57 protein-coding genes and 1 tRNA gene (2 of these 58 only partly in view) are annotated in these 55779 nt (G+C 64.5%); 30 read left to right on the top strand and 28 right to left on the bottom strand.

The annotated features are described in order from the left end of the window. The 8 genes from EJC49_RS01245 to EJC49_RS01210 form a co-directional block, all read right to left on the bottom strand. A protein-coding gene (locus EJC49_RS01245) for a YceH family protein (RefSeq protein ID WP_126697625.1) crosses the window boundary here: on the bottom strand, nt 1–134 show its beginning. Its footprint begins 517 nt before the window's first position; 134 of the gene's 651 nt are visible here — the first part of the coding sequence; the start codon lies at nt 132–134; its stop codon lies beyond the left edge, outside the window. A gap of 228 nt (nt 135–362) precedes the next feature. Continuing rightward, nucleotides 363–1142 (bottom strand): succinate dehydrogenase iron-sulfur subunit, encoded by a 780-nt coding sequence (locus tag EJC49_RS01240; RefSeq protein WP_126697624.1) that lies wholly within the window; start codon nt 1140–1142, stop codon nt 363–365. Nucleotides 1143–1165: 23 nt separating this feature from the next. Further along, entirely contained in the window at nt 1166–1594 is a 429-nt protein-coding gene (locus EJC49_RS01235) for a type II toxin-antitoxin system VapC family toxin (protein WP_170314560.1), read from the bottom strand. Next, nucleotides 1591–1830 carry a hypothetical protein gene (locus EJC49_RS01230; protein WP_126697622.1) on the bottom strand — a complete coding sequence of 80 codons (240 nt, stop codon included), beginning with the start codon at nt 1828–1830 and terminating at the stop codon, nt 1591–1593. Before EJC49_RS01230 ends, EJC49_RS01235 begins: the two co-directional genes overlap by 4 nt. 33 nt (nt 1831–1863) lie before the next feature. Next, the gene (gene sdhA, locus EJC49_RS01225; RefSeq protein WP_126697621.1) at nt 1864–3693 is read right to left on the bottom strand and encodes a succinate dehydrogenase flavoprotein subunit; all 1830 of its coding nucleotides are present in this window, start codon (nt 3691–3693) and stop codon (nt 1864–1866) included. 7 nt (nt 3694–3700) lie between these two features. Further along, nucleotides 3701–4084, bottom strand: a complete 384-nt coding sequence (gene sdhD / locus EJC49_RS01220; RefSeq protein ID WP_126697620.1) for a succinate dehydrogenase, hydrophobic membrane anchor protein — start codon at nt 4082–4084, stop codon at nt 3701–3703. Nucleotides 4085–4088: 4 nt separating this feature from the next. Further along, nucleotides 4089–4502, bottom strand: a complete 414-nt coding sequence (gene sdhC, locus EJC49_RS01215; protein WP_126697619.1) for a succinate dehydrogenase, cytochrome b556 subunit — start codon at nt 4500–4502, stop codon at nt 4089–4091. A 316-nt stretch (nt 4503–4818) separates the two neighbouring features. Then, nucleotides 4819–5295: a GNAT family N-acetyltransferase gene (locus EJC49_RS01210; RefSeq protein WP_126697618.1), complete on the bottom strand. Its 477-nt coding sequence runs from the start codon at nt 5293–5295 to the stop codon at nt 4819–4821. 136 nt (nt 5296–5431) lie between these two features. Between EJC49_RS01210 and EJC49_RS01205 the strand changes: the two genes are divergently transcribed. The 3 genes from EJC49_RS01205 to EJC49_RS01195 all read left to right on the top strand — a co-directional run bounded on the left by EJC49_RS01205 (nt 5432) and on the right by EJC49_RS01195 (nt 8106). Continuing rightward, entirely contained in the window at nt 5432–5812 is a 381-nt protein-coding gene (locus tag EJC49_RS01205) for a hypothetical protein (protein WP_245453212.1), read from the top strand. 102 nt (nt 5813–5914) lie between these two features. Next, nucleotides 5915–7252: a hypothetical protein gene (locus tag EJC49_RS01200; RefSeq protein ID WP_126697617.1), complete on the top strand. Its 1338-nt coding sequence runs from the start codon at nt 5915–5917 to the stop codon at nt 7250–7252. Beyond that, on the top strand, nt 7249–8106 hold the full coding sequence (locus EJC49_RS01195) for a COG3904 family protein (protein ID WP_126697616.1): 858 nt from the start codon (nt 7249–7251) through the stop codon (nt 8104–8106). The genes EJC49_RS01200 and EJC49_RS01195 overlap by 4 nt, the downstream gene beginning before the upstream one ends. Before the next feature lie 6 nt (nt 8107–8112). Here the strand turns inward: EJC49_RS01195 and EJC49_RS01190 are convergent, their stop codons facing one another. The 6 genes from EJC49_RS01190 to acs all read right to left on the bottom strand — a co-directional run bounded on the left by EJC49_RS01190 (nt 8113) and on the right by acs (nt 15857). Then, nucleotides 8113–9306: a GGDEF domain-containing protein gene (locus tag EJC49_RS01190; RefSeq protein ID WP_245453211.1), complete on the bottom strand. Its 1194-nt coding sequence runs from the start codon at nt 9304–9306 to the stop codon at nt 8113–8115. Between the two features lie 151 nt (nt 9307–9457). Beyond that, nucleotides 9458–10867 carry a 3-isopropylmalate dehydratase large subunit gene (leuC, locus tag EJC49_RS01185; protein WP_126697615.1) on the bottom strand — a complete coding sequence of 470 codons (1410 nt, stop codon included), beginning with the start codon at nt 10865–10867 and terminating at the stop codon, nt 9458–9460. Nucleotides 10868–11097: 230 nt separating this feature from the next. Continuing rightward, nucleotides 11098–11637, bottom strand: a complete 540-nt coding sequence (locus EJC49_RS01175; protein ID WP_126697613.1) for an MgtC/SapB family protein — start codon at nt 11635–11637, stop codon at nt 11098–11100. A 98-nt stretch (nt 11638–11735) separates the two neighbouring features. Then, nucleotides 11736–12029, bottom strand: coding sequence for a putative quinol monooxygenase (locus EJC49_RS01170; protein WP_126697612.1), 294 nt, complete (start codon nt 12027–12029; stop codon nt 11736–11738). 132 nt (nt 12030–12161) lie between these two features. Next, on the bottom strand, nt 12162–12788 hold the full coding sequence (locus EJC49_RS01165; RefSeq protein ID WP_245453210.1) for a class I SAM-dependent DNA methyltransferase: 627 nt from the start codon (nt 12786–12788) through the stop codon (nt 12162–12164). Nucleotides 12789–13901: 1113 nt separating this feature from the next. Continuing rightward, nucleotides 13902–15857 (bottom strand): acetate--CoA ligase, encoded by a 1956-nt coding sequence (gene acs, locus EJC49_RS01160; RefSeq protein WP_126697611.1) that lies wholly within the window; start codon nt 15855–15857, stop codon nt 13902–13904. A 307-nt stretch (nt 15858–16164) separates the two neighbouring features. Between acs and EJC49_RS01155 the strand changes: the two genes are divergently transcribed. Further along, nucleotides 16165–16437 carry an usg protein gene (locus EJC49_RS01155; protein WP_126697610.1) on the top strand — a complete coding sequence of 91 codons (273 nt, stop codon included), beginning with the start codon at nt 16165–16167 and terminating at the stop codon, nt 16435–16437. A gap of 6 nt (nt 16438–16443) precedes the next feature. Here EJC49_RS01155 and EJC49_RS01150 read toward each other — a convergent pair whose 3' ends face one another. From EJC49_RS01150 to EJC49_RS01140, 3 genes are all read right to left on the bottom strand, one after another. After that, nucleotides 16444–17925, bottom strand: a complete 1482-nt coding sequence (locus EJC49_RS01150) for an SLC13 family permease (protein WP_126697609.1) — start codon at nt 17923–17925, stop codon at nt 16444–16446. Between the two features lie 276 nt (nt 17926–18201). Beyond that, nucleotides 18202–18678, bottom strand: a complete 477-nt coding sequence (locus EJC49_RS01145; protein WP_126697608.1) for a GNAT family N-acetyltransferase — start codon at nt 18676–18678, stop codon at nt 18202–18204. 37 nt (nt 18679–18715) lie between these two features. Further along, on the bottom strand, nt 18716–19378 hold the full coding sequence (locus EJC49_RS01140; protein ID WP_126697607.1) for a YggS family pyridoxal phosphate-dependent enzyme: 663 nt from the start codon (nt 19376–19378) through the stop codon (nt 18716–18718). Nucleotides 19379–19495: 117 nt separating this feature from the next. On the opposite strand from EJC49_RS01140, the gene leuS reads away from it, so the two are divergent. From leuS to EJC49_RS01085, 11 genes are all read left to right on the top strand, one after another. Next, nucleotides 19496–22141, top strand: a complete 2646-nt coding sequence (gene leuS / locus EJC49_RS01135; RefSeq protein ID WP_126697606.1) for a leucine--tRNA ligase — start codon at nt 19496–19498, stop codon at nt 22139–22141. Between the two features lie 34 nt (nt 22142–22175). After that, nucleotides 22176–22691: an LPS assembly lipoprotein LptE gene (locus tag EJC49_RS01130; RefSeq protein WP_245453209.1), complete on the top strand. Its 516-nt coding sequence runs from the start codon at nt 22176–22178 to the stop codon at nt 22689–22691. A 110-nt stretch (nt 22692–22801) separates the two neighbouring features. Next, nucleotides 22802–23722 (top strand): 1-acyl-sn-glycerol-3-phosphate acyltransferase, encoded by a 921-nt coding sequence (locus EJC49_RS01125; RefSeq protein ID WP_126697604.1) that lies wholly within the window; start codon nt 22802–22804, stop codon nt 23720–23722. Between the two features lie 165 nt (nt 23723–23887). Beyond that, nucleotides 23888–24544, top strand: coding sequence for a BA14K family protein (locus tag EJC49_RS01120; RefSeq protein WP_126697697.1), 657 nt, complete (start codon nt 23888–23890; stop codon nt 24542–24544). Between the two features lie 212 nt (nt 24545–24756). After that, nucleotides 24757–26103 carry a DUF6538 domain-containing protein gene (locus EJC49_RS01115; protein WP_126697603.1) on the top strand — a complete coding sequence of 449 codons (1347 nt, stop codon included), beginning with the start codon at nt 24757–24759 and terminating at the stop codon, nt 26101–26103. Between the two features lie 101 nt (nt 26104–26204). Next, entirely contained in the window at nt 26205–28040 is a 1836-nt protein-coding gene (locus EJC49_RS01110; protein WP_126697602.1) for a type I restriction-modification system subunit M, read from the top strand. Then, a complete protein-coding gene (locus tag EJC49_RS01105) occupies nt 28037–29380 on the top strand; it encodes a restriction endonuclease subunit S (protein ID WP_342635333.1) in 1344 nt (447 codons plus the stop codon). The genes EJC49_RS01110 and EJC49_RS01105 overlap by 4 nt, the downstream gene beginning before the upstream one ends. Further along, nucleotides 29377–29751 (top strand): hypothetical protein, encoded by a 375-nt coding sequence (locus tag EJC49_RS01100; protein WP_126697600.1) that lies wholly within the window; start codon nt 29377–29379, stop codon nt 29749–29751. The genes EJC49_RS01105 and EJC49_RS01100 overlap by 4 nt, the downstream gene beginning before the upstream one ends. Further along, the gene (locus tag EJC49_RS01095) at nt 29748–32870 is read left to right on the top strand and encodes a type I restriction endonuclease subunit R (protein WP_126697599.1); all 3123 of its coding nucleotides are present in this window, start codon (nt 29748–29750) and stop codon (nt 32868–32870) included. The genes EJC49_RS01100 and EJC49_RS01095 overlap by 4 nt, the downstream gene beginning before the upstream one ends. A 10-nt stretch (nt 32871–32880) precedes the next feature. Beyond that, entirely contained in the window at nt 32881–33489 is a 609-nt protein-coding gene (locus EJC49_RS01090; protein ID WP_126697598.1) for a hypothetical protein, read from the top strand. Between the two features lie 400 nt (nt 33490–33889). Next, nucleotides 33890–34459, top strand: coding sequence for a recombinase family protein (locus EJC49_RS01085; RefSeq protein ID WP_126697597.1), 570 nt, complete (start codon nt 33890–33892; stop codon nt 34457–34459). A 137-nt stretch (nt 34460–34596) separates the two neighbouring features. Here EJC49_RS01085 and EJC49_RS01080 read toward each other — a convergent pair whose 3' ends face one another. Next, entirely contained in the window at nt 34597–35403 is an 807-nt protein-coding gene (locus EJC49_RS01080) for a glycosyltransferase family 25 protein (RefSeq protein WP_170314559.1), read from the bottom strand. Nucleotides 35404–35848: 445 nt separating this feature from the next. Between EJC49_RS01080 and EJC49_RS01075 the strand changes: the two genes are divergently transcribed. Together EJC49_RS01075 and EJC49_RS01070 are read left to right on the top strand one after the other, a co-directional pair. Then, nucleotides 35849–36514, top strand: coding sequence for a hypothetical protein (locus EJC49_RS01075; protein ID WP_126697595.1), 666 nt, complete (start codon nt 35849–35851; stop codon nt 36512–36514). A 62-nt stretch (nt 36515–36576) separates the two neighbouring features. Then, a complete protein-coding gene (locus EJC49_RS01070; RefSeq protein ID WP_126697594.1) occupies nt 36577–37437 on the top strand; it encodes a hypothetical protein in 861 nt (286 codons plus the stop codon). Nucleotides 37438–37694: 257 nt separating this feature from the next. On the opposite strand, the gene EJC49_RS01065 is transcribed toward EJC49_RS01070, so the two are convergent. Further along, a tRNA-Ala gene (locus EJC49_RS01065) sits at nt 37695–37770 on the bottom strand. Nucleotides 37771–37993: 223 nt separating this feature from the next. On the opposite strand from EJC49_RS01065, the gene EJC49_RS01060 reads away from it, so the two are divergent. From EJC49_RS01060 to EJC49_RS01050, 3 genes are all read left to right on the top strand, one after another. Next, a complete protein-coding gene (locus EJC49_RS01060) occupies nt 37994–38284 on the top strand; it encodes a YggT family protein (protein ID WP_126697593.1) in 291 nt (96 codons plus the stop codon). Between the two features lie 3 nt (nt 38285–38287). Then, nucleotides 38288–38599, top strand: coding sequence for a DUF167 family protein (locus EJC49_RS01055; protein ID WP_126697592.1), 312 nt, complete (start codon nt 38288–38290; stop codon nt 38597–38599). A gap of 158 nt (nt 38600–38757) precedes the next feature. Further along, the gene (locus EJC49_RS01050; RefSeq protein ID WP_245453207.1) at nt 38758–39387 is read left to right on the top strand and encodes a hypothetical protein; all 630 of its coding nucleotides are present in this window, start codon (nt 38758–38760) and stop codon (nt 39385–39387) included. A 60-nt stretch (nt 39388–39447) separates the two neighbouring features. Here the strand turns inward: EJC49_RS01050 and ppa are convergent, their stop codons facing one another. Further along, on the bottom strand, nt 39448–39981 hold the full coding sequence (gene ppa / locus EJC49_RS01045) for an inorganic diphosphatase (protein ID WP_126697591.1): 534 nt from the start codon (nt 39979–39981) through the stop codon (nt 39448–39450). A 105-nt stretch (nt 39982–40086) separates the two neighbouring features. After that, on the bottom strand, nt 40087–40596 hold the full coding sequence (locus EJC49_RS01040) for a GNAT family N-acetyltransferase (protein WP_126697590.1): 510 nt from the start codon (nt 40594–40596) through the stop codon (nt 40087–40089). 150 nt (nt 40597–40746) lie between these two features. On the opposite strand from EJC49_RS01040, the gene EJC49_RS01035 reads away from it, so the two are divergent. The 4 genes from EJC49_RS01035 to EJC49_RS01020 are packed head-to-tail and all read left to right on the top strand — an operon-like array spanning nt 40747 to nt 43355. Further along, entirely contained in the window at nt 40747–40992 is a 246-nt protein-coding gene (locus EJC49_RS01035; RefSeq protein WP_126697589.1) for a hypothetical protein, read from the top strand. 4 nt (nt 40993–40996) lie between these two features. Next, nucleotides 40997–41881, top strand: a complete 885-nt coding sequence (gene pdxY / locus EJC49_RS01030) for a pyridoxal kinase PdxY (RefSeq protein ID WP_126697588.1) — start codon at nt 40997–40999, stop codon at nt 41879–41881. Further along, a complete protein-coding gene (locus tag EJC49_RS01025) occupies nt 41878–42660 on the top strand; it encodes a DUF429 domain-containing protein (protein ID WP_126697587.1) in 783 nt (260 codons plus the stop codon). The genes pdxY and EJC49_RS01025 overlap by 4 nt, the downstream gene beginning before the upstream one ends. A 50-nt stretch (nt 42661–42710) precedes the next feature. After that, a complete protein-coding gene (locus EJC49_RS01020; RefSeq protein ID WP_126697586.1) occupies nt 42711–43355 on the top strand; it encodes a carbonic anhydrase in 645 nt (214 codons plus the stop codon). A 23-nt stretch (nt 43356–43378) separates the two neighbouring features. Here the strand turns inward: EJC49_RS01020 and ruvC are convergent, their stop codons facing one another. Beyond that, nucleotides 43379–43897 carry a crossover junction endodeoxyribonuclease RuvC gene (gene ruvC / locus EJC49_RS01015; RefSeq protein WP_126697585.1) on the bottom strand — a complete coding sequence of 173 codons (519 nt, stop codon included), beginning with the start codon at nt 43895–43897 and terminating at the stop codon, nt 43379–43381. A gap of 120 nt (nt 43898–44017) precedes the next feature. Between ruvC and EJC49_RS01010 the strand changes: the two genes are divergently transcribed. After that, nucleotides 44018–44800, top strand: coding sequence for a sulfite exporter TauE/SafE family protein (locus EJC49_RS01010; protein ID WP_245453206.1), 783 nt, complete (start codon nt 44018–44020; stop codon nt 44798–44800). A 40-nt stretch (nt 44801–44840) separates the two neighbouring features. Here the strand turns inward: EJC49_RS01010 and rcdA are convergent, their stop codons facing one another. Continuing rightward, complete coding sequence (gene rcdA / locus EJC49_RS01005) at nt 44841–45365, bottom strand: protease adaptor protein RcdA (protein ID WP_126697584.1); 525 nt, start codon at nt 45363–45365, stop codon at nt 44841–44843. A 635-nt stretch (nt 45366–46000) separates the two neighbouring features. Here rcdA and EJC49_RS01000 point away from each other — a divergent pair. After that, complete coding sequence (locus EJC49_RS01000; protein WP_126697583.1) at nt 46001–46711, top strand: outer membrane protein; 711 nt, start codon at nt 46001–46003, stop codon at nt 46709–46711. A 100-nt stretch (nt 46712–46811) separates the two neighbouring features. Here EJC49_RS01000 and EJC49_RS00995 read toward each other — a convergent pair whose 3' ends face one another. The 5 genes from EJC49_RS00995 to EJC49_RS00975 form a co-directional block, all read right to left on the bottom strand. Further along, nucleotides 46812–47237 carry a hypothetical protein gene (locus tag EJC49_RS00995; protein ID WP_126697582.1) on the bottom strand — a complete coding sequence of 142 codons (426 nt, stop codon included), beginning with the start codon at nt 47235–47237 and terminating at the stop codon, nt 46812–46814. 217 nt (nt 47238–47454) lie between these two features. Beyond that, nucleotides 47455–49095: an acyl-CoA synthetase gene (locus EJC49_RS00990; RefSeq protein WP_126697581.1), complete on the bottom strand. Its 1641-nt coding sequence runs from the start codon at nt 49093–49095 to the stop codon at nt 47455–47457. A gap of 100 nt (nt 49096–49195) precedes the next feature. Then, entirely contained in the window at nt 49196–50389 is a 1194-nt protein-coding gene (locus EJC49_RS00985; RefSeq protein WP_126697580.1) for an OpgC family protein, read from the bottom strand. 85 nt (nt 50390–50474) lie between these two features. After that, nucleotides 50475–51245 carry a sulfite exporter TauE/SafE family protein gene (locus EJC49_RS00980; protein WP_126697694.1) on the bottom strand — a complete coding sequence of 257 codons (771 nt, stop codon included), beginning with the start codon at nt 51243–51245 and terminating at the stop codon, nt 50475–50477. A gap of 185 nt (nt 51246–51430) precedes the next feature. Beyond that, a complete protein-coding gene (locus EJC49_RS00975) occupies nt 51431–52042 on the bottom strand; it encodes a TetR/AcrR family transcriptional regulator (RefSeq protein ID WP_126697693.1) in 612 nt (203 codons plus the stop codon). Between the two features lie 119 nt (nt 52043–52161). Between EJC49_RS00975 and EJC49_RS00970 the strand changes: the two genes are divergently transcribed. From EJC49_RS00970 to EJC49_RS00955, 4 genes are all read left to right on the top strand, one after another. After that, a complete protein-coding gene (locus EJC49_RS00970; RefSeq protein ID WP_126697579.1) occupies nt 52162–52623 on the top strand; it encodes a (2Fe-2S)-binding protein in 462 nt (153 codons plus the stop codon). A 2-nt stretch (nt 52624–52625) separates the two neighbouring features. After that, nucleotides 52626–54902, top strand: a complete 2277-nt coding sequence (locus tag EJC49_RS00965; protein WP_126697578.1) for a xanthine dehydrogenase family protein molybdopterin-binding subunit — start codon at nt 52626–52628, stop codon at nt 54900–54902. Further along, nucleotides 54899–55519: a hypothetical protein gene (locus EJC49_RS00960; protein WP_126697577.1), complete on the top strand. Its 621-nt coding sequence runs from the start codon at nt 54899–54901 to the stop codon at nt 55517–55519. Before EJC49_RS00965 ends, EJC49_RS00960 begins: the two co-directional genes overlap by 4 nt. 177 nt (nt 55520–55696) lie before the next feature. Next, a protein-coding gene (locus EJC49_RS00955) for an efflux RND transporter periplasmic adaptor subunit (protein ID WP_342635332.1) crosses the window boundary here: on the top strand, nt 55697–55779 show its 5' end (the start). 1054 nt of this gene lie beyond the right edge of the window; only the first 83 of its 1137 coding nucleotides appear in the window; its start codon is at nt 55697–55699; the stop codon falls past the right edge of the window.

The following is a 55779-nucleotide window of genomic DNA, read 5'->3' as shown; positions in this document are numbered from 1 at the left end:
TTGGTCGCCGACTGCGTGGCGTTGAGCGACAGCGGGTAGATGTCGGGGGTGAGCTCCTTCTTCTCGATCAGCGAACCCAGCACGCGGGCTTCGATGGCGTTCAGGAGCAGGAGGTCGGAGGCGGGCGTGTCCATGGGTGATTCAGGTGCGTCCTTCGAGGCTCGCTACGCGCGCGCCCCAGGATGGGTCGCGTCGGAGCGAGCGCTCCTTTAACCCGATCTGCGCTTCCGAACGCAACAGATTCCGGCTTCTGAACGGCAGCATCGGCTCACGTCGATGGACGGGCGATGCCGACCGGAGACGGTCCTCATCCTGAGGCGCCCGGCGAAGCCGAGTCTCGAAGGACGCACGAACGTCGCAACTCACACGCTCCGTTCCACCATCATCTTCTTGATCTCGGCGATAGCCTTGGCCGGGTTCAGACCCTTCGGGCAGGTCTGGGCGCAGTTCATGATGGTGTGGCAGCGGTAGAGCCGGAACGGGTCTTCCAGATCGTTCAGGCGCTCGCCGGTCGCCTCGTCGCGGCTATCGATCAGCCAGCGATAGGCCTGAAGCAGCACGGCTGGGCCGAGGTAGCGGTCGCCGTTCCACCAGTAGGACGGGCACGAGGTCTGGCAGCAGAAGCACAGGATGCATTCGTAGAGGCCGTCGAGCTTCTGCCGGTCCTCATGGCTCTGCAGCCATTCCTTGGCCGGCTCGGGCGACACCGTCTTCAGGTAGGGCTGGATCGAGGTCAGCTGCGCATAGGGCACGGTCAGGTCGGGCACCAGATCCTTCACCACCGGCATGTGCGGCAGCGGATAGACCTTCACGGCCCCGCCGATCTCGTCGATGCCCTTGGTGCAGGCCAGCGTGTTGGCGCCGTCGATGTTCATGGCGCAGGAGCCGCAGATTCCCTCGCGGCAGGAGCGCCGGAAGGTCAGCGTCGGGTCTATCCTGTTCTTGATGTAGAGAAGCGCGTCGAGCACCATCGGCCCGCAATCGTCCATGTCGACGAAATAGGTGTCGAGGCGCGGGTTCTGGTCGTCATCGGGCGACCAGCGATAGATCTTGTACTCGCGCAGATTGGTCGCGCCTTGCGGCTTCGGCCAGGTCTTGCCCGGGTTGATCTTCGAGTTCTTGGGGAGCGTGAGTTCGACCATGGGATCTCATTCCTCGTTCGCGGTCATTCCAAGGGATCGGCGCCCAGTTTCATAACAGTGGCGCCGAAGCCGCTCGATGCAGCTTTCGCTGCGAATTTGTCGTCGTCAGTGATCAGTTTCGCGTCGCTGCGTTCGAGAGCCAGCGCCAGGAAAAGGCAATCGTAGATGGAATGATCCAGGCGGCGGCCCAATTCGAGGGCGGAAACCATGGTCGCGGTGGTGCAGCGCACCCATTCCAGCTGCCGCGAAACTTCCCTGATCGCCTCCAGGGCCTGATCGAAGGTCAGCTCGGAACGGCGTACTTTTCTCCAGAGAGCGTTGCCGATTTCCGCCAATCCCCATTCGGGCGCGATCAACTCGGCGTCGAGCAAGATGATGCGTTTTGCTATGTCGTTCCTTGGCTCGTTCGTGAACCACTTCACCGCCACTGAGCTGTCGACGATCAGGATCACCGGTCGCGATCTTCGCGGATGAGCAATGTGCTATCGGATTGCGGTACACCTGCCGGGGTCATGGCAGTTATCTCTCGCGCCCGTTCAAGGAACGCCATCCGCACCGCTCGTCGCTCGACGGCCTGTTTCAGCAGACGCTGGATTTCGGCCTCGAGGGTATGATCGTGCTCTCTGGCCATTTCCGACAAGGCCTCCAGCAGCGACGCATCCTCGAACCTGATCTTGACGTCTCCCATGATGGACCTCCGTTCGCCGTCCCAGTCCCCAACCTAGTACACCCGCTTCCGGGGCGCGATCTTGGCGATGTCGATGCCGCCCTGCGCCACCGGCAGCATGGTCTCGGTGTGGACGGGACGATACTTCAGCGTCACGTTGCCCGCCTCGTCGACCCATGACAGCGTGTGCTGGCGCCAGTTGGCGTCGTCGCGCTCGGAGAAGTCCTCGCGGGCATGAGCGCCGCGGCTCTCCTTGCGCGCCTCGGCGCCGTAGACCGTGGTGATGGCGCAGGCCATCAGGTTGTCGAGCTCCAGCGTCTCGACCAGATCCGAGTTCCAGATCATCGAGCGGTCGGTGACCTTGACGTCGGGCAGTTCGTTCCAGATCGCAGACATGCGCCGGCAGCCGTTTTCCAGCGATTCCTGGGTGCGGAACACGGCGGCGTCCTCCTGCATGGCGCGCTGCATCTTCTCGCGCAGCACGGCCGTGGGCGTGCCGCCGTCGGCATGGCGCAGGCGGTCGAATCGGTCCATGATCTTCTCGACCGCCGCCTCGTTGATGGCCGGGATCGCGGCGTTGCGGTCGACCACCTCGCCCGCGCGGATCGCCGCGGCGCGGCCGAAGACCACGAGGTCGATCAGCGAGTTGGAGCCGAGGCGGTTGGCGCCGTGGACGGAGGCGCAGCCGGCCTCGCCGACGGCCATCAGGCCGGGCTGGACGCGGTCCGGTTCGCCTTCGATGGGGTTCAGCACCTCGCCCCAATAGTTCGTCGGGATGCCGCCCATGTTGTAGTGCACGGTCGGCAGAACCGGAATCGGCTCCTTCGTCACGTCGACGCCGGCGAAGATCTTGGCCGATTCCGAGATGCCCGGCAGGCGCTCGTGCAGCACGGCCGGGTCGAGATGGTCGAGGTGAAGGAAGATGTGGTCCTTGGCCTTGCCGACGCCGCGGCCCTCGCGGATCTCCATGGTCATGCAGCGCGAAACGACGTCGCGCGAGGCAAGATCCTTGGCCGAGGGCGCGTAGCGCTCCATGAAGCGCTCGCCTTCGGAGTTGACGAGGTAGCCGCCTTCGCCGCGCGCGCCCTCGGTGATCAGGCAGCCAGCGCCATAGATGCCGGTTGGGTGAAACTGGACGAACTCCATGTCCTGCAGCGGCAGGCCCGCGCGCGCGATCATGCCGTTGCCGTCGCCGGTGCAGGTGTGGGCCGAGGTCGCCGAGAAATAGGCGCGGCCGTAGCCGCCGGTCGCCAGCACCACCATCTTGGCGGCGAAGCGGTGGATGGTGCCGTCATCGAGGTTCCACGCCACCACGCCGGTGCACACGCCGTCCGTCATGATCAGGTCGAGCGCGAAATACTCGATGAAGAACTGGGCGTTGTTCTTGATCGACTGGCCGTAGAGCGTGTGCAGGATGGCGTGGCCGGTCCGGTCGGCCGCCGCGCAGGTGCGTTGCACCGGAGGGCCGTCACCGAAGTTCTGCATGTGGCCGCCAAAGGGCCGCTGGTAGATCTTGCCCTCCTCGGTGCGCGAGAAGGGGACGCCGTAGTGCTCGAGTTCGTAGACGGCGGCCGGCGCCTCGCGGGCGAGATACTCCATCGCGTCCACGTCGCCCAGCCAGTCGGAGCCCTTGACGGTGTCGTAGAGGTGCCACTGCCAGTGGTCGGGACCCATGTTCTGCAGCGAGGCGGCGATGCCGCCCTGGGCCGCCACCGTGTGCGAGCGGGTCGGGAACACCTTGGTGATGCAGGCGGTCTTCAGGCCCTGCTCGGCCATGCCGAGCGTTGCGCGCAGCCCTGCGCCGCCGGCGCCCACGACCACGACGTCGAACTTGTGGTCGACGAAGGTGTAGGCCTTGCCGTTCGCGGATGTTGCCTTGGCCATGTGCGGGTCAGCCTCCGAACGCGATCTTGAGCAGGGCGAAGATGCAGGCCCCGCCCACGAGAATGGTGAAGAATGTGTTGAGCATCAGCAGCGTCAGTTTGGCGCCTTCCCGATGGACGTAGTCGGCGATGATCTCGCCCATGCCCAGCCGCATGTGGTCGAGGCTGATGATGACGAAGAGAGCCAGCAGGATCGCAACGACCGGATGCGCGAGCGTCGCACGCGTCTCCGCAAAGCTCGAGCCCAGGCCGGAGACGACCAGCCAGATGGCGAAGAGGCTGAGCGGGATCAGCGCGACGGAAGTGACGCGGTTGCGCCAGAACTCGCTGGTTCCATGTCCGGCGGCGCCGAGGCCGCGAACCTTGCGCAGAGGGGTCTGCATGTCGGCCATGATCTCAGGCTCCCGCAAACAGGATGACGATCCAGGTGAGGACCGTGAGCACGATAGAGCCCACGAGCGTCGCCATCGAGTGCTTCGTGGCAGTGTGCTTTTCCAGGCCGCGGCCGGTGTCCCAGATCAGGTGGCGCAGTCCGCCCAGCATGTGCACCCAGAGCGACCAGCTGAAGCCGAACAGAACCAGCAGGCCGAGCCAGGAGCCCATCACGCCGTTGGCGGTCGCGAACGCGTTTTCCGAGGTCGACGCCGCCACCAGCCACCAGGCGACCAGGATGACGCCGAAGTAGAGCGCTGCGCCGCTGATCCGGTGAACCCCCGACATCAGCATGGTCGGGGTGAGGCGGTAGATTTGCAGATGCGGCGAGACCGGACGTGGCTTCATGCCGGGACGGGTGGCTGTCGAGTTGCTCATGGCTTCCCCAGGACTCAGGCGGACGGAACGCGGACGGACCTGCCGCGCCCATGGCCGATTGATGGCGCTTTCTAGTCCGCATTTTGCAGCGCGTCAAAGCCGCAAAAAGCCTTCCTGTCCTGCTATCTGGTGTCGAAAAAAAACCGGCAAGTGGTTCAATCGATTGAAGGTCGGGATGCTTCCTCCTGACGCACCCGTCGGCCGGCCGGAAATTCCCGGCGCTGCCTGCCCCGGCCTCACGACAGGAAGACGCGATTGCGCTCTGACCGGCCCCGCCGCGCGCGGACGGTCTTTGCCGGCTTTGGACGAGACGATGCTATTTTGCGTCGAAGCGGATGACGAAGCTCGTCCAGTCGGCCGGCGCGGCGATCTGCTCGTAGAGCTTGCGCCCGTCCTCGGGCTGGCGCGGCGCGTTGAGGATCAGCTTGGTCCAGCCGCGTTCCTCTGCCTGGTCCGCCAGCACGTCGACCATCGCCTTGGCGATGCCCTTGCTGCGATGTTCATGGTGCACGTAGATGTGATCGCACACCCCGCAGCGCATGCCCGACACCGGTTCGGGCTGGTCTGTGAAGATCGCGAAGCCGACCAGCTTCCCGTCGAGGCGCGCGCCGACCACTTCCGCGGTGCGGTCCTGCAACAGGATCTCGGCATAGAACTGGTCGGGACGGCGCGGCGCGCCGCGCTTCAGGGCCTGCGCGTAGGCGGCCAGCAAGGGCGCGAAATCGAGCGCGTCCTTCAGGCGAAGCTGGGCGATGTCGATGGCGGGTTGGGCCGTGGACGGGACGTCGGTCATGTCCCTCCTTTGGGGATATTAACCATGTCTGTCAATTGCCGTGCCCGGAGCGGCACCATCGGTCGTGACTTCGGTTAAGAAAGCGTTAAATTCGGAGCACGTGGGGGCTCGAGGCCTGAACCGACGAGGACGAGCCATGAACATGCTTGGAATTCCATCGGCCAACGGAACGCGCGCGATCCTTGCCGCGTTGGCAATTCTGGCCGTGTCGGCTTCGGGTTCGGGGCAAGCCTTTGCCGGCGGCTACCATGACCGCGTCCAGGCCGACAGCTTCGGCAACCTGATCATCCACAGCCCGGGCGGCTACAAGCGGATCGTGGTCGGGCAGGGTCATCTGGCCGAGGAACTGGCGGCCTATTCGCGGGCCGGCGAGCCGAGGGTCGTTTATCTCGAGCCGTCGACCGAACGGCGTTCCGTACGGCGCTGCCGCTCGCAGGGCGTGCTGATGCACGGCCGGTCCTACATGTACGGTTTGCCGGACAACGTGGTTCCGGTGCTGGAGCATCCCTGCCGCTAGCTCGAGAGATCCGCGTCGGCAGCCCTGATTTGGTCACCTTTCTCGCGCCTTCTCCGGGCGCAAAAGGTTAACGAAACGTAAACGGGAAGCATTGCAGCGCGCATGAGTGAAGCCGTCACCGCACGTCGCCTGAAAGACCATGCCGCCTCGCTTCAGACCATGACGCGATTCGTTCTGGCCACGCTCGCGCTGGCCTCGGGCGTCTACACCTATCTGGGCGTGCGCAGTCTTCTCGATGGTTCTGCGGGAATCGTCTTCTTTGCGGCGATCGTCTACTCGGCCGCCGTGTCGGTCGGCATCTACGGCTTCTGGACCTATCTGATGCGGTTCCTGCCCGAGATGCGCGATGGTGCCTCCCGATTGGCGCTGGTCGCGGTGATGGCCGTCGGCTCGGTCATGATCGTGGCGATGTCGTCCTGGCTGAACGCGGCGGCGCTCGCCGGCTCGGCGGCGGTCGAGCAGCATCTCGCCGAAACGCTCGAAGGCTACACCTCGGACCTCGAACAGGCGCATTCGAATGCGCTTGGCGCGTTGTCGCTGCTGCCCGACATCCAGCGCGCGGGCGAACGCTTCGCCAGGCTCGCGGACGAGGAGCGCAGTTCCGGCGCGCTCACCGGCACGTCGGGGGCGGGAAGCGTCGTGCAGCTCCTGTCCCAGATGGGCGCCCAGATGCGCGAGCTCGAAGCCAACATCAGGGGCTCGCAGGATCTCGTCGGCACGCTCTTCCGCGAGGGACAGGAGCATCTCGCAGCGATGCGGGGGCTCGTCTCGGCGCCCGGCGCCATCGCGCCGCGCTCGGACAGCTTCGCCGAACAGGCGGTGGCGCTCGCGGGCGTCGTCTCCGCACTCCAGCAGACGTCGATCGCGCCTTCCGTCGCCCGCGCCGCGGCGGATCTGTCGGGGGGCTTCATCGCGCCGGTGGCGGATGGCTCGTCGGCCGATCTCGCGGGTCGTCAGGACCAGGTGATGGCCACCATTCGCGCCTCGGTCGACGCGCAGTCGAAGGCGCTGTCCGACGCCGCAGCGGAGATCCTCGCGCAGCCGCGGGTGGTCGAGCGGCGCTATGTGCCGCTGTCTTCCGCCGAGGCCGTGCTGCGCTATGCCGGGGACTTCATTCCAAGCTGGGCCGGCGCGATCTCGATCGATCTTCTCCCCGGCGTCCTGGTGGCGATGCTGGGCGTCGTCCAGGGCTCGATCCGGCGCGGAGAAGAAAGAATGGCCGATGCCGACCGGATCACGGCCGCCGACATGTTCCGGTCGATCGAACTGCACGAAGCGCTGCTTGCCCGCGGGCGGCCCGAGCGGCAGCCGCCGGTGCCCATGTCCGAGCCCGGCACGACGGAGACTGCGAAGGAGGCCCCGCCCGCCGCGCCTCGCGCTGCGTCGGCCGAGAACGTCACGCCCCTGGCCCTGTCGGAACGCAAGAGGCAAGAACCATGACCTCCGTCGAAGAATTGAAGAAGGACCAGACCGAAGTCCTGCCCGAGCCGCGTCGCAGCGGCCTTCTGGCGCGCTATTTCGCGCGCTTCGACGAGGGCGAGGTGATCCGCTACGCTTTTGGCGGCCTGTTGATCGGGACTTTCGGCGTGCTCGGCTTCGACATGCACGACCTGATCCACGCCCGCGCCACCGATGCGTCCCGCCCGAGCCAGCATCTCGCCGCCCCGGCGGTGCTGCCACCCGCGGTCGATGACCGTGGCAGCGGGTCGTCGTCGGGCACGACGGATCCGCGTGGCAACGTGACGGCCGACGAGGACGTGCTGCGTGCCCCCATGCAGTTCACGCTCGAGCCGGGCGGCGTGCTCACGGCGCGCGGCTACATCGACATGGGCGCCCGTGCCCGGTTCGAGGCGGAACTCGCCGCGCGTGGAGAGTATGTGCGGATCGTCGCGCTGGATTCGCCGGGTGGCGCGCTGGACGATGCCCTCGGCATGTCGCGGCTGATTCGTGATCGCGGGCTCTCGACTCTCGTCGAGGACGGCGCGCTCTGTGCCTCGTCCTGCCCGCTCGTCCTGGCCGGCGGAACCGATCGCTCGATCGGTCCGAAGGCAGCGGTGGGCGTGCACCAGTTCTATTCGGTGAGTTCGGAGCCGGCGGCGCCCGCGCAGGCGATGTCGGACGCACAGGCCACCACCGCACGCATCTCGCGGCATCTGTCCGAGATGGGCGTCGATCCAGCCCTTTGGCTGCATGCGCTCGATACGCCGCCGCGCTCGCTCTACTATCTCTCGGCGCAGGAAATCCAGGGGTACAAGCTCTCGACCGGAAGCCTGAAGGTCGCGGCCCGGCAGTAGGCGGCGTCAGCCCCGACCCGTGCCGCGTCGGCTCCCGGCGTCGGTCTGGAGGTCGAGTGGGGCCACGCGAACGCAATCGCGACCGTCGTTCTTGGCATGGTATAGCGCGTGGTCGGCGCGCCTGAGCATGCTCGACATCGTGTCGTCGGGCCGCAACTCCGCGACGCCGAAGCTCGCTGTGGGCCGCAACGCTTGCGGCAGTCCTTCGATAGCGGCCCCGGCAAAGGCGGTGCGGATGGCTTCGGCGAAAAGGCGGCCGGCGGTGGCGGTCGCTCCAGGCAGGATCACCGCGAATTCCTCGCCGCCGATGCGTCCCGCGACGTGATTATCGCCCAGAGCGGCGGAAAGGTGCTTCGCGAATTCGGCGATCACCCGGTCTCCGGCGCCATGGCCATAGGTGTCGTTGATCGACTTGAAGTGATCGAGGTCGCAGATCACGATCGACGCGGGAACGCCCGATCGCCCGACGATCGGCCCGGCAAGCCGCGCCCTGGCTTCGAAGCCTCGGCGGTTCAGCAGTCCCGTCAGGGGGTCCGTCTCGGATTTGGCGGTCGCGTCGGCCAGCACCTCGCTGACCAGCACGGCGAGCATCATCAGGCCGAAGGCGACCATGATCATCGACCCCATCGACTGGGAGATCACGCCGTAGATGGTGTTGATGTAGTCCTGCGGCGTCGTTCCGCTGCCGAAGGCCCAGGCGAGCACCGGCTTGGACAGGAAATGCGCCGCGGAGGCGGCCAGCAGCCAGCCGAGGATGGTGTCGATCAGCTGGCGTTCGCGGACCAGGAACACCTGCCGGGCCACCAGTCCCATCACCAGGATGTAGGGGGTCTGGTAGAGCAGTACCCGCAGGACCGACGTGCGCGGCATGTCGAAGATCGCCAGGTTGAGCGCGAAGCCGAACAGCAGCGCGGCACCGAAGAGGCGGATCGGAAGGCGTTGCCCGTAATGGCGGGCGATGCCGAGGCCGAGTAGCCCCACCCCCCCGAGCGAGGTGGCGAAGGCGGCGAAGACCACGAAGCGGGGCCGGTCGAACACCGGCACCATCCATTCGATGATGAAACTCAGGGCGCCCAGCAGATAGGCGGCGGCGATCCAGCGCGCGGCGCCGCGCACCCGGGGGTAGGTGGACACCCAGGCGAAGGCGCCAGCGAAAAGGCCGGCGACCACCAGATTGATAGCCAGGATATATCCAGTCACGCTTGCAGTCCGGTTTCGCTCGTCCCTTCGACGGACATAGGCCATCGAGGCGAAGAAGACGTTAAGCCGGGTCGAAATAATTGCCCCTGGCCCGGACAACATGCCGCAACCTGGGGCAACGGCGCCGGGTCATGCCGGCGCCGTCGATCGGTCACTTCCAGTCGCGGATGTCGACGAAGCGGCCTTCGATCGCCGCCGCCGCGGCCATCGCCGGAGAGACGAGATGCGTGCGGCCCTTGAAGCCCTGGCGGCCCTCGAAATTGCGGTTCGAGGTCGAGGCGCAACGCTCGCCCGGCTTCAGGCGGTCGTCGTTCATGGCCAGGCACATCGAGCAGCCCGGTTCGCGCCAGTCGAAGCCGGCCTCCTTGAAGATGCGGTCGAGACCCTCGGCCTCGGCCTGAGCCTTCACGAGGCCCGAACCCGGCACGATCATGGCGTCGACACGCGGATGCACCTTGCGGCCTTCCGCCACCTTGGCGGCGGCGCGCAGGTCCTCGATGCGGCCGTTGGTGCAGGAGCCGATGAAGACGCGGTCGATCTCGACGTCGGTCATATTCGTGCCCGGCGTCAGGCCCATGTACTCCAGCGCGCGGCGCTTGGAGTTGCGCTTGTTCTCGTCGGCGATCTCGTCGGGGTTCGGCACCACGCCGGTGATCGACACGACGTCCTCGGGCGAGGAGCCCCAGGTGACGATGGGCGGCAGCTTGGCCGCGTCGAGCACGATGACCTTGTCGAAATGCGCGCCTTCATCCGACTTGAGCGTCTCCCAATAGGCCATCGCCATGTCCCAGGCCTGGCCCGTCGGGGCCTTCGGGCGTCCCTTGATGTAGGCGTAGGTGGTTTCGTCGGGCGCGATCAGGCCGGCGCGGGCGCCGCCTTCGATCGACATGTTGCAGACCGTCATGCGGCCTTCCATCGACAGCGCGCGGATCGCCTCGCCGGCATATTCGATCACGTAGCCGGTGCCGCCGGCCGTGCCGATCTCGCCGATGATGGCCAGGATGATGTCCTTGGCGGTGACGCCCTCGGGCAATTGCCCGTCGACGCGCACCAGCATGTTCTTGGCCTTCTTCTGGATCAGCGTCTGGGTGGCGAGCACGTGCTCGACCTCCGAGGTGCCGATGCCGTGCGCCAGCGCCCCGAAGGCGCCGTGCGTGGAGGTATGGCTGTCGCCGCACACGATCGTCATGCCGGGCAGGGTAAAGCCCTGCTCGGGGCCGATGATGTGGACGATGCCCTGCCTGAGGTCGGCGGCGTCGTAGTATTCGATGCCGAAATCGGCGGCGTTCTGCGCCAGCGCTTCCACCTGGATGCGGCTTTCCTCGTTCTTGATGCCCTGCTTGCGGTCGGGCGAGGTCGGCACGTTGTGGTCGACGACGGCCAGCGTCTTCTCGGGGTGGCGCACCTGGCGGGCGGCCATGCGCAGTCCCTCGAAGGCCTGCGGGCTGGTCACTTCGTGCACGAGATGACGGTCGATGTAGAGCAGGCAGGTGCCGTCGTCCTGGCGGTCGACCACGTGGTCGTCGAAGATCTTGTCGTAAAGGGTGCGGGGTGCGGTCATGGGTGTGGCTTCCGTTTTGATGCGTAGAGGCTGGCGGGCGCGCTGGCCCGGTGGCGCATCAGGCGCCGAGCCGTCCGTTCAGGGAACAGGAAATGCGCGCGAAAAAGCGCGCCGGCAGGCGCTTGCGATCCTGCAGGACGAACCGCTTGTAAGCCGGGTCGCCGAAAAGTGCTTCCATGGCCGGCTCAATAGCAAGCTTTCGAGAGACCGGCAATCGGCCTCGTTCGACGTCAGGCTTGCGGGGCATCGCCCGGACGGCTCGCTTCGGCGGCCAGCGCCTCGCGTTCGCGTTTCGCCTTGAGGGACAGCTTGCCCTCGACGATCCGCAGCAGCGACAGCACGATGACCGCCAGAACGGTCGCGAAGACGGCGATGCCCCAGAAGCCGAGTCCGCAGGACAGACCGATGGCGCCCGCCAGCCACATGCCGGCGCCGGTGGTCAGGCCGTGGACTTCCCCGCGCGCGAAGACGATCAGCCCGGCGGCGAGGAAGGCGATGCCGGAAGTCACCGCCTCGATCGATCGAAGCGGGTCGATGCGCATCCGGTCGCCCTCGAAATAGGACAGGTGGGCGATCTCGATGGTCAGGATGGCCACCACCGCGGCCGCGAGGCAGACGAGGATGTGGGTTCGAAGCCCGGCGGGCCGTTGGCGCCACTCCCGCTCGAGGCCGACGGCGGCGCCGAGCATCGTCGCCAGCGCCAGCCGCGCCGCGATGACGGCGAACGGCACATGCGTGTGTTGCCCGATGTCGTCCAGCAGTTGTTCCATGCCGATCCCGCGAGAACCTTCGCGGTGAACGCCGGCGTCGTTCCTCGGTTCCGGGCCAGGGTGCCGGGCCAGCGTTTCGGGCCTGAGTCCCGGGCCGTTCAGTCTCTCGAAGAGATCTCGCGGCCGATCACCACGTCGACGCCGTCGAGAAGGCCGTCGGTGGCGGCAAAAAAGCCCTTCGATCCCGCGCCGGCATTGTGGGCGTCCATCGCCTCGCGGTCGGCGAACCGTTCGTGGGTCGCGAACACGCCCCCCGTCTCGCCCTCGGTGACGTAGAAGGAAATCGTGCCGGGCTCATTTGCCGCAACGAATGCGCCGACCTCGACGAGGGCGGCACGGACACGGTCCTCCGATCCCGGCTTGCAGCGGATGATGGCGGTGAGGGTGATCATGGGGGCGCTCGCGGACGGGGTTGATCGGTTCGGGCCTATCATGCACGGGCGTGCCGGCAAGAACATCCCCGCTTGCCGTCGCGGCGCCCTGTTTCGGGCCCCGTCGACGGACGGCGCCGCGGCGCGTCCGGCTCAGGCCACCGCGAACACGAAGCTTTGCACCAGCACCTCGGGCTCGGCGATGGCGAAGGCGCGGTAGGGCGGGCTCTCCTCGACGGCGCGCCAGCGACCGGTCGCGCTCAGGTCGTCGAAGGTGGCGCGAAAACCGGCGCTGTCGACCAGCACGTCGCGCACCGTGAAGACGGCGAAGCCCCCCGGCCGCGTGATGCGGACGAGTTCATGCAGGCCGGCCGCCGGCGCGTGGCCGGCTGTGAAGACGCCCGCCGACACGAAGGCGGCGAAATGATCGTCCGGCCAGGGCAGCGCCTCGCCGAGCGTGCCGCGTTTCAGCGCCGCATAGACGCCGCGGCTTTCCGCGATCGCCAGCATGTCCGGCGACATGTCGAGACCTTCGACGGGATCGTAGCCAAGTGCGGTCAGGCAGGGTCCTGTCAGCCCGGTGCCGCAGCCGGCGTCGAGCACCGGTCCGGCGCCCGCCGGCACGTGTCGCGCCAGCCAGCCGGGGATCAGGAACGGCAGGCAGTAGCCCAGTTCCGCAGTCTCCCGGTCGTAGCTCGCCGCCCAGGCCGCATAGGCATCCGCCAGTTCGCCGGGCGTCGTGGCGGCGTAGACGCGTTCGAGCGGTGTCGGGTCGGGCATCTCCATCCCTTCGTCTGCGGTTGGCTCTTGCGGTTCGGGCGCATCGCCGGGCGCCTGCGCATCGGCTGCCGGCATGTCGTCCGTGGCGACGGGTCGGTTGAACGGAAAGGGGCCACCCTGTTCAGGCGGCCCCCGTGTTTCCGTCCGTGGCGCGGCTCGTGGCGATGACGTCCGTCACCTGCCGCGCATCATGCCCTGATCAGGAAGGCTGCTTCCCGAAAAGGCAATCCGCCGGAGCCACGCTCTGGAAAACGAAACCACTCGACATTGGACCACCTCCTTTCAGTTCGTTGAACACGGATGAGAGTGTGGGGTGCGAATGCAGCCTTGGCAAGGGGGGCGAATTGAGGCGACGATGGGCCGGGCTGGGCCGATATCCAGCGACGTCATCCCGGGGCCGCGCAGCGGAACCCGGGATCCAGAGCGCCGCCGTTCGCGAATGCGCTTTGTCGGTTGAAATGTCGCGTTCTTCCGTCGACGTCCAGAGCTGGATTCCGGGTCCCGCCGCGCGGTCCCGGAATGACGCCGCGGGTAAAAAATCTTGATCGTTCCAGTGGAAACTCTTCTCCACCATCTCCAAGGAAATCAACCGCTTGCACGATTTCCGCCGGCCTTCTGTCCACGCCTCTCCGCCCCGCCTGCATACTCCCGCTCGTCTCTTCCACCGGGCCTTTGGGTGGCTGCCGGGCTGACCAGGGGGACGAGATGGCGTGCGGGATTGGCCTCGTCCGGTTGGCGGGGTCGGGGATTGCCTCGGCAAGGCCCCACGGTCCCGGCCTACCGGTGCTGTCGACCCACGGCCTTCGGGCACAGGGTAAGGCAGAGGAAGGCAGCAGCGTCGGCGGTGCGCGTGTCGTCGGGCATCGTTTCTTTGAAAACAGCGCTGTCGGTCCGTCCGGCGGCGCGCGCACCGCCACCCTCCGCGGAGGGATTTTTCAATGGCCAGGCGCTTCGGCGGGCGTGGCGACGCATCGCCGCGCGCCCGACCGGGCGCCGCAACCCGCGCCCGACACCTCGTAGCGCGACTGCTCCGTCGCGAAACCTCGCATCCCCGACCCGTCCAGCCTGCGGCCACCCAGGCGCGCGGGCGTCGGCGCTGGCTCGGGGAGCCGCTCAGGCCTTCTTCTTGTTCTGCCGCTTCTCGATCAGGTCGTCCACCACGCCGGGATCGGCGAGCGTGGAGGTGTCGCCGAGCGCGCCGAAATCGTCCTCGGCGATCTTGCGCAGGATGCGGCGCATGATCTTGCCGGAGCGCGTCTTGGGAAGACCGGGCGAGAACTGGATCTTGTCGGGCGAGGCGATCGGGCCGATCTCGCGGCGGACATGGGCGACGAGTTCCTTGCGCAGATCATCGGTCGGCTCCACGCCGGCCATCAGCGTCACGTAGCAGTAGATGCCCTGGCCCTTGAGGTCGTGCGGGTATCCGACGACGGCGGCCTCCGACACCTTGTCGTGGCTGACGAGGGCCGATTCCACCTCGGCCGTGCCCATGCGGTGGCCCGACACGTTGATCACGTCGTCGACGCGGCCAGTGATCCAGTAGTAGCCGTCGGCGTCACGCCGGCAGCCGTCACCGGTGAAGTACTTGCCCTTGTAGGTGGAGAAATAGGTCTGGATGAAGCGTTCGTGGTCGCCATAGACGGTGCGCATCTGGCCGGGCCAGGAATCGGTGATGCACAGGTTGCCGTCGGCGGCGCCCTCCAGCACCTTGCCCTCGTTGTCGACGAGTTGCGGCTGCACGCCGAAGAAGGGCCGCGTCGCCGAGCCCGGCTTCAGGTCGGTCGCGCCCGGCAGCGGCGTGATCAGGATGCCGCCGGTCTCGGTCTGCCACCAGGTGTCGACGATCGGGCAGCGCTGTTCGCCGACCACGTTGTAGTACCATTCCCAGGCTTCCGGATTGATCGGCTCGCCGACCGAACCGAGCACCCGCAGCGACTTGCGCGACGTTTTCGTCACGGCGGCGTCGCCGGCGCCCATCAGCGAGCGGATGGCGGTGGGGGCGGTGTAGAAGATGTTGACCTGGTGCTTGTCGATCACCTCCCAGAAGCGGGAAACGCTCGGGAAGTTCGGCACGCCCTCGAACATCAGCGTCGTGGCGCCGTTGGCCAGCGGTCCATAGACGATGTAGGAATGGCCGGTCACCCAGCCGACGTCCGCCGTGCACCAGTAGATGTCGCCCTCGCGGTAGTCGAAGACGTACTGATGCGTCATCGAGGCGTAGACGAGGTAGCCGCCGGTGGTGTGCAGCACGCCCTTGGGCTTGCCGGTGGAGCCGGAGGTGTAGAGGATGAACAGCGGGTCTTCCGCCTTCATCTTCTCGGGCTTGCAGTCGGGCTTCGCGGCCGCCATCGCCTCGTGGTACCAGACGTCGCGGCCGTCATACCAGTTGATCTTGCCGGCGGTGCGGCGCACCACGACAACCTTCTTGACCACCACGCCGTCGCGCCCGGCGATCTGGATCGCCTTGTCGGTATTCTCCTTCAGCGGGATGGTCTTGCCGCCCCGCAGGCCTTCGTCGGCGGTGATGACGAAGGTCGACTGGCAGTCGACGATGCGGCCGGCCAGGGCGTCGGGCGAGAAGCCGCCGAAGACGATCGAATGGATCGCGCCGATGCGGGTGCAGGCGAGCATGGCATAGGCTGCCTCGGGGATCATCGGCATGTAGATGGTGACGCGGTCGCCCTTCTTGACGCCGTTCGACTTCATCACGTTGGCCAGCCGGCAGACGTGGTCGTGGAGCTCCCGATAGGTGATCTTGCGGTCGTCGTAGGGGTTGTCGCCTTCCCAGATGATGGCGACCTGGTCGGCCCGCTTCTTCAGGTGCCGGTCGATGCAGTTGTAGGAGACGTTGGTCTGGCCGTCCTCGTACCACTTGATCGACACCTTGCCGTCGAACTTGGTGTTCTTCACCTTGGTATAGGGCTTGAACCAGTCGATGCGCTTGCCGTGCCTGGCCCAGAACTTTTCCGGGTTCTTGACGCTCTCCTTGTACCACTTCTCGTAGGTGGCGTCGTCGATGAGCGCATTCTTCTTCCAGGCCGGCTGGACCTTGTGGACGACGTCGGACATTTCGTTTTCCCCTCCCGGCAGTGTCTGGCCGGCTGGTCCCCTCCGGGCGGCCGGCGCCGCCTGGGCCGGCGGCTGCGTCGGTTGCATTATTATCAATTCGCGCTGCGCCACAACATTAGACCTTTGATGGTGAGCGCACCAAGGTTCGGGGTTCGTGTCGCAAGGCGGCAGCAGTCGTCCGGATTTGCTGCTAACAAGTTGAAAACGCGAGGTTATTTATCGGTCGATCACGACAATTTCAATAGACGATTAAGCTTCGCGCCGCACAATTTCCGTGTGGAGGCTGATTCTGAACGAAAGGATTGCCATGCGTGACGCTCCCGAAATGGAACTGATGCTGTCGGGCTACGGCCTGACGACGGCGCAGATCCTCTACCACATGCCCGACCATCCGCATCTCCTCCAGACCTACATCTGGCAGCACTACGATCTGGCGCCGAAGTTCCCGGCGCTGCACGGCTTCATCGAGTTCTGGCAGCAGAAGCTCGAGGGGCCGCTCCACTCGATCAGCTACACGCATCGTCGCCTGATCGCGCCGAACGAATGGAGGAACGTCAACGGTGAGTTCGTGCTGCACTGACGGCGTTCAACGGGCCTGTCCCGTGGCCCAGTCGGGCGTTTCTCCGGCGGAGACGCCGAAGAAGAGGGTGAGCAGGGCGTAGGCAAGCACCACCAGCACGACCAGCCCGGCCAGATTGTGCCAGATGCCGGCGCGCACCATCTGCGCAATCGTCACATGGCCGGAGCCGAAGACGATCGCATTGGGCGGCGTCGCCACCGGCAGCATGAACGCCATCGAGGCCGCCAGCGCCGCGGGCACCGTCAGGATCAGCGGGTTTTCGCCCAGCGAGATCGCAAGCGCGGCCAGCAGCGGCAGAAACGTCGCTGCCGTGGCCGTGTTGGAGGTAAACTCGGTCAGGAGCAGGATGACGAGCGCCGAGATCGCGATCGTCGCGATCAGCGGCAGGTTTCCGGCCACCATGCCCAGGTGATCGCCGATCCAGCGGTCGAGACCGGTGGCCGACACGGCCGAGGCGAGGCTCAACCCGCCGCCGAACAGGATGAGCACGCCCCACGGCAGACGCAGCACGTTGCGCCATTCGATCAGCGCGGTTCCGCCGCCGTTGCCGGCCGGCACGAGGAAGAGCAGCAGTGCCGCAACGATGGCGATCGAGGTGTCGTTGAGGCCCGGGACGATGTCTTGCAGCAAGGTCCGGAAGATCCACGCCGAGGCGGTGGCGAGAAAGATGACGCCCACCCGCACCTCGGGGGACGTCCAGGCTCCGAGTTTGCCCAGTTCGGTGCGGAACAGGTCGTCTGCGCCTTCCACCTCGTGGCGGTCGAGGCGTCTGGTGAGAAGGACCCAGCTGACCGCGAGCATGACGATGGATATCGGCAGGCCGACGATCATCCAGTTGGCAAAGCCGATGTCATAGCCGTAGGTCTGGTTCAGCATGCCGGCCAGCAATGCGTTGGGCGGGGTGCCGATCAGCGTCGCCACGCCGCCGATCGACGCCGAATAGGCGACGCCGAGCAGCAACGCCACGGGGAAGCCTGCTCCTTCCCTGGGGCCGACCAGCGCCACGACCGAAACCGCTACCGGCAGCATCATCACCACGGTCGCGGTGTTCGACACCCACATCGAGCAGAAGGCGGTGGCAAGCATGAAGCCGCCGATGATCCTGTCCTGTCGCAGGCCCGTGCGCGAGACCACCAGCAGCGCGATGCGCCGGTGCAGGTTCCAGCGTTCCATGGCAAGCGCCAGGATGAAGCCGCCCATGAACAGGAAGATGATCGGGTCGCCATAGGGCGCGGTCGCTGCCGAGGCTGACGTGATGCCCAGGGTGGGAAACAGCGCAACAGGAATCAGCGCGGTGGCGGGAATGGGGATCGCCTCCGTGATCCACCATATGATCATCAGGGCGGCGACCGCGACCACGCGCCAGGCCTCGCTCGACAGACCCTCCGGCGCCGGCAGCAAAAGGAGCCCGACGAAGAGCGCCAGCCCGGCGCCGATCGGAACCGGGCGCAGAGAAAGCGCGTCCTTGGCGGGGTCCCTGTCGCTCATGGCGTCGTCCTTCTTCGTCTTCAGTCATCGAAACGGGCGCAAAACCGTCCGGCTCCCTGAGGCCGGCGAAAATCGCGCTGCGGCGGGCACCGGGCAGATCCTGTGCGGGCTCCGCCGCGCGTGTCCAATCCCGAGTAGACCAGATCGCCGCAATTCCTCACCGCTCCCCGCGCTCCTCACCCTGAACACTGGTCGCGCCGAACGAATGGCGCAACGTCAACGGGGAGTTCGTGCTGCATTGAGGGGGCAGCTTCACCGTAGCGGCGCCGGCGCGGATCACGTCCATTCGCGTTCGTATCGCCACACGCCGATCGGGAACGGACCTTCCGGTGTCTCGCAGTCGATCGTCTCGACGCCGACCCTTGCCCATCCCGCCTTGGCGTAAAATCGCGCGGCGCGCTCGTTGCCGATCGAACAGGAAAGCCACGCTCGGCGAATGCGCGCGGCACGAAACCCGCTCTCGGCATCAGCCATCATCGCCGAGGCGAGCCCGGTACCGCGCGCCGTTGCCGAAACGTAGAACTGGTTGAGTTCGTCCGCCAGGACCAGGTGGAATCCTAGCGGCGCCCCGGCCGGCCCGGCAATACGAAGGCCGTCCCATCGCGCGAGCAGCCGATCCCGAAAATTCCGGCGCGTGCGCAACCTCGCCAGTGCCGCAGGAACGACGGCTTCGTGACCGTCGAGCCAGCCGGAATGCCAGAGGTCCGTCAGCGGCTCGATATCGACTTCCAGCGGCGGTCGCATGATCATCATGAAAGGCCTCTGCGTCGGACCCTGCATTCAGGGCGCGTCATCGCCCTCCAAAGATGGCACTGCCGACCCTGACGCTGGTCGCGCCGAAGGCGATGGCGGTCTCGAAATCGCCCGACATGCCCATGGAGAGCTTGTCGACGCTGGCTTCCCGCGCGAGCTTTTCCAGGAGCGCGAAGTGAGGGCCGGGGTTCTCGTCCGCCGGCGGGATGGCCATCAGCCCTTCGATCGCCAGACCGTGGACGGAGCGGCAGCGTTCCACGAAGGCCACCGCCTCGCGCGGGTCGATGCCGGCCTTCTGCTCCTCCAGCCCGGTGTTGACCTGGACGTACAGGCGCGGCGTCCGGCCTTGCCTTGCGATCTCCTTCGCCAGCTCCGCGGCGATCTTCTCGCGGTCGACCGTCTCGATGACGTCGAAAAGCGCCACCGCCTCCTTCGCCTTGTTGGATTGCAGCGGCCCGATCAGGTGCAGTTCGACATCGGGGAATTCCGCCTTCAACGCCGGCCACTTGCCCTGCGCCTCCTGCACGCGGTTTTCGCCGAAGACGCGCTGGCCGGCCTCGATGACGGGGCGGATCGCGTCGGCGTCGAAGGTCTTCGAGACCGCGACGAGCGTGACGACGCCGGCGGGGCGCCCGGCTTCAGCTTCGGCGGCGGCGATGCGCCGCCGGACGTCCCCCAGCCTGTCGACCGCGTTTCCCATATGGTTCTCCGCTCGTGATTCGGCCGCTTGCGACATGGCCCGGAGTTGACGCTTCAGGCGATCCGTGGTGAAGGTCCGCCCAAACATTTGCGCACCTTATCGAGCGAATTCACGGCCATGGCAACCGAACGATACAATCCCCGCGTGGCGGAGCCGCGCTGGCGGAAGGCCTGGGACGAGGCCGGCCTGTTCCGGACGAAGAACGACGATCCGCGGCCGAAATACTACGTGCTGGAGATGTTCCCCTATCCGTCGGGACGCATCCATATGGGACATGTGCGCAACTACACGATGGGCGACGTGGTCGCTCGCTACAAGCGCGCCATGGGCTGCAACGTGCTGCACCCGATGGGCTGGGACGCCTTCGGCTTGCCGGCCGAGAACGCCGCGCGCGACAACAAGGTCAACCCGCGCGACTGGACCTATGCCAACATCGAGACGATGAAGGGCCAGTTGAAGACGATGGGCCTTTCGCTCGACTGGGACCGCGAGTTCGCCACCTGCGACCCGTCCTACTACCGGCACCAGCAGAGGATGTTCCTCGACTTCTGGCAATCCGGCCTCGTCGAGCGCAAGTCCGCCAAGGTCAACTGGGACCCGGTCGACATGACGGTGCTCGCCAACGAACAGGTGATCGACGGCAAGGGCTGGCGTTCGGGCGCACTGGTCGAACAGCGCGATCTCACGCAGTGGTTCTTCAAGATCACCTCGATGAGCCAGGACCTGCTCGACGGGCTGGATACGCTCGACCGCTGGCCGGACAAGGTCAAGCTGATGCAGGCGAACTGGATCGGCCGGTCGGAAGGCCTGTTGATCCGCTGGCCGCTGGCGAAGGACACCTCGCCCGAAGGCGAGACCGAACTGGAGGTCTACACGACCCGTCCCGACACGATTTTCGGCGCCTCGTTCATGGCCATCGCAGCCGACCACCCGCTGGCGCGCAAGGCGGCCGAAAACAACCCCGCCTTGGGCGCCTTCATCGAGGAAGTGCGCCATCGGGGAACGTCCGCCGCCGAACTGGAGACCGCCGAGAAAAAGGGCATGGACACCGGCCTGCGTGTCGTCCACCCCTTCGACGAGAGCTGGACGCTGCCGGTCTACGTCGCCAACTTCGTGCTGATGGACTACGGAACCGGCGCCATCTTCGGCTGCCCGTCGGGCGACCAGCGCGATCTCGACTTCGCCAACAAGTACGGCCTGCCCGTCGTGCCGGTGGTGATGCCCGAGGACGCCGACTCAGCGACATTCCAGGTGATCGACGAGGCCTATGTCGACGACGGGGTGATGATCAATTCGCGCTTTCTCGACGGGATGAAGCCGAAACAGGCCTTCGAGGAGGTCGCCTCCCGCCTCGAGACGATCACGATCGGCAACCGCCCCATGGCGGAGCGCAAGGTGCAGTTCCGCCTGCGAGACTGGCTGATCTCGCGTCAGCGCTACTGGGGCTGCCCGATCCCGGTGATCCATTGCGACGCCTGCGGCGCGGTGCCGGTGCCGGCCCACCAGTTGCCGGTCGTGCTGCCCAACGACGTGACTTTCGACAAGCCGGGAAATCCGCTCGACCATCACCCGACCTGGAAGCATGTCGCCTGCCCGACTTGCGGCAATGCCGCGCGGCGTGACACCGACACGATGGACACCTTCGTCGACTCGTCCTGGTACTACGCCCGCTTTACCGATCCGTGGAACGAGCAGGCGCCAACGACGCTCGCACACGTCGACGGGCCGAACGGCTGGCTGCCGGTCAACCAGTACATCGGCGGCATCGAGCACGCGATCCTGCACCTGCTCTACTCGCGCTTCTTTGCCCGGGCGATGAAGGCGACCGGCCATCTCAACGCCGTCGACGAGCCCTTCGAGGGCCTGTTCACGCAGGGCATGGTGGTGCACGAGACCTACCGCCTCGGCAGAGGCGCAAACGGCACCTACGTGACGCCCGCCGAGGTCCGACTGGAAGAGGCCGACGGCCGCCGCCGCGCGCTGCTCGTCTCCTCCGGCGAGGAGGTCGAGATCGGCCCGATCGAGAAGATGTCGAAGTCGAAGAAGAACGTGGTCGATCCCGACGACATCATTGCCTCCTATGGCGCCGATACCGCGCGCTGGTTCATGCTGTCGGACTCGCCGCCCGACCGCGACGTGATCTGGACCGAGGCCGGCGTCGAGGGTGCGCACCGCTTCGTCCAGCGCATCTGGCGGCTGGTCGGCGAGGCCGCGCCCGAACTCTCAGGCGTCGCGCCCGCCACGGCGCATGATGGCGAGGCCGGCACCGTGTCGCGCGCCGCCCACCGCACGGTCATGCAGGTCGGCGACAACATCGGTCGCCTCGGCTTCAACAACGCAGTCGCCCGCGTGCACAAGCTGGTCAACGAGTTGCAGGCGCCGCTGACGGCGGTGGCCGAGGGCCGGGCCGACGCCGTGCTGAAAGGCGCCGTACGCGAAGCGCTGGAGATGTTCGTCACCATCATCTCGCCGATGATGCCGCATCTCGCGGAAGAATGCTGGGCCGCGCTCGGGGGATCGGGTATGGTGGCCGAGCGTGCCTGGCCGTCTTTCGATCCGGCGCTGACAGTGGACAACGAGATCGTGCTGCCGGTTCAGATCAACGGAAAAAAGCGGGCGGATTTGACAATTGCCCGCGACGCGGATCAAGCTGCCGTCGAAGCCGCCGCGATGGCGCTCGACGTCGTCCAGAAAGCGCTCGAGGGCAGGGTTCCGCGAAAGGTGATCGTCGTGCCGCAGAGGATCGTCAATGTCGTCATCTGATCCGGTCGTATCGGCTAGTCGCACCCTTTGCAGGGTGGCCGCCGGTTTCGTGGTCGCGTCCGTATTGGCGTTGTCGGCCTGCTCGGTGCAACCGCTCTACGGTGGTGCCACGGCTTCGTTCGCGCCCGGCCAGCCCTCCGCCCGTGTCGCGTCGATCGCCGTGAAGGCGGTTGAGACCCGCACGGCCCAGGAAGTCCGCAACCACCTGATTTTCGCGTTCAACGGCGGTGCCGGCCAGCCGGCTTCGCCGCGCTATCTGATGGAACTCGACGTTCGCGGAACGGACAGCGAGACGGCGACCGTGCAGCGCAGCAGAAGCGACAACGAGTCTTCGGCCGGCGTGGTCAAGCTCACGGCTTCCTACAAGCTCGTCGATCCGGTCACGACCGAGGTTGTGGCGACAGGCACTCGCAGCGCTACCTCCGCCTTCGACCGGCCAGTGCAGCTTTTCGCTGCCTCGCGCGCGGCGCGCGATGCCGAAAATCGGGCCGCGCGCGAACTCGCTGCCTTTCTGCAACTGGCGGTCATGCAGGATCTGGCGCGGCTTTGAGATCATGGCGATGGTCGGGAACGGCTTCGCGTCTGCCGCGTTGAATCCATCGTCGTCATTCTTGCGTCACAGATATCGGTGACACAGGGTGCGACCGGAGAAGATGTCTCATGACTCTGCAAACGTCGTCGTCTTCCATCTTCCGTCTTCTCGGAGGGCGCGCCTTTTACGGTGAAGCTTGCAAGCGCGATCTTCACGTCATCGATCAGTTGATTCACGAGCGATCGCTGAAGCTTTCGCGGCACCCGTTGTGGCCGATGATCCGGCCATTGCTCTTTCGTATCTTCCGCTACGAGGAAGCGGTGCGGATGGCGGATGCCATTGCACCGTTGCCCGGCCTTGAGGCCATGCAGTATCTGAGCAGCCTTCTGTCGCTCGATCTCACGCTGGCGGGCACCGAGAACCTGCCGGTCCAGGGCGCCTTCATTCTGGCGCCGAATCATCCCACCGGCATCGCCGATGGCATCGCGGTGTTCGACGCTTTGAAGAACCATCGTCCCGACATGGCGATCTTTGCCAATCGCGATGCCTTGCGCGTTGCCGCGGGGTTTCGAGACCTGATCATACCGGTCGAGTGGCGCGCAGGCGAAAAGTCGCATGCCAAGAGCCGCGACACACTGTCGATGACTGCACGTGCTTTCGCCGAAGAGAGAGCGGTGGTGCTCTTTCCCTCGGGCCGGATTGCCTACTGGAACGAAGGCAATCTGACCGAGCGCCCATGGCAGAGTTCGGCCGTGGCGCTGGCGCGGCGCTACGAGGTGCCGATCGTGCCGGCGCATATCACCGCGCGCAATTCCGGGCTGTTCTATTTCCTGGCGAAGCACTCGACGGAACTGCGGGACATGACCGTCTTTCATGAACTGCTGAACAAGAAGAAGTTCGGTTTCACGATCACCTTTGGACGTCCGATCCCTCATTCACGGCTCGTCGGCGAGCCGGCCGACGTCACCTCTGCGTTGCAGGCCCATACCGTCCACCGATTGCGCGAGGATCCGCATGCGGTGTTCGAGGCCTTGCCGCCCATCCGCTGACGACCGCGCCGGGCGCCTCGCGGACGGCCCACAGTCCTTCGACGGGGGGCGGGGAATCCGGCCTGCGCGGTGGCGCCGCCGTTGCGGGTCTCTTCTGGCCGGCGGCTTCGGAACCGCTTCGGCGCGTCCGCATTCCTTCAGGGTGTCGACCAAAAGGGATGAGGGATGAGAAACCTTCTGGCTATCCTCGCCGCCGTCGTTTTGACGACCGGCCTCTATGGGGCGGGGTTTTTCACCGCGTTCTTTTTCCTCAGCGCCGAGCCGACGCCGGTTTGGAAGCCGAACCGTGAAAGCGCCAGCGTCTGGACGATGGAGCCGGTCGTGGTGGCCGAGGACCAGACGTTCGAACGTCTTCCGGCGCGACCCGTCTCTGACCAGAACCTGGCGGCCCGCGCCGAGCCCAGAGTGCAGTCGATAGACGAGCAGGTCGAGCCAGTGGCCGCCGACCTTGGCTCTGATCCGGTCCAGCCGGTCGACGTAGAGGCAACGGCGTCGGTCGAGGCCGAGCGCGCCGGGGCGCGTTCCATGAGCACTGCCCATGTTCAATGGTGCGCGGACCGCTATCGGTCTTACCGCATCGAGGACAACCGCTACACCTCCTATCAGGGCGTCAGCCGGGAGTGCATCTCTCCCTATCTCGACGGAGGGGGGCCGGTTTCGGATGTCGGACAGCAGGACTATGTCGAGGAGACCGCGTCCGCGCAAGCCTATGGTCTTCCTTCCTCCCACGTCCAGTCCTGCTTCGATCGGTACCAGTCCTATCGTCCCTCGGACAATTCGTACCAACCGTATGGGGGAGGCCCGCGTCGCCAGTGTCGATAGCGCCGGTCGAAAAACGCGCTGTCACGGACGCCGCGTGCAGTCACGGGCATCTGACCGTCTATCCGGAGCGAGCGTGGTGAGAAATCCGTTGGTGGAGCTGAGGGGGGAGTATCCTTGAGCCGAAAATTGCATTGTAGCATCAGATAGTTCTTGTAATTCATGGCGATGTGGGGCACTGGCTGGGTACGCAAATGGGTACACAGAGGTAAGAAATGCCAGCACCACGCGCCGCAGATCGGCGGTTTCTTGAGCGCCACGGCAGCAAATGGCGCGTTGTCGTGGGCGTCCCTCGGGACCTCCAGGAAATGATCGGGAAGACGAAGCTGAAGCACGTTCTCCCGACCGACAGCCTGGCCATCGCCAACCAGCTGAAATGGAAGGTCGTCCAGTCATTTCACGCCGAGATCGACCGGCACCGCTCACCGCAAGACATGACGGTGGAGGCCTTGAGTTTCGCACGGCTTCGGCGTCGCGTTCAGGAGGCTGGAGAGGACGCCGCTGTCATCGATGTGGAAATTGTCAAACGCGCGGAGACCTATGCGGGGCGACCGGTCGGCACCGACGATAGCGGGCGGCCGATTTACGATCCGGCGAAACAGGTTGTCGCCGAGCAGTTTGCTGGCGTCGCCTTCGGAGAGCGCACGCCTCTCGATACGCATCGGAAGACCTATATCGACCAACTCGACGTGAAGGTCCGGACGCTCGCGGACGACGAGAGGGCGTTCGGCTACCTCATGCAGTGGTGCAAGAAAGAGGGCGTTCCCGCATTTCTAGAAACTTTCGGCAAACGCGAGGCGGTCCGGTTCGCGGACGACTTTCGGGCGAACGCGGGGAACCGATCGCCGGTCACGCTGAACAAGTACATTCTCCGGCTGAGCATGTACTGGCAATGGCTCGAAAGCCGCGGCGATGTCGATCTCGACGTGTGGAAGGGCCGAACGTATCGCGTCCCCCGCCAACTCGCCGAGGAGAAGGAGAGACCGTTCACTGAGCCCGAAATGGTGAAGCTGCTGTCAGGGCCAGCGACGCAGCACATGCACGATCTCATGCGGATTGCGGCGCTCACAGGCGCTCGCATCGAGGCGATCGTCAGCTTACGAGTGAAGGACTGCCAGAACGGCACCTTCACGTTCAAGCCGCAGAAGCGTGAACCGGGTGCGAGGGATTGTCCCATTCACTCGGCTCTCGTCAAAGTGGTGGAGCGCCGCACTGCTGGGAAAGCACCCGACGACGATCTCTTCCCCGAGTGGCCACCGGTGCGCAAAGAGGGCTCCAAGCGGGAGCGTTCCTTCAAGGCTTCGAACCACTTCACGGACTATCGCCGAGAGGTCGGCGTGGATGACAGGCAGGCCGGAAAGAGGCGCAGTCTCGTCAACTTCCATTCGTTCCGTCGGTGGTTCATCACGAAGGCGGAGCAGGCTGGCCAGCCGGAAAGCACCATTCAGACCGTCGTTGGCCAGAAAAGGGCGAGTATCGCGTTCGGCGTCTATTCGGCGGGTCCTTCGCTGGAGCAGCTTACCGCGTGTGTCGAAGCGGTGCGGCTCCCCTCGGCAACCTGAGGGAACTGGAGGACGCCGCGTTCCTCCACCGCATTTCGTTGCCAGCGCACGTTGCATCTGCGTACATCGTCGCTGTGTGATTTGGGGGAGGCGTACGAAGCGTGAACCAGCAGGCGTTGTCGGCATTCATCTGGTCCGTCGCGGACCTCCTGAGGGGGGACTACAAGCAGGCCGACTACGGCAAGGTGATCCTGCCCTTCACGGTGTTGCGGCGCATCGATTGCGTGCTGGAGCCGACCAAACAGGCGGTGCTCGCGGAGCATGCAGCCAAGACCGCCGCCGGGGTCAACCCCGAGCCGTTCATCCTGCGCAAGGCCGGGCAGACCTTCTACAACACATCCCGGCTCGACATGCGGCTCCTCATGGGCGACCAGGACAACATCGCCGCCAACTTGTCGGCCTACATCCAGGGCTTCTCCCCGGACGTCCGCGACATCTTCGAGAGCTTCGAGTTCGCAGCTCAGATCGATCGGCTCGCCAAGGCCAAGCTGCTCTACCAGGTGACCGAGAAGTTCGCCCGGATCGACTTGCACCCAGACAAGGTCACCAACCACCAGATGGGGCTGGTCTTCGAGGAACTGATCCGCAAGTTCTCGGAGCTGTCCAACGAAACCGCCGGTGAGCACTTCACGCCCCGCGAGGTGATCCGGCTGATGGTGAACCTGCTCTTCGTCGAGGATGACGCCATCCTGTCGAAGCCGGGCGTCGTGCGCACGATCTACGATCCGACGGCCGGAACCGGCGGCATGCTGTCGATTGCCGAGGAGTACCTTGCCGAGCACAACGAACACGCCCGACTGGTCATGAACGGGCAGGAGTTGAACCCGGAGTCCTATGCCATCTGCAAGGCCGACATGCTGATCAAGGGGCAGGACGTCAGCAACATCGTCTTCGGCAACACGCTGTCCGACGATGGCCATGCGGGGGAGAAGTTCGACTACATGCTCTCCAATCCGCCGTTCGGCGTCGAGTGGAAGAAGGTCGAGAAGGACATCCGCGCCGAGCACGAGCAGAAGGGCTTCAACGGCCGCTTCGGCCCCGGGCTCCCTCGGGTTTCCGATGGATCGTTGCTGTTCCTGCTGCATCTGATCGCGAAGATGCGCCCGGCGGTGGATGGCGGCAGTCGTTTCGCGATCGTGTTGAACGGGTCCCCTTTGTTCACCGGAGGGGCAGGCAGCGGCGAGAGCGAGATCAGGCGCTACGTGCTGGAGAACGACCTCCTCGAAGCGATCATCGCGATGCCCACGGACATGTTTTACAACACCGGCATCGCCACCTATGTCTGGGTGCTGTCCAACCGCAAGCCAGCCCACCGCAAGGGCAAGACGCAGCTGATCGACGGTTCGTCCTTCTGGCAGAAGATGCGCAAGAGCCTCGGCTCGAAGCGCAAGGAGATGGGCGAGGCTGACATCGCCACCGTCACCCGGCTCTTCGGTGGGTTCATCGAGGCGCGGATCGCGACCGTGGTGGACGCCAGCGGCAAGGAGGTCGAGCGGCGGGTGGTGGTCGAAGGCGAGGAGCCGCCCGTTGCGCCCGAAGGCGGCAAGGTGAAGCTCGCGCCCCTGTCGCGTATCTTTCCGAACGAGGCCTTCGGCTACCGCACGATCACCGTGGAGCGCCCCTTGCGGGACGAGAAGGGCAAGGTCGTCCTCGGGGTCAGGGGCAAGGCCAAGGGCCAGCCGCAAGCCGACAGCGCCCTGCGCGACACCGAGAACGTGCCGCTCGGCGAGGAGGTCGAAGAGTACTTCGGCCGCGAGGTGCTGCCGCATGCGCCCGATGCGTGGATCGACTATGAGAAGACGAAGGTGGGCTATGAAATCCCCTTCAACCGCCACTTCTACGTCTTCGAGCCGCCGAGGCCGCTGGAGGAGATCGACGCAGACCTGAAGCAGGTGACCGGGCGCATCCTGACGATGATCGGGGAGCTTTCGGCGTGAGCAGTCGAGCTTTCCAAGACAGTGGTATCGAGTGGATTGGACGAGTGCCAACGGATTGGCGCTTGATGCCGCTCAAGTACATTGCGACTTTTTCAGGTGGAGGAACGCCGGGTCGAGAGCGCCCGGACTTCTGGAACGGCGGCATACCTTGGGTTTCACCAAAGGATATGAAGACTGAAGTGATCGTGTCGGCAGAGGAGTCCGTAACCGAGGCGGGAGTTCAACACTCATCGACGAGTATCCAACCTCCAGACAGTCTTCTCCTCGTTGTACGCTCCGGTATCCTCCAGCACACAATCCCAGTGGCCATCAACAAGGTGCCCGTGGCGCTGAACCAGGACATGAAAGCCTTGTATTTCAACAAGGCCCTATGCCTTCCTCGCTTTGCTTTCCGATGGATACAGGGCTTCAACGAGCAATTACTACTGGCTTGGCGTAAAGCAGGCGCGACAGTCGAAAGTATCGAGCAACAATATCTTGCACAAACGATTGTTCCACTTCCTTCGCTCCCCGAGCAAGCCGCCATCGCCGCCTTCCTCGACCGCGAGACCGCCAAGATCGACGAATTGGTGGAGGAGCAGAAGCGGCTGATCGACCTGCTGAAGGAGAAGCGGCAGGCGGTCATTTCCCATGCCGTCACCAAGGGGCTCAACCCGCATGCGCCGATGAAGGACACGGGGATCGAGTGGCTTGGGGAGGTGCCGGAGCACTGGGAGCTCATTCCAACAAAGCGGCTAACCAGTCTGATAACCTCCGGCCCAAGGGGGTGGTCGGAGCAAACTGGGGAACACGGGAGCATATTTTTTCAGAGCCAGAATATCGGCCGGTTGATGGAAACGTCGTTTGCAGAATGCACACGAGTAACGGTCGATATGACGGCGGATGCTGAGAGAGCGCAGCTGATGGCGGGTGATGTAGTGGTCTGCATCACTGGCGCCAGGACTTCAGCAGTTGCCCATGTAACGGAGCTACATGAAACGGCATTCGTAAACCAGCATGTTTGTTTGGTTCGACCCGCCCATATTCAGGGCCGTTTTTTGGCCTACGCAATTTTTTCGGTGTCTGGTCAGGTACAGCTACAGTTGGCAATGTACGGCCTGAAACAAGGCCTGAGCCTTCAGGATGTTCGGGATATTGTTGTTCCTGTGCCTCCTCTCTCCGAGGCTATAGCCATCACAGGTCAATTGGATCAGTTCACGAACAGAATTGACTTAGCTATACGAGAGGCTGAGCAATCCATCACCTTACTGAGAGAACGCCGCACTGCCCTGATCTCCGCCGCAGTCACCGGCAAGATCGATCTTCGAGACACCGCAGAAGTCCATGAGGCCGCTGCATGACCGGAAGCGCGACGCGGGACATTCTCCAGCTACTCGGCTTCGAGGAAGACTGGAACGCGATGGCGGACGAGAGGCCGGGCTACACCATCGACCTCGGCAACATCCACGTGGAAGCGAGCCAGGTTGTGGGTCGCAGCCTTCGTCCCGTTTTCCTTTTCACCGGTACGGCACGGGATCACCGATTACGGAAGATGGTTGAGTTCGAGCTGCCGCTCTCTTGCGAAAGCATCGAGCAGGGCGTCGCCTTGATCGTTCGCGGTATCGGCGAGGCGGTCGAACCGGAAAAACCCACTCCTTGGTATGCCTTGGGCAGGAAGTGGCGAGACCGGCTGCCCGCCGACCTGAAGTCACCGCAGAGTTCAAACGGATGACCCTCCACCGCGAGATCAGCTTCGAGGCGGAAGTCTGCGGGCATCTCGCGGTCAACGGCTGGCTTCATGCGGATGGCGACGCGGCGAGCTACGATCGCTCCCGCGCCCTGTTTCCGGCGGACGTGGTCGCATGGGTCCAGACCTCCCAGCCCAAGGCATGGGAAACGCTCTCGAAGAACCACGGCTCGGCCGCCGAGACCATGCTGCTCGACCGTATCCGCAAGCAGCTTGACGAGCGGGGGACGCTGGACGTGCTGCGGCACGGGGTGGAACTGATCGGCCTTCGGGCTCCCCTGAAGCTCGCCGAGTTCAAGCCTGCCTTCGGGCTCAACGAGGATATCCTTGCCCGCTACAACGCCAACCGGCTGCGGGTGGTGCGGCAGGTGCGATACTCGAAGGCCAACGAGAACTGCATTGACCTCGTGCTGTACCTGAACGGACTGCCGGTCGCCACCGTCGAACTGAAGACCGACTTCACGCAGAGCGTCCGTGACGCCGTCGACCAGTACCGGTTCGATCGCCACCCGAGCCCGAGGGGGCAGTCCCCCGAGCCGCTGTTGAGCTTCCCGAGCGGTGCCCTCGTGCACTTCGCGGTGTCCAATGCCGAAGCGATGATGACGACGAAGCTCGAAGGGAGCGACACCCGGTTCCTGCCGTTCAATAAGGGTAACGAGGGCGGCAAGGGCAACCCGCCGAACGCGACCGGGCACCCGACGTCTTACCTCTGGGAGGAAATCTGGGAGCGGCATTCCTGGTTGGAAATCCTCGGACGCTACGTCGTCGCCGAACTGGACAAGAAAAAGAAGATCGCCAGCCTGATCTTTCCGCGCTTCCACCAGCTCGACGCGACGCGGAAGCTGGTCGCCGCCGTGCTCGCCGAGGGTGCAGGGGGCAAGTACCTGATCCAGCACTCGGCGGGGTCGGGCAAGACGAACTCCATCGCGTGGTCCGCCCACTTCCTCGCCGACCTGCACGACGAGCAGCACCGAAAGGTGTTCGACACGGTGATCGTCGTGTCCGACCGCAACGTGATCGACACGCAGCTTCAGGAGGCGATCTTCGGCTTCGAGCGTACCACCGGCGTGGTCGAGACCATCACCAGCGAGGGCGGGGCGAAGAGCGGCAAGCTGGCCGAAGCGCTCGCCGGGGGCAAGAAGATCGTCGTCTGCACGATCCAGACCTTTCCCTTCGCGCTGAACGCCGTGCGGGAGCTGGCGGCGACGCAGGGCAAGACGTTCGCGGTGATCGCCGACGAGGCACATTCGAGCCAGACGGGCGAAACGGCGACGAAGCTGAAGCAGGTGCTTTCCCCCGAGGAACTGGCGGAACTCGGCGACGGCGGGGAGGTCAGCAGCGAGGACGTGCTTGCGGCCCAGATGGCGGCGCGAGCGGCCGAGAGCGGCATCACCTACGTCGCCTTCACCGCGACGCCCAAGGGCAAGACGCTGGAGCTTTTCGGGCGACGGCCCAACCCGGCGGAACCGGCGAGCGATACCAACAAGCCGGGGCCGTTCCACGTCTACTCGATGCGACAGGCGATCGAGGAGGGGTTCATCCTCGACGTCCTGAAAAACTACACGCCCTACGATCTGGCCTTCAAGCTGGCCAATGCCTGTGGGGAGATGGACGACCGGGAGGTGGAGCGAAAGGAAGCAGTCAAGACGCTGATGCGATGGGTGCGGCTGCATCCCTACAACATCAGCCAGAAGGTCCGGATCGTCGTCGAGCATTACCGCGCCAACGTTCAGCCGCTGCTCGACGGCAAGGCCAAGGCGATGGTGGTGACGGGTAGTCGCGTGGAAGCCGTGCGGTGGCAGATCGCCATGCGGAAGTACATCAGGGAGCAGGGATACGACCTCGGGACCCTCGCGGCCTTCTCGGGGGAGGTGGACGACAAGGAGAGCGGCCCCGATCCCTTCTCCGAGACGAGCAAGGAACTGAACCCGGGACTGCGCGGCGACATCCGCGAGACCTTCAAGCTCCCCGAGTTCCACATCCTGCTCGTGGCCAACAAGTTCCAGACCGGCTTCGACCAGCCGCTGTTGTGCGGCATGTATGTCGACCGGCGCTTGGCCGGGATACAGGCGGTGCAGACGCTCTCGCGCTTGAACCGGGCGCATCCGGGCAAGGACACAACCTACGTCCTCGACTTCGTCAACAGCTCCGACGACATCCTGAAGGCGTTCCAGACCTACTACGAGACGGCGGAACTCGCCGGGGTCACCGACCCGAACCTCGTGTTCGACCTGAGGGCCAAGCTCGACGCTTCCGGCTACTACGACAGCTTCGAGGTCGATCGCGTCGTGAAGGTCGAACTCGACCCAACGTCGACGCAGGGCGATCTCGTGGCCGCCATCATGCCTGTCGCCGATCGTCTCCTGAAGGCCTTCAAGGGCGCACAGGAGCGCCGTCAGGCAGCGTTGGCGAAGGAGGACGACAAGGGCGCTAAGGACGCCAAGGACGAGATGGACGCGCTCCTGCTGTTTCGTGGCGACATGGGAGCCTTCGTCCGCGTCTATGCCTTCCTGTCGCAAATCTTCGACTACGGAAACACCGACATCGAGAAGCGGTCGATCTTCTACAAGCGGCTGATCCCACTGCTGGATTTCGGCCGCGAGCGCGACACGGTCGACGTCTCCCAGATCAAGCTGACGCACCACAAGCTCTCGACGAAGGGGGAGCGGACGCTGGCATTGACCGGCATGTCCGAGCCGCTGCGGCCCTATGAGGCCCCGGGGTCAGGCTCGGTGCAGGACAAGGAAAAGGCGCTGCTTGCCGAGATCGTGGAGCGTCTGAATGACCTCTTCCAAGGCGTCGATGACGACGACCAGGTCCGGTACGTCATGGGTGACATTCGCAGCAAAGTCATGAAGTCGGAAACGCTTTCGAAGCAGGCCGAACACAACACGAAGGAGCGTTTCGGCGACTCGCCCGATCTGACGAAGGCTATTGACGACGCGATCATGGACGCCTTCGAAACCCATTCAACCCTGAGCAAACAGGCGTTGGCTTCGAAGAAGGTCCGCGAGGGGATCAAGGAACTCCTGCTCGGCCCGGGGCAGCTCTGGGAGGGTCTCAGGCGACGCAGCGACCGGCAGCCGGAAGGCGTGACCGAGTAGAAGGAATGGCATGGGCAAGGGCGGATATCTCGGCGGCAGCACTGTCGTCGGCGGCTTTGGATGGTCCTCGGTAGATCCGGCTGCGGTTGGGCAATGGCAGAAGGAGGGCAAGCAGGAGAAGCGCCCCGGCACGCCAGTGGTCCACACAAGACGGAAGGGACAGAAGCGTCCAGCGAGCTTCGATACGCTGAGGATCACGTATCTAGGTGCGGTCATTGACGCGGCTCTTCGAGCGCAGCTTGCTCCGCCGTTCCCCAGGGCAGCCCAGGAGGAACTGGAAAAGGCCGTGCAGAAGGCGGGAGGGGCTTCGGAGTGGGCCCGAGCGCAGCCGGAGTTCAAGGCGATGTACGAGAAAAAGCAGCGCAAGCTTGCCAGCAAGTCGCCTTCCACGATTCCGCAAGGCGTAGTCAGTCCGAGGAAGCCCGCCAAGCCAGCAGCGCCAAGCCGCCGCATCATCGGCGATACCGGGAAGCAGAGCGTCTTCCCGCGAGACGCACTCTGCGCGGAAAGAGCGCGGCTTAGCGCCGCCATCATGGATGCCGAAAGCGAGATCAGCAGGTGCCGAAAGTTGATCGCCGGGATCGACGCGAAGCTGGAAGCGATGACGAAGCGGCGGTGATCCGACCCCGGATGTTTTGCGAAAAAATCCGTTGTGGCATCTACGCTATCCCCGAAGCCTCAACTCCCCCCGGTGGGGGTGGGTGGGATGCCGTAGGCGCATCGCTTTGACTTCCGGGCTGTCGCCAACGGCAGTACGGCGGGACGAGCGTGGGTATGCAGGGCTTCATCTCCTGCCTGAGTGAAGGCAGCTGCGCTCGCTCGACGAGATATCGCTCTCCCGCCTTCCCACTCGCCGCACCCCGGTGAAGCCATGAGGGCATCCGCCGCCAGTGTCATTAGGGCAAGCCCTCGTGGCACCCTCGCGAACCTCCCGATCATGGTTTCACACGAGTGGGTATTGATATTTGGCACTATCAGTGTCAGATAGTCATAGAACCCAATGGCACTGGAGGCTCATCATGACATCCACACTCGTCGGCTACGCCCGGACATCCACGCTCGACCAGACCGCTGGACTTGAGGCTCAGGAGCGGGAGCTGGGAGCCGCCGGGTGCACCAAGGTCTTTTCGGAGCAGCTGTCGTCGGTGGCGACGAAGCGGCCGAAGCTGGAGGCGGCTCTCGACTATGTCCGCGAGGGGGACACCTTCGTCGTGACGCGCCCCGACCGCCTCGCCCGATCGACGTTCGACCTCCTCGACATCGCCAACCGTCTCAGGGCCAAGGGTGTCGCCCTGCGCATCCTATCCCTCCAGATGGACACGAGCACCTCCACTGGAAAGCTCATGCTCACCATGCTCGGCGGCATTGCCGAGTTCGAACGCGACCTGATGCTGGAGCGGCAGCGCGAAGGGATCGCCAAGGCCAAGGCGGACGGGAAGTACAAGGGCAGAGCGCCGACGGCTCGACGGAAGGCAGCGGATGTCCGGAGGCTGCGCCAGGAGGGCATGAGCGCCGACAAGATCGCCGAGGAACTCGGGGTCAGCCGGTCGAGCGTGTTTCGCATCCTTCGCGCGAAAGTGGAGGCTTGATGAAGCGCGAAGGCATTTGGCACCACTGTGACCCGTATGGGAGCCATAAGCTGCATGGCAAATAGCGCGGTCACGGATACGAGCATCCACCGACTCTTTCGTATTTCGATCGTAGGTCGATGCGCTGGCGCAAGAAATCAATGTTCTGACGGCTTTGTGGTCCCCTCTGCGCTGCTCCCGTGCCGAAAGAAGCCAAACGCCGCAAGACGACGCACGTAATCAGACGCGCGGAAGAGCAAGGTCGGTGCTCGCCAAAGGAAGAAGTACTTTTTCGAATTGTAACTGCCCTTGCCAATAGGCGGAGCGATAAGCGAAGGAAAACGCTTCGACGAGCCGCGCACTACATCATTCTTCATCGTGAAATAGGCCGAGCGGTGCTGGAAGAAGCGCTCTAGATGCACATCGTATGGCAACCGCATAGGCAGCGCTGTTGAGAGCAGTTTACGTGCGCCGCTTCGATTGACGATGTAGGCGCGAGAAGATCCTATCGGTCCGTGCAGACAACGTCCGATCTTTCGCCCGCTGGGGAGCCGACGGAAAGTGACGAAGCCGGACTTGCGGTGGTTGCTCAGCTTGACGACTTCCGCGTCGGGGTATTCCGCTACGATTTCTCCTATGGCTTCACCAAACGTCGTATCGAATTCAGCATCATCTTCTAGCACCACTGCAAAAGCATTTTCAGAGTCAAGGAAGGCGGTAAGAGCTTTCACGTGGCTCATATAGCAGCCGAATTCGCCGCCCATAGGGGGCCGCCCATTGTATAGCTTGAAGGTTCGCTCATCGATTTTTGCAGGTTCAAAGAAGAGCGACGGACCGCGACCGTCTACTCCCGAAACTCGGACGAAAGGGATTTGTAAGGTACTCAGCTGTTCCGCTATCGCCTGCCAGCGATCAGTGGAGTCGTCTAGGTTGATCACATAGCTGCATAATGTCTTGTCTCGCACTACAGATATCCCCTGCTGTCCCAATGGTCGTCGCTTCGCAGAGGTAACACGCAGAGATTCGTCCTTCATCAAGAGATTTGCAACCGTGAGGTACCTCGGCAGTTCCGCGCCTGAAAAAGTGTCCAGCGTTCGGAAACCATCGACACGCCCATCGCTGGACAGCCGCAAACGTATCAGGGAGACGCCACCGCAGCTGTCGGCATCCCTGCGCCCAAGGCGAAGCACACACTTCATGCGTTAGCAATTCCCTCGATGCTCTCCTCCAAACAATATCTGCTGTGAATTTCCGACTGCCCTTGCAGAGTGCGGCGAAGTCATCCTATTTCACCGGCCGAACCGCGCTGTGTCGTTCAGGCCGAATGCCACGGACAAGGTAGGCCGGGCCAGATCAAAAATTCCCGTGCCCTCGTGCGTGGGGGGATGGCTACGAAAATTTTCGGACTGAATGAAACGTATCTGCAAGGCAACGGGGTGCGGCCTCGAAACATCAACACCGTTCAGCCCCCTTTGCCGATCGCACCGTGCGCGGCTGCGTCGGCATGGCGACATCGAGCAGAAGGGCATTACCAAGGCCGATCTGCTGCCGTTCATCGAACGCGTCGACAAGCGCCGAGAGAAGAACCCCGAGAGCCCCCTATGGGAACACCTCGAAGCCCGATGGGCGACGATCGTGCGCCACGCGAAGGCGGTGGTTGCCGACTTCAACAGCGGTCGGGCGTTGAACAAGTACGAGGTGGAGGCCGCACGGGAAGCCCTTGCGATCTCCAGGGATGCCACGGCCCGGGAAGTCGTCGATGCGGCGCTCGGCATGTACCTCATGCAAGGGCTGGAGCCCCTCCGCTTCCGCTCCGATGAAGCCTTCTGGACGCAGCTTGTTCGTCGGGTGCGCGGGATTGCCTCTCGTTCCTCGGGGAAAACCATCAACGCTAAGGGGACGGTTCGGCCCCTATACCGCGAGATGCCCCCGAGGACGTCCCTAGTGCTCCAGGGGTGGCTCAAGGAGGCGTTCGGGGCGGCAGGGTTGCGTCTGGTGCAACTTGAGGAGCAGGAAGCCGAAGCCGAGCGGGAAGAACGGCGGGAGTACCGGAAGGCGCTTGCCGCCCTGAAGTGATCCCTGCGGGACCCTACCCCGTCCCGACTGAACCAGGAAGACCCATAGGACCGGAACTGCTGATGCCCGTTACTGAGAATGCCGACGATGTCGTTGAGGCGCTCGCTGCACTCCGGCAAGCCCTCGCCGAGAACCCCGAGGCCCCTTGCTCCCCCACCGTCTTGAACATTGAGGAATTGTTCACGGCCGAGGAGGTGTTTCAGCCTCGTGAAATGTCGTTCAGGGAGGGAGAGGAGGAGGATCACCTAAAGGTCCTGACGAAGGCGATCGGGAAACGGGAGGCACCCTACTATCTCGACCCCATCACGGTCTGGTGGGGTGGTGATGGCTGGTACGTGCTCGACGGTCACCATCGCAAGCTTGCCTATGAGAGGGCGAAGGTTCACGAACTGATACCCGTCGCGATATTCGAGGGGAGCCTTGAGGAGGCGATGGCAGAGGCTGCCTCGCTGAATTCGAAGGACAAGCTCCCCATGCGCCACCGCGAGAAGATGGAGAAGGCATGGCAGCTAACCGTCTGCACCAGTTTGCCGAAGAAGCGGGTTGTCGAGGTTTGCGCTGTGGCCGACGGTTCCGTTGCTACCATGCGCCGCGCCCGCAAGATACTTCTGGACGCCGGGAGGACCGAGAGCGACCTCGTCGAAATGGGCTGGGATGATGCGCGTCGGGAAGCCGAGGGGAGGGAGAAATCTCACATCGATCCGGACGACGCGATGATGCTACGCGCTCGCGGGTTCGCCAAAAGCCTCGCCAGGGCGGTCGGCAATCGACCCTTCAAGGACCCCGAGGCATTCGCGGTTGCCCTCGGACTTCTGGACGAGCGTCTCCCACGGCAACTGCTGGAAACCTCGGCGTGGAACGAAATCGTCATGGAGTACGTGGGGGAGCCAGCTGAGGACGACGAGGAAGACGGCGACTACTAGCAACGCTATGCATGCCTACATGTGCAATATGCATAGCCAGTTGTGTGAAGGGTTCGATCTTCGAGTGGGTGATCTGCACCGCAACGGCTTAGGGCAGCTGTGTTCGGTTTGGAGGCGGCTGAGTCGCGGGGCTGAGCGAGGTCCTACCCGCAAAGGCCGTGGGTACGCAAGCTGGGTACGCGAGTGGGTACTCACGACCCCGAGTGCCTCGGGTAACATCTTGATTTTACGAGCAAAATAAGCGTCTAACCATCCACTGGTGGAGCTGAGGGGGATCGAACCCCTGACCTCGTCATTGCGAACGACGCGCTCTCCCAGCTGAGCTACAGCCCCGACCAGCGGATGGCCGGCTTGTACGAGCGCCGGCCGGCCGCTGTCAAGCGCGACGCGCGGCGGACAAGACCCGTCGTCGATCCGCCGGCCACAGCCGCTGACCCGCAATCGGCGTCCTGGTTCCGGGGACTGGCCTTCGCATCCGCGTCAACAGTGCGCGAGGGCGTCCCTTGCCCCGGCGGCGGTCAATGGCTACATGTCGCGAAACCGATCGGAGACCGGCATGGTTGCGCTTATCCAGACCCTTCTTCTGGCCTTGGACATCTACTGGTGGCTCATCATCGCCTCGGCGATCTTCTCGTGGCTCTTTGCCTTCAACGTCATCAACTCGCGCAACCAGTTCGTGGCGACGATCGGCGATTTCCTCTATCGGGTCACCGAGCCGGCGCTGAGACCTATCCGCCGCATCATGCCCGATCTCGGCGGCATCGACATCTCGCCCATCATCCTGTTGCTCATCCTTTTCTTCGTGCGCCAGCTCATCATCACCACGATCGCGCCGGCGCTGATCTGAGTCGTGTACTTTCGCACGGCCAAGGACGGGCTCGACCTGTTCGTACGGCTGACGCCGCGCGGCGGTGAAGATGCGATCGAGGGTGTGGAGACCACGTCAGACGGGCGCTCTCATCTCAAGGCGCGAGTGCGTGCGGCTCCCGAGAAGGGCGCGGCCAATGCGGCGCTGGAAAAACTCCTGGCCGCCGAACTCGATCTGGCGCGCCGGTCCGTCAGCGTCGTCGCCGGAGAGACGGCAAGGTTGAAGACCGTTCGCCTAACCGGCGACGCGGCCGCGATTGCAGGCCGGCTCTGTGCTCTGGCGGAGAGGCCTTGAACCGCAGGCGCCGTCGGTCGCGCAAGCCGCTTGCTCCGCGCCCGCGACCGGTCGCTTCGTCCACCCAGTGATCGGGGCGGAGCAGGATCAAGGCGGTTCCCAATTCCGGTCCAGTTGCGCTAGTCTTGGCGCGTATGGTGACCGGGAGCGACAGGGCCATGAACGAGTTCGCGCGACATCTTCGACAGACGGTGCTGACCGCGCTCGCTGGACTGCTTCTTGCTGCCCCAGCCGCGGCGCAGGAAATCTCCAGCGCCTACACAGACCTCGTCATCGAGGAGCACTGCACGACCTATGCGGAGGCCGCGCCTGACGAGGGCGGCGACTGGGCGAACCTGGTCTGCACCGGCTATCGCGGCTATCCGGTCTTCGTCTTCTACGGCGATGCGCGCGAATCGCTCTTCTACGGCTTTCCGCCCGCCGGAGACCTTGCCCCTGCATGGGAGAGCTTCGACGGCTTCAATTCCACGGGGCCGAAGATCGAATGGCGGCTGGAGACGCGGGGCGACCGCAGCGTGCCCTTCGCCACCATCCATCGCTGGTTCGTGAGCGATCCGGACGATCCGGACGAACAGGTGCAGGTGCTGGTCGTGGCAAAGGTGGGCCAGCCGCAGGAGCGGGACGGCTGCGCGGTCGGCTATGTCGTGGCACAGGGCAATGGCGACGCCAATACGAAGGCGCGCCGCGTGGCCGACAGCGTGGCGCGCGATTTCGTCTGCGGGGCAGACCAGCCGTCGATCGAACAGGGCAGCGTGGCGCTGCCCTCGTTCACTCGAACGGAGAACTGACCGGGACGAGGCAAGGCGCGGCGCGACGCGCCGCCACGCCCGACTGACGGGCTGCGGGGGTCAGCCGGCCTGCTTGCTGCGCTCGATCGCCTCGACGATCATCTGCTTGGCGTGGTCGGCATCGCGCCAGGAGCCGATCTTCACCCATTTGCCGGACTCCAGGTCCTTGTAGTGCTCGAAGAAGTGCTCGATCTGCATGAGCGAGATCTCCGGCAGGTCGGTGTAGTTGAGAACCTTCTCGTAGCGCCGGGTGAGATGCGGCGACGGCACGGCGATCACCTTCTCGTCCTGGCCAGCATTGTCCTCCATGATCAGGACGCCGATCGGACGCACGTTGATCACGCAGCCGGGGATCAGCTGGCGGGTGTTGCACACGAGCACATCGATCGGATCGCCGTCGCCCGACAGCGTGTGCGGCACGAAACCGTAGTTTCCCGGATAGGTCATGGAGGTGTAGAGGAAGCGGTCGACGACGAGCGTTCCGGCCTTCTTGTCCATTTCGTACTTGATCGGCTGACCGCCGACCGGCACTTCGATGATGACATTGACGTCGTCAGGCGGGTTGTCGCCGATCTCGATCGCTTCGATGCGCATGGAATTCAACTCCTTCAGGGTCGAGCAGGCGCATAGCTTTTTGTGCAATGCAGCGCAAGCCTGCCGCGGCGCGGCGGAATTCGGTCTGCCGATGCCCGGCCGCGCTCAATCCCAGACGAAGGCGACCTTTTTCAGTGCGCGGTGGTCGAACACCTCGACGCCTTCCGCGACGTCCCTGCCGCCCGCGCCGTGATAGAAGGACAGTGCGGTTCCGTTGTCCTCGAGCGCCCAGACGACGAGGCCCTTCAGTCCATGCCGGGCAAGGCGGTCCCGCGCCGCGGCAAAGAGGCGACTGCCAAGACCGATGCCCTGATATTCTGGGCGGATGTAGAGTTCGTAGATTTCGCCTTGATGGGGAAGTTCGCGTGCGCGATTGCGCCCGAGCGTGGCATAGCCCACGACCGCGTCGCCCACCTCGACCACGAGAATCGCCGACGCACGCCGAATCGCATTCTCCCACCATGTTCGTCCGCGCCGGCCGACCATCTTGTTCAACGCGCGGTGCGGAATGATGCCGGAATACGCGCCCAGCCAGGCTTCCGTGTGCACGTCCGCTATGGCCGAGGCATCCTTTTCCTCGGCGCGGCGAATGTCTATGGTCAGGGTGGTCTTCATGATTTGTTAACCTTACCGCCGCCACCGGCAGGCACGCAAGCCGCCGCGGATCAAATCCTCCGCTTCGTCCAGCGTCCGGCAATGTCGAACACGCGGGCTTTTGCGGGTGAAGGCAATGCTCTAGAACGGCAGGCGAAACGGAGATGGCGGATGGGAAGAAAGCCGAACGAGGCCGAGGAGTCGCGACGGATTCTCAACCGGATTTCCCAGGAGTCCGATCCATCCGGTTCACTTGCAGTCCGGACGGCGAAGCGTGTCGAGCGGCACATGCGGGGCGCAGACGCCGATCAGGCTGACCCGATCGAGGTCTGGGGCACGCGGATCGGGCGGGGCTTGAGCCTCGTCCTGTTCGTGGTCCTCCTGGGCTGGCTCGTGTCCTACTTCATGGGCGGCTGATGCGATGAACTCTCCCGAAAGCGCGGCGCCTCGCGCCGTCATCGTGATCTCGAGCCACGTCGCTCGGGGCTCGGTGGGCAACCGCGCCGCCGTCTTCGCGCTCGAGACGCTCGGGCATCCCGTCTGGGCCGTACCCACGGTCATCCTGCCATGGCATCCGGGCCATGGCCGCGCCACGCGCATCGTGCCCGAAGATGGTGCGTTTTCGGCGATGATCGACGATCTCGCCGGTGCTCCGTGGATCTGGGAGGTCGGCGCCGTCCTGTCGGGCTATCTCGGCTCGGCCGAGCAGGCAAAAAGCGTGGCGCGGCTGGTTTCCTCCCTCAAGCGCCGCGATCCCAGGATCCGCTATGTCTGCGACCCCGTCATCGGCGACAGTGGCGGGCTCTATGTCCCGGACGCGCTCGCCCGGGCGATCCGCGACCTTCTCCTGCCGTTGGCCGACATCGCGACGCCGAATCGGTACGAACTGCAATGGATCGTGCAAGCGCAGCTCGACACACCACGGACGGTGATGGAAGCGGCGTTGATGGCGGGTCCGCCGACGATGCTCGTCACCTCCGCGCCTGCCCTGATGGCGGGCGGCATCGGCAACCTGTTGATCACGCCTTCGCATGCCTGGCTGGCGGAGCATCGAATGATCGAGCGGCCGCCGAACGGACTTGGCGATCTGACGGCCGCGGTGTTCCTTGCGCGATTGATGGCGGGTGAAAAGCTGGACAAGGCGCTCCAGTCGACCACCGCTTCGGTCTTCGAGATCCTGGCGCGGACGGCCAAGCGCGGCGCCGACGAACTGCAGATCGAAACGGATGCCGGCAGCCTGTCGCATCCGATGGCCATGGTGCACATGCGCCAGTTGATGCACCCGAGCCGGGACCGGCGGGCGTGACGCGAGCGGTATCGTCGTTTCGCGCAGTGGCTGGCGTCGACGGCTGCAAGGCGGGCTGGATCGCGGTGATTCGCCGGGCGGAGGAGAGCGACCTCGAGGCCTCGGTTTTCCTTCGTTTCGAGGACATCGTCGCGGCATTACCCATCGACGCCGTCATCGCCGTCGACATGCCGATCGGCCTGCCTGATCGCATTTCAATCGGGGGGCGGGGGCCTGAAAGGCTGGTGCGAGAGAAGCTCGGCGCCCGGCAGTCGAGCGTCTTCTCGATTCCGTCGCGGTCGGCCGTCTACGCCGAAACCGCCGCGTTCACGACGGTCGATGCATGGTATGCCGCGCACCGTCGCGCAAGCGTCGTCGCGCGCGCCACGTCCCATCCGCCGCGTGCCATTTCCATCCAGGCCTTCGGCATCTTCGGCAAGATCCGCGAACTGGACGAGGTCTTGCGAACCCACACAGGGCTCGCCGAACGGGTGATCGAATCGCACCCGGAAGCCGCCTTCTGGCGCCTGAACGGCGGGCGCGAGATGCAGACACCGAAGAAGATCAGGGGCCAGGTGAACCCCGCGGGCATGGAAGAGCGCAAGGCGCTCCTGTCCGCCTGCGTCATCGGTCGCGCCTTCCTCGACCGCGCGCCGCCGCGCGGTGCGGGCGCGGACGATTTTCTCGACGCGGCGGCCATGATGCTGGTCGCCGAGCGACATGCGCAAGGACGGGCGTCACCCTTTCCGGATCCGCCGGGGCGCGATTCCTTCGGACTGCCGATCGCAATCTGGACCTGAGCGGTTCACGGGCGTTGACGAAGCCCGGCCTTTGACGCAAGGGGAAAAACATGGAGCATCTGCCGGACCACCTTCTTTCGGGCTATCGCAACTTCATGGGCGGTCGCTATTCGACCGAAACGAAGCGCTATCGCGAGCTTGCTGCGACAGGCCAGAAGCCGATGACGATGGTGATCGCCTGCTGCGATTCACGAGCCGCGCCGGAGACGATCTTCGACTCAGGGCCGGGCGAACTGTTCGTCGTGCGCAACGTTGCGAACCTCGTGCCGCCCTACCAGCCCGATGGCGGCCATCATTCCACGTCGGCGGCACTCGAGTTCGCAGTGCAAAGCCTGAAAGTCAAACACATCGTCGTGCTCGGCCACGGACGCTGCGGCGGCATCCAGGCCGCCCTCGATCCCGGAGCCGAGCCGCTGTCCCCCGGCGACTTCATCGGCAAGTGGATGAGCATGGTGGCGCCCGCCGCCGACATCGTGGCGAACAACAGCATGATGACGGTGGGGGAGCGGCAGACCGCGCTGGAGCGTATTTCCATCCGTTTCTCGATTGCGAACCTGCGGACCTTTCCCTGCGTCAAAATCCTCGAGGACAAGGGCCGGTTGTCGTTGCACGGTGCCTGGTTCGACATTTCGACGGGCGAATTGTGGGCGATGAATCGCCAGTCCGGCGATTTCGAGCGCCCGGGAAACGGCTGAGCGGTCGAGGGACGACGGCCGCGTCAGCCCGCTCTGGCGAGCGCCGCCAGCCGGCCGGCCGCGCTTTGGCGATGGTGCGCATGGCAGATCGCAATGGCCAGGGCGTCCGCGGCATCGTCGGTGTCGAAGGTGGCGCGGGGCATCAGGACCTTCACCATCATGTGGATCTGCCGCTTGTCGCCATGTCCGACGCCAATGACGGTCTTCTTCACCGCGTTGGGCGCATATTCTGAAACGGGCAACCCGGCCAGCGCTGGCACCAGCATGGCGACGCCGCGCGCCTGACCGAGCTTCAGTGTGGCAGTGGCGTCCTTGTTGACGAAGGTCTGCTCGACGGCTGCCTCGTCCGGTCGCTCGGCGTGGATGATGCCGGCAAGTCCGTCGTGCAGCTGGCACAGCCGGGAGGCAAGGTTGGCCTTGTCGTCGGACCGTATCGTGCCGGCGCCGAGGAAGCGCAGCGAGTTGCCGCAAGCCTCGACGATGCCCCATCCGGTGCGTCTGAGGCCGGGGTCGATGCCGATGATGCGAATCGTTTCTGCCATGGACCTATCCTATGCGGGTCGAGGACCATTGCCATGCCGAAGTGAACAAATGAGAAACATATCCAATGCTGCCGGCGAGGGGGCGGCTCGAAACCGTCTCGATTCGCGAAGCCATCCGCCGTGTTGACACACCTGCCCGATCTCGACGCGGCGCTTTGCGGGCTTCTTGCCACCGTGCTGCTGGCCGGTATCGCACGCGGGCTCTCGGGCTTCGGCACGGGCATGATCGTGGCGCCCGTCGCCAGCGCGCTCTACGGTCCGCAGGTCGCCATCGTCATCATCGTCATCATCGATTCACTGCCTGTGCTGCCGGTGACGTTGCCGGCCCTGAAGCATGCACGCTGGCGGCAGGTTCTGCCGGTCGCGGCGGGGCTGTTCGTAATGCTGCCCTTCGGCATCATGATCCTGAAGTCCGGCGATCCGGTCCTCCTGCGTTGGGCGATCTCGCTTGCGATTCTGGTCTGCGCGGGGGCGCTGTGGAGCGGTTGGACGTGGCGAGGGCCGCGCAACGCTGCCGTCGCTGCGGGGATCGGCGGCCTGGCCGGACTGTTGGGCGGCATTGCCTCCATTCCGGGACCGCCGGTGATCCTCTACTGGCTTGCCTCCGGTCTGCCGGCAGCGCTGCTGCGGGCCAACCTGCTGACCCTGTTCTTCCTCAGCGAATTCCTGTCGATCGGAAACCTATGGGTGGCCGGACTGTTCGAACCTGCGCCCGTGATGCTGGGGATCGTTGCCGCCCCGGCTTACTTCGTCGGGCTCTGGCTCGGTGCGCGGCTCTATGGCCTGGGCAGCGAAGCGACCTACCGGCGCGTGACGTTCGGTCTCATCGCCGCTGCGGCCATCATGGCGCTGCCGGCCACCGAGTGGTTTTTCAGGGGGGCTGTCGCGCTTTTCGGAAGCTGATCCATCGACAGAGGCCGGTCGAGCTTCTGTTCGCGGTTGGTCAGGCGCGGCCGAAGGCCGTGGCGAGAAGCGTGATCTGGTCCGAAACGGGATTGACGCGGACGGGCGCGGCGGCCAGCGCGCCATTGCCGTAGATTTCGGCGTCCATGCGGCGCACCAACCCCTGGAGGCTCAGCGAGCGTTCGACCAGAGACTTGAATGCCGCGGGCAGTTCCTCCCAGCCGGGGACGTTGTCTTGCACCGAGGCGGTGTCGAGCCGAACCTTGGCCTTCTCGGCCGCCACCTGGTCACGGGTCATCTCACCCGAATTGGCGGCCCGCTGCAGGAGCAGCCAGGAGGCGATCTGCATCAGTCTCGTCGTGAGGCGCATCGATTCGGCCGCGTAGAGGGTGGCTGCGATTCGGGACAAGGACTTGGCGGCGGCGCGACCGTCGCCGTCGAGATATTCGGCGGTTTGCTCCACCAGCCCCATGCCCTCGTTGTAGAGCGGCTTGAAGGAGGCCGAGAAGATGCGACGCTCGGCCAGCTTGATCGTGGTCGCATCGTGCCGGACAGGTTCACTCATCACATCACCCCTGAAAAGCTGCGTGGCGGAACTCCCCGAACGCCAGTACGCGTCCGCCGTTCCAGCCTGAAGTCTGGTCTGGCAAAAATGCGCGTTCTCCCACCGCAAGGCAAGACGATGTTTAACAGAAGGTTAATGCCGCAGGGCGGGCGCGGGGACACGACGAGAAAGTGGCGGCGACGCGCGGAAAAAAAGAGCCGCGCGAGGCGGCTCTCAGGAGTCAAACACCAAGCCACCAGCCGAGTGGCCCCAGCCGCCCGACGGGTATCCAGAAGACTGGATCAACATAGTAAACGCCCGTAAAGCCTAATGCTTGGTTAACAGGCAGCAAAGGAAACCCGGTCTTTTTGGCTTCATCGGTTTAGCCCACGATTTTAATGCAATTCTACTTGGCCCGTGCGTCTCCGTGACAAACTCGGTGCGCCGTTTCTGAACGGGGCATCGTGGCCAGGGCATGACCCGTTCTTTCTCGCCGAAATCGGTCCGCCCTGTTTGTAGGCGTGTTCCCCGAAAGGCCGGCACACGTTGGTACGCCTACTTTCAATGTAGCTAAAATAACACAGTGCTGACGTAACTTCGCCCATTTCGTCGAATGAACGCGCCGGGCCGGCGTCGTCGTGTTAAGCAAGATCCAATTGGAACGACAGGAGAGAATGATGCGGAATTTGGTTCGGACTTCGGCGATCGGCGCGCTCATGCTCGCGGCTGGCTATGTCTCGTCGGCGAACGCGGCCGACGCGGTGGTGTATGAGCCGGTGGTGGCCATGCCGGCCGACATGTACAACTGGACCGGACTCTATGTCGGCGCGCAGGCCGGCTATGGCTGGGGCGACGCCGATTATACAACCAATGCCGGGGGTGGCTCATCCGGTAGCTTCGACATCGATGGTGCGTTCGCCGGACTCAATCTCGGCTACAACATCCAGCATGGCTCCTGGGTTTTCGGTGTCGAGGGCGACGTTTCCTGGTCGGGGATCGACGGGGCGGGCATCGCGTTCGATACCGACGATATCAGCGCGGAAATCAAGTGGATGGGGTCGCTGCGCGGACGCCTCGGCTACGCTTTCGATAACGTGATGCCTTACGTGACCGCCGGCGTGGCGGCTGCGGACACAGAGATATCCATATCCGGCCAGATGAATGCAAGCGACAGCAACATGCATGTCGGCTGGACCGCTGGCATCGGCGTCGAGGTCGGGCTTTCGCGCAACATCAGCACGTCGCTCGAATACCGATACACCGATCTGGGAAGCAAGGACTACGCCTTCGCAAGCAATGTCGTTGCCACCGGTTCGGGCGAACTGCACACGGTGGGCGCTGCGCTGAAGTGGCGCTTCGGCCAGTAACCGGATCACACATGCACGGTTTCAGGGTCGCCTTCGGGCGGCCCTTTTCGTTTGTGGCGACGAAACGGGGCCGTGTGAGCCGGCCCCGCTCGTCATGCCTTCACGATTCTTGAAGCGCCGATCCCGGGATGCGGCGTTCCATCTGTGCGGGTTCGCGCCAGATCGCAGGAAGCGCGATCGCCGCGAACAGCAGAACGCCCGCGAAGAAGCCGATCGACGAGACCGCCACCACCGGCTCGACGCTGGTGTTGCCCGCTAGCAGGAAGAAAAGGCCGACGACCAGCGCGACGCCGGACACGCCCTGCAGCCAGAAATGGACAGTAGCCAGCCGCGATCGGCCGACCAACGGAAACAGATGGTAGAAGAAGGCGAAGACTGACGACATGAGCCATCCGGCGACCATCGCATGGGCATGGACGGGCATCTGGCCGTGGTCGTGGGTGATCGACATGTGGAGACCGAGGACCAGTCCGCCAATGGCGTAGAGAATGGCGAGACTGAAGAAATTGCGTGCAGCGCCCTGCATTTGCGTATGCCTTTCGTTGTTTGATCATTCGGCCGCGATACCATTCGATTCGGCTCGAAAGGCTTCATCACGGCGTCGAGACGCTGTTTGTCCGAAAGACGAATTCGCAACTGTTAGGTATTTCGCTCAGCGCTGAAAAAGCGAACATGATGGCGCGGCTGGCATCGCCCGCCATCATGAAGGGTTTCCTTGCTGTTTCGCCCTGAGCCCGCGTTGGTCAGAGGTCCCTTGCCAGGTCGCGCAGCCGGAACTTCTGGATCTTGCCGGTGCTGGTCTTCGGGATCTCGGCGAAGATCACCTGCTTGGGAACCTTGAAGCGGGCGAGCAGCGCGCGGCAGTGCGCGATGATCTCGTCTTCGGTTGCCTGCCTGCCGGGCTTCAGCTCGACGTAGGCGACAGGCGTTTCGCCCCACTTTTCGTCCGGTCGCGCTACCACGCCGCAGGAGGCGACGGCCGGATGTTTGTAGAGCGCGTCCTCCACCTCGATGGAGGAGATGTTCTCGCCGCCGGAAATGATGATGTCCTTCGAGCGATCCTTCAACTGGATATAGCCGTCGGGATGCATGACGCCGAGATCACCGGAGTGGAACCAGCCGCCGGCCAGCGCCTCCTGCGTGGCGGCGGGGTTCTTCAGGTAGCCTTTCATGACGATGTTGCCACGGAACATCACCTCGCCGATGGTCTCGCCATCGGCCGGCGTGCGCGTCATCGTCGCCGGATCCATCACGGTCAACCCGTCGAGCGCGGCGTAACGCACGCCCTGCCGCGCCTTCTTCGCCATGCGGGGATCCTTGTCGAGTGCATCCCACTCGCTCTTCCATTCGTTCACGACCGCGGGTCCGTAGGTCTCGGTCAGGCCATAAAGATGGGTGACCAGGAAGCCCGCATCGGCCATGCCGGCGAGCACGGCTTCGGGTGGCGGGGCGGCAGCCGTGTTGAAACAGACCGTCTGCGAGAATTCACGCTTGTCGGCGTCGGTCGCATTGATGAGCGTCGACATGACGATCGGTGCGCCGCACAGATGCGTCACGCCATGGTCGGCGATGGCCTCGTACATGGCGCCGGGCCGCACCCATCGCAGGCAGACATGGGTGCCGGCCTGCACGGCGAGTGTCCATGGAAAGCACCAGCCGTTGCAGTGGAACATGGGCAGCGTCCAGAGATAGACCGGATGCCGTCCCATGCCCGCATGGATGGTGTTCGAGTAGGCCATCAGCGCCGCGCCGCGATGATGATAGACCACGCCTTTCGGATTTCCGGTCGTGCCGGACGTGTAGTTGAGCGAGATCGCGTCCCACTCGTCGTCCGGCATCGACCACTCGAATCCGGCATCGCCCGACTGGACGAAACTTTCAAAGTCGAGCGTTCCGATCCGCTCGCCCTTTGGATAGGGCGCATCGGCGGGGTACTCTGGATCATCATAGTCGATCACCAGAGGGCGAACGGTGGCAAGCGTCAGGGCCTCCTTCATGACGCCGGAAAACTCGCGGTCGACGATCAGCACCTTCGTCTCGGCATGGTCGAGCTGGAAGGCGATCACGGCCGCATCCAGGCGCGTGTTGAGCGAATGCAGGACGGCCTTCACCATCGGCACGCCGAAATGCGCTTCCAGCATCGCGGGCGTGTTGGACAGCATCACCGTCACCGTGTCGCCCTTGCCGATGCCCCGGCCGTCGAGCGCGGAGGCCAGTCGACGCGTGCGTTCGTAGAAGCGGGCATAGCTGAGCCTGGAGGCGCCATGGATGACCGCCACCTGGTCGGGGAAGGTCCGCGCCGCGCGCTCCAGGTAGGTGAGCGGTGTCAGCGGCTGGTGGTTGGCGGCGTTGCGACCAAGACCCTCGTCGTAGATGTTCGGCATGTATCCTCCCGGAAATCGTTTCGCGGGAGTCTATTTCATGTGCAGTGCGAATTGCACGCATTCTGTTGGCCGACGACGGCTTCTTCAGCCGCAAGCCGTCTCAGCGAACCTGCAACGGCTCGACGACAAGCCCGCGCGGTTCTTTTTCGCCGATGCGCGCGGAAGATTGCTTCGCCGACAGGGGAGGCAGCGCGGCCACGTGCTTTTCGAGCCGGCCGAGCCAGTCGAGCCAGAACGCCAGTGCGAATTGCAGCGCGATGCCCCCCATGATCAGAGCGGTATCGAGGACGAAGCTTGGGACGTAAACGGACTTCAACACCTGGGCCGCCATCGACAACAACGTGCCGGCAATGAAGACCGGCAGGGCGTGGCGGCCGAGGATGGCCAGCGGGTTGCGCTGGTCGGTGCGCGCCAGCGCATTGAGCGGCGTGATCGCCACGATCAGGTAGGCGGCGGCCAGCACGTGCAGCAGGCGCGGTGCCGACAGGAAGGTCTTGTCGAAGCCGGTGAGGACCGCCGGCAGGCCCATCGACACGTCAATGCCCCAGAGCGGAACGCGGACCCAGGCAAACGCGACGACAACACAGGCGAGCGCGACGGCTGCCAGCCAAGGCATGAAGGGAATGGTGCCGCCGCGCCTGACGTGGATCGCGCCCGCCAGGCCGATGACGAACAGGAACTGCCAGGACAGCGGGTTCAGGAACCACAGCCCTTCGTTTGGATAGTTGGGCGGGCCTATTCGCCACAAACCGGCCGCAAGCCATAGCCCGAAGGAGACGGCCAGCAGCGGGCCGAGGCCGAAACGGAGGAGCAGCAGGAAACCCGGCAGCATCAGGAGAACGACCGCGTACATCGACAGGATGTTGTTATACCCGAGCTGGTGGCCGAGGGTGACGAGTCCCAGCAGTGCCTCGACGGGCGCATCGACGAGGCTCTGGATGTTGATCTTCCCCATCAGCGACGGTTCCGCAAACCAGATGGCACCCCCTGCGAAAATGCCGAGCGTGGCCAGCGTGGTCATCATGTGCGCGACATAGAGAACGCCGGCACGGCGCCAGGCGCGCAACGTGGTCAGGAGCCGGCGGCCTGGCTCGAATTTCGTCCCGTAGGCAAAGCCGGCGGCGATGCCCGAGATCAGGACGAAGGCCTCCGCCGCGTCTGAGAATCCGGCGTTCTTGTGGGTCAGGCTTTCGTAGATCGTGCCCGGAACGTGGTTCACGTAGATCGTGATCAGCGCCAGCGCGCGGAAAACGTCGAGGCGCGTGTCGCGCTGTGGATTGGGCATCTGGGACATGGCGTGGAGAAAGGCACTGATTCGGGCGGAAGTTCCGTCGCGTCGAATCACAGTTCGTTACGCAGACAGGGCAATGCGGTGCCGGTCAGCCGGTCATGGCTGCAATTCCATCCCACAGCAGCTTCAAGGCCACGATCATGACCGTGGCATAGGTCAAACCGTAGAAGACGTCGGCATTCAGGCGACGGACGATGTACGCACCAGCCAGGGTGGCGATCGGCGCTAACGGCAACAGGATCGCCGACGCGGTCAGGTTCGCGGTGTCGAACTGTCCGAGAGCGAAATAGGGCACGAGCTTCACCGCGTTGACGACGGCGAAGTAGATGACGCTGGTGCCGACATAGAGCGCGGGGGCAAGCTTCTGCGGCAGGACGTAGACCTGGAAAGGCGGGCCGCCCGCATGCGCCACGAAGCTGGTGAAGCCGCTGATGGTTCCCCAGAAGACGCCGAGAACCGGCCTCTGCGGGGCAGCCATCTCGGAACGGGCGTATTTCTGCCAGAGCCAACGCAGGACGAAGAGCGTGGTGACGACGCCCAGGATCAGCCGCACCATGTCGGGGGTGACGACGGCGGCGGTCAGCCAGCCAAGGCCGATACCCACGAGGGCGCCGGGCAGGAGCACGGCGAGCGTCGGCAGGTGGTAATGGCCGCGCCAGGACCAGAGGGAAACCATGTCCATCACGACGAGGATCGGTAACAGGATCGCGGCTGCCTGGATCGGCGAGATCGCGAGCGCCATGACGGGCACGCCGAGAAAACCCATCGCGCCCCCCAGTCCGCCCTTGGCGAGACCGACGAGGATCACTGCCGGAATTGCGGCAGCATAAAACAGCGGATCGGTGGGCAGGGCATCCATGGCGGGGATCACGTGGAGGAGGCGCACCGATAGACGCTCCGGCTCACGATTGCGAGGCGAATTAACCCCTGTGAACCGATTTCGAGGCCTGAGATCGTCGCTCCTCCCTGCTGGCATGCGACGGTACGTCTTCACGACCGTATCATGAACGGAGGTCGTTTCGGCGGCGATGAACCGGACGCCGCCTATCGCTCCAGTGCCAGCACCACCACGCGAACCAGCCCGCGCGCGGCGCGGCGCTGCTCGTCGGGATCAGCGATACGCATCTTGATCCCTTCGAGCCCGTCGAGCAGCAGCGAGGCGAGGATTTCCGGCGACAGGTCGCGTTCGGCCAGCTCTATGTTCCCCTCGCGTGCATCCTTGGCGATGGCCGCGGTAAAGATCGTGCAGAGTCGGTTTTTCCATTCGGTGATCAAGTCGCCCGCGAGACTGCTCTTCATGTCCATCATCGCTGCGGCATGCGGTGATCCGCCGAAACGATCATGCAAGGCAAAGACACCGTTTTCCAGGGCGTTGCGAAGCCTGTCGGGCAGCGGCTCCTGGCGGGCCATCGCCTGCTGCACGGTCTCAACCGACCAGTCGACCATGTCCATCGCGATCGCACGGTAGATGTCGGCCTTGTTGCGGAACTGAAGATAGAGCGACGGTCTCGACATCTCGGCTGCCCGCGCGATGTCGTCCATAGTGGTGCGCTGGTAGCCGCACGCGAGGAACGCCTTCACCGCGCCATCGAGGATGCGGGTGCGCTTCTCGGCGTCTCGGGTGTCCGTTTCGGGCGGGTCGGCACGGCTGTCCATCACGATTTCCTGATACTGTATTCCACTTGTTGACAAAATGACGAATTTTGTCAAGATGTCGGGCAATCTGCTCCGCCAAAGAGCACCATCGCGAGAGACGACAACGAAGGGTATCCCTCATGCGACTGACCGTCGACGGTAAACAGATGGAGATCGACGCGGATCCGGAGATGCCGCTGCTTTGGGCGCTACGGGATCTAGCCGGTATCCTCGGTCCGAAGTTCGGCTGCGGCATCGCGGCCTGTGGTGCCTGCACCGTGCTGATCGACGGCTCGCCTGTACGGTCCTGCGTGCTGCCGGTCGGCGGCGTGGAAGGCGATGTCGTCACCATCGAAGGCCTGTCGCGGGATGGCGCCCTGTCCGCCGTCCAGCAGGCGTGGCTCGACGAGCAGGTCGCGCAATGCGGATATTGCCAGGCGGGACAGATCATGAGCGCGACGGCTCTGCTGGATGAGATCGACAACCCGACGGACGAGGACATCGACAACGCCATGGCGGGCAATCTATGCCGCTGCGGCACCTATCCGAAGATCCGGGCGGCCATCAAGCGCGCCGCCGCCCTCAAGCTGGCGAGGGCCTGACCATGGCAAGCCTTGGCAAGATCACCCGTCGCGTCTTTCTCATCGGCGCCGCTGCTGTCACCGGCGGCATTGCGGTCGGCTACTACTACTATCGCCGTCCATACCCCAACCCGCTGGAGGGTGACCTCGCCGAGGGCGAGGCGACCTTCAATCCCTATGTGAAGATCGCGGAAGACAACACCATCACCGTGATCGCGCCGCGCGCGGAAATGGGCCAGGGCATCTCCACGACGCTCGCGGCCCTGGTGGCCGAGGAACTGGACGTACCGCTGGAAGCCGTGACCGTCGAGCATGGCCCGGCATCCTACGCCTATTACAACACCGAGATGCTGGCGGAAGGAGGACCATTCCCCTTCTATGACGAGAGCATCATGGCCGAGATCATGCGGGGCGCCATGGGCGGCGTCGGCAAGGTGCTCGGCTTGCAGGGTACGGGCGGTTCCTCCTCGACGCGTGACGGCTTCGACCGGATGCGGCAGGCGGGTGCGGCCGCCCGCCAGATGCTGGTGTCCGCAGCTGCGAAGTCGCTTGCCGTGTCCGAGCGCGAGCTGACCACCGGCGATGGCCGGATCACGCATGGGGCGTCCGGTCGTTCCGTCAGCTATGGCGAGGTTGCCCGCTCGGCGGCGGATATCGCCCCACCGTCTCGAGTGGTGCTGAAGCGGCCGGAAGACTGGAAGCTGCTCGGCAAGCCGCAAAGGCGCGTCGACATGCTGGACAAGGTCACCGGCGCCCCCATCTTCGGCGTCGACGTCGTGCAGCCGGACATGCTCTTCGGTACGGTCAGGATGAGCCCGCGCTTCTGGCAGAAGCCGACGCACGCGGACCTCTCGAAAGCACAGGCGATGCCAGGCGTTGTCAAGGTCGTGCCGATCGACACGACCTACGGCAGCGGCTTCGGCGTCATCGCGCAGAATACCTGGGCCGCCTTCAAGGCCGCAGAGGCGATCGAGGTCGAGTGGGGCGCGGCCGATTATCCGACAGACAGTGCCGCGATGAGCGCGCGCCTGACGGAGGCGCTTGCGCGACCTGGCGGCAGTTCAGCCCGCGACGACGGCAATGTCGACACGGCCTTCGCCGGCGCGCCGGGCGAGCGACTGGTGGAAGCTACATACGAAGTGCCGTTCCTCGCCCACATGTGCATGGAGCCGATGAACGCCACGGCAAGACTGAAGGACGGCGTTCTCGACGTCTGGTCGCCGAATCAGTTCCCGACGATGACGCGCCAGCTCTGCGCCGATGTCGCCGGCGTCGAAACGGAGAATGTCCGGGTTCACACCACCTCACTTGGAGGCGGTTTCGGCCGGCGCGGCGAAATGGATTACTCCATGTATGCGGCGGCGCTGGCCCGCGAAGCGGATGGCCGTCCGGTCAAAGTGACTTGGACGCGCGAGGAAGACACTCGGCACGACACCTACCGACCGGCCGCCGCCGGGCGTTTTCGCGCGCGTCTCGGTGCTGACGGACTGCCGCAGGCAGTCGAGATGCGCATTGCTTCACCTTCGGTGATCGCGGGAATCCTGCGCCGTACCTTTCCATCCATTTCGCCGGTGGGACCCGACAAGTCGATCGTCGACGGCGCCTGCAACCAGCCCTACACGATACCGAACTACCGGGTCACCGGGATCGAAGCGGACCTAGGCGTTCCGGTAGGCTTCTGGCGCGCCGTCGGAAACTCCTTCAACGGCTTCTTCCACGAATGCTTCATGGACGAGATCGCCGTTGCGGGCGGACTTGATCCGATCGAGCTGCGTCGTCGCCTCATGAAGGACTACCCGGCCGCGCTGGCTGTGGTCGAGAAAGTGGCCGAGATGTCCGACTGGAGCGCGCCATCGCCGGAGGGAACGGCCAAGGGCTTTGCCTTCACCCTGTCGTTCGGGTCCTGGGTCGCGGAAGTCGTTCAGGTCTCTCAGACCGAAGCAGGCCTCAGGATCGACAAGGTCTGGATTGCCGCCGATGTCGGCACGGCGCTCGACCCCGGCATCATCGAGGCGCAGCTCGTTTCGGGTGCCATCTACGGTCTCTCTGCAGCGATGAGCCAGGAGGTGACCTTCGCCGACGGCAAGGTCGAACAGTCGAACTTCCATGACCACGACGCCATGCGCATTCATCAATGCCCCGATTTCGAAGTCGCGATCTTGGAAAACTACCACAAGATGGGCGGTGCTGGCGAAATCGGCACGCCGCCGGCCATGCCCGCCCTCGCCAATGCGATCCATGCCCTGACCGGCAAACGCATCCGCTCGTTGCCCTTGTCGAAGGAGGTCTCCTTCGCATGAGACGCGCGATATTGCTGACAATCGCTGCCACCCTGTTCGCCGCTGCGGCGTTGGCGCAGGAGGTGGCACCGGTGGCTCCCGAAACGGTCCCGCAGGCCGAAACGACGCTCGTCGATCCGACAGTCGGGCTTGCGGAATGGCAAACGATCCACGACGTTTTCGCCCATCCGCGCTGCGCAAACTGCCATGTCGACGACGACCATCCCCGCTGGTCCGGAGCCCACTATGGCGAAACGCGGTTCCATGCGTTCAACGTGCAGCGAGGTGCGGATGGCTCAGGCTTCGGCAATCCCGGGATGCGTTGCATGACGTGTCATTTCGAGAGCAATTCCAACGTCTTGCATGGGCCGCCGGGCGCTCCTTCGTGGCATCTCGCGCCGGTGGAGATGGCCTGGTTCGGAAAGAGTTCTGCCGAGATATGCGCCCAGATCAAGGATCCGGAGCGCAATGGAGGTCGGACCTTGTCGGAGGTCGCCGAGCATGTGCGCGATGATGCGCTCGTCGCCTGGGGCTGGGCTCCTGGTCCCGGCCGAAACCCTGCGCCGGGTTCGGCAGAGGAGACTTTCGCGGCCATCGAACGGTGGAGCGCTGCGGGAGCACCTTGCCCGATCGATTGACTGTTCCGATCAATAAAACTGACTATTTTGCGCTGCACCTTTGGAGTACATACCGCCGCGTAAATGAAGACTGCGGTTGCGGATTGAACGGGATCGGCGACCGCCCCACATACGGACGACGCGCGATTTCATTTGACGCCGCGAGCGCAGGCCGCGCAGGGACAGGACATGCCGAGAATGCGTTTTCACAAGCTGGCGGCGCTGGTCGTCCTCGGCGCATCGACCGCCTGGATCCTGACCGGCGAATTCTCGTCGGTGGG

The organism is Aquibium carbonis, from assembly GCF_003970795.1.
Taxonomy (GTDB): Bacteria; Pseudomonadota; Alphaproteobacteria; order Rhizobiales; family Rhizobiaceae; genus Aquibium; species Aquibium carbonis.
This window is presented reverse-complemented; position numbering and strand designations above follow the sequence as displayed.

Coding starts and splice junctions, on each gene's coding strand:
- EJC49_RS01240 (WP_126697624.1), bottom strand. CDS start 1,142: ATGGTCGAACTCACGCTCCCCAAGAACTCGAAGATCAACCCGGGCAAG.
- EJC49_RS01230 (WP_126697622.1), bottom strand. CDS start 1,830: ATGGGAGACGTCAAGATCAGGTTCGAGGATGCGTCGCTGCTGGAGGCC.
- sdhA (WP_126697621.1), bottom strand. CDS start 3,693: ATGGCCAAGGCAACATCCGCGAACGGCAAGGCCTACACCTTCGTCGAC.
- sdhD (WP_126697620.1), bottom strand. CDS start 4,084: ATGGCCGACATGCAGACCCCTCTGCGCAAGGTTCGCGGCCTCGGCGCC.
- sdhC (WP_126697619.1), bottom strand. CDS start 4,502: ATGAGCAACTCGACAGCCACCCGTCCCGGCATGAAGCCACGTCCGGTC.
- EJC49_RS01210 (WP_126697618.1), bottom strand. CDS start 5,295: ATGACCGACGTCCCGTCCACGGCCCAACCCGCCATCGACATCGCCCAG.
- EJC49_RS01205 (WP_245453212.1), top strand. CDS start 5,432: ATGAACATGCTTGGAATTCCATCGGCCAACGGAACGCGCGCGATCCTT.
- EJC49_RS01200 (WP_126697617.1), top strand. CDS start 5,915: ATGAGTGAAGCCGTCACCGCACGTCGCCTGAAAGACCATGCCGCCTCG.
- EJC49_RS01195 (WP_126697616.1), top strand. CDS start 7,249: ATGACCTCCGTCGAAGAATTGAAGAAGGACCAGACCGAAGTCCTGCCC.
- leuC (WP_126697615.1), bottom strand. CDS start 10,867: ATGACCGCACCCCGCACCCTTTACGACAAGATCTTCGACGACCACGTG.
- EJC49_RS01175 (WP_126697613.1), bottom strand. CDS start 11,637: ATGGAACAACTGCTGGACGACATCGGGCAACACACGCATGTGCCGTTC.
- EJC49_RS01170 (WP_126697612.1), bottom strand. CDS start 12,029: ATGATCACCCTCACCGCCATCATCCGCTGCAAGCCGGGATCGGAGGAC.
- EJC49_RS01165 (WP_245453210.1), bottom strand. CDS start 12,788: ATGCCCGACCCGACACCGCTCGAACGCGTCTACGCCGCCACGACGCCC.
- acs (WP_126697611.1), bottom strand. CDS start 15,857: ATGTCCGACGTCGTCCACAAGGTCCAGCCGGCCTGGAAGAAGAATGCG.
- EJC49_RS01155 (WP_126697610.1), top strand. CDS start 16,165: ATGCGTGACGCTCCCGAAATGGAACTGATGCTGTCGGGCTACGGCCTG.
- EJC49_RS01150 (WP_126697609.1), bottom strand. CDS start 17,925: ATGAGCGACAGGGACCCCGCCAAGGACGCGCTTTCTCTGCGCCCGGTT.
- EJC49_RS01145 (WP_126697608.1), bottom strand. CDS start 18,678: ATGATGATCATGCGACCGCCGCTGGAAGTCGATATCGAGCCGCTGACG.
- EJC49_RS01140 (WP_126697607.1), bottom strand. CDS start 19,378: ATGGGAAACGCGGTCGACAGGCTGGGGGACGTCCGGCGGCGCATCGCC.
- leuS (WP_126697606.1), top strand. CDS start 19,496: ATGGCAACCGAACGATACAATCCCCGCGTGGCGGAGCCGCGCTGGCGG.
- EJC49_RS01125 (WP_126697604.1), top strand. CDS start 22,802: ATGACTCTGCAAACGTCGTCGTCTTCCATCTTCCGTCTTCTCGGAGGG.
- EJC49_RS01120 (WP_126697697.1), top strand. CDS start 23,888: ATGAGAAACCTTCTGGCTATCCTCGCCGCCGTCGTTTTGACGACCGGC.
- EJC49_RS01115 (WP_126697603.1), top strand. CDS start 24,757: ATGCCAGCACCACGCGCCGCAGATCGGCGGTTTCTTGAGCGCCACGGC.
- EJC49_RS01100 (WP_126697600.1), top strand. CDS start 29,377: ATGACCGGAAGCGCGACGCGGGACATTCTCCAGCTACTCGGCTTCGAG.
- EJC49_RS01095 (WP_126697599.1), top strand. CDS start 29,748: ATGACCCTCCACCGCGAGATCAGCTTCGAGGCGGAAGTCTGCGGGCAT.
- EJC49_RS01090 (WP_126697598.1), top strand. CDS start 32,881: ATGGGCAAGGGCGGATATCTCGGCGGCAGCACTGTCGTCGGCGGCTTT.
- EJC49_RS01085 (WP_126697597.1), top strand. CDS start 33,890: ATGACATCCACACTCGTCGGCTACGCCCGGACATCCACGCTCGACCAG.
- EJC49_RS01075 (WP_126697595.1), top strand. CDS start 35,849: ATGAAACGTATCTGCAAGGCAACGGGGTGCGGCCTCGAAACATCAACA.
- EJC49_RS01070 (WP_126697594.1), top strand. CDS start 36,577: ATGCCCGTTACTGAGAATGCCGACGATGTCGTTGAGGCGCTCGCTGCA.
- EJC49_RS01060 (WP_126697593.1), top strand. CDS start 37,994: ATGGTTGCGCTTATCCAGACCCTTCTTCTGGCCTTGGACATCTACTGG.
- EJC49_RS01050 (WP_245453207.1), top strand. CDS start 38,758: ATGAACGAGTTCGCGCGACATCTTCGACAGACGGTGCTGACCGCGCTC.
- ppa (WP_126697591.1), bottom strand. CDS start 39,981: ATGCGCATCGAAGCGATCGAGATCGGCGACAACCCGCCTGACGACGTC.
- EJC49_RS01040 (WP_126697590.1), bottom strand. CDS start 40,596: ATGAAGACCACCCTGACCATAGACATTCGCCGCGCCGAGGAAAAGGAT.
- EJC49_RS01035 (WP_126697589.1), top strand. CDS start 40,747: ATGGGAAGAAAGCCGAACGAGGCCGAGGAGTCGCGACGGATTCTCAAC.
- pdxY (WP_126697588.1), top strand. CDS start 40,997: ATGAACTCTCCCGAAAGCGCGGCGCCTCGCGCCGTCATCGTGATCTCG.
- EJC49_RS01020 (WP_126697586.1), top strand. CDS start 42,711: ATGGAGCATCTGCCGGACCACCTTCTTTCGGGCTATCGCAACTTCATG.
- ruvC (WP_126697585.1), bottom strand. CDS start 43,897: ATGGCAGAAACGATTCGCATCATCGGCATCGACCCCGGCCTCAGACGC.
- rcdA (WP_126697584.1), bottom strand. CDS start 45,365: ATGAGTGAACCTGTCCGGCACGATGCGACCACGATCAAGCTGGCCGAG.
- EJC49_RS00995 (WP_126697582.1), bottom strand. CDS start 47,237: ATGCAGGGCGCTGCACGCAATTTCTTCAGTCTCGCCATTCTCTACGCC.
- EJC49_RS00990 (WP_126697581.1), bottom strand. CDS start 49,095: ATGCCGAACATCTACGACGAGGGTCTTGGTCGCAACGCCGCCAACCAC.
- EJC49_RS00985 (WP_126697580.1), bottom strand. CDS start 50,389: ATGTCCCAGATGCCCAATCCACAGCGCGACACGCGCCTCGACGTTTTC.
- EJC49_RS00980 (WP_126697694.1), bottom strand. CDS start 51,245: ATGGATGCCCTGCCCACCGATCCGCTGTTTTATGCTGCCGCAATTCCG.
- EJC49_RS00975 (WP_126697693.1), bottom strand. CDS start 52,042: ATGGACAGCCGTGCCGACCCGCCCGAAACGGACACCCGAGACGCCGAG.
- EJC49_RS00970 (WP_126697579.1), top strand. CDS start 52,162: ATGCGACTGACCGTCGACGGTAAACAGATGGAGATCGACGCGGATCCG.
- EJC49_RS00965 (WP_126697578.1), top strand. CDS start 52,626: ATGGCAAGCCTTGGCAAGATCACCCGTCGCGTCTTTCTCATCGGCGCC.
- EJC49_RS00960 (WP_126697577.1), top strand. CDS start 54,899: ATGAGACGCGCGATATTGCTGACAATCGCTGCCACCCTGTTCGCCGCT.